This window comes from Cupriavidus sp. FW216-B1 (genome assembly GCF_058789195.1).
In genome coordinates this window covers 1-56,387 of record NZ_JBYTEL010000011.1, presented here as the reverse complement: position 1 = coordinate 56,387, position 56,387 = coordinate 1, and the positions used below count along the sequence as shown (strand labels likewise).

Annotated in this window: 46 protein-coding genes and 1 pseudogene (1 of these 47 running past the window's edge); 23 read left to right on the top strand and 24 right to left on the bottom strand. The window is 68.8% G+C overall.

Translation table 11 applies throughout. The features are described 5' to 3' along the window. On the bottom strand, positions 1–18 hold the 5' end (the start) of the coding sequence (uvrA, locus tag AC3WXD_RS21805; RefSeq protein ID WP_492324694.1) for an excinuclease ABC subunit UvrA. It extends 2,847 nt beyond the left edge of the window; only the first 18 of its 2,865 coding nucleotides appear in the window; its start codon is at positions 16–18; its stop codon lies beyond the left edge, outside the window. Between the two features lie 411 nt (positions 19–429). On the opposite strand from uvrA (AC3WXD_RS21805), the gene AC3WXD_RS21800 reads away from it, so the two are divergent. From AC3WXD_RS21800 to AC3WXD_RS21775, 6 genes are all read left to right on the top strand, one after another. Continuing rightward, positions 430–1,698: an MFS transporter gene (locus tag AC3WXD_RS21800; RefSeq protein ID WP_492324693.1), complete on the top strand. Its 1,269-nt coding sequence runs from the start codon at positions 430–432 to the stop codon at positions 1,696–1,698. A 231-nt stretch (positions 1,699–1,929) separates the two neighbouring features. Then, positions 1,930–2,481, top strand: coding sequence for a single-stranded DNA-binding protein (locus AC3WXD_RS21795; protein ID WP_454730865.1), 552 nt, complete (start codon positions 1,930–1,932; stop codon positions 2,479–2,481). 307 nt (positions 2,482–2,788) lie between these two features. Next, on the top strand, positions 2,789–3,874 hold the full coding sequence (locus tag AC3WXD_RS21790) for a DUF4062 domain-containing protein (protein ID WP_492324692.1): 1,086 nt from the start codon (positions 2,789–2,791) through the stop codon (positions 3,872–3,874). A gap of 247 nt (positions 3,875–4,121) precedes the next feature. After that, on the top strand, positions 4,122–4,424 hold the full coding sequence (locus tag AC3WXD_RS21785) for a DUF4031 domain-containing protein (protein WP_492324691.1): 303 nt from the start codon (positions 4,122–4,124) through the stop codon (positions 4,422–4,424). 73 nt (positions 4,425–4,497) lie between these two features. Further along, positions 4,498–5,562, top strand: a complete 1,065-nt coding sequence (locus AC3WXD_RS21780) for a thymidylate synthase (protein ID WP_492324690.1) — start codon at positions 4,498–4,500, stop codon at positions 5,560–5,562. Continuing rightward, positions 5,522–6,538, top strand: coding sequence for an alpha-glutamyl/putrescinyl thymine pyrophosphorylase clade 3 protein (locus AC3WXD_RS21775; RefSeq protein WP_492324689.1), 1,017 nt, complete (start codon positions 5,522–5,524; stop codon positions 6,536–6,538). The genes AC3WXD_RS21780 and AC3WXD_RS21775 overlap by 41 nt, the downstream gene beginning before the upstream one ends. On the opposite strand, the gene AC3WXD_RS21770 is transcribed toward AC3WXD_RS21775, so the two are convergent. After that, positions 6,535–7,635 (bottom strand): ImmA/IrrE family metallo-endopeptidase, encoded by a 1,101-nt coding sequence (locus AC3WXD_RS21770; RefSeq protein WP_492324688.1) that lies wholly within the window; start codon positions 7,633–7,635, stop codon positions 6,535–6,537. The two genes, AC3WXD_RS21775 and AC3WXD_RS21770, sit on opposite strands and share 4 nt — an antisense overlap. Beyond that, positions 7,625–7,960, bottom strand: a complete 336-nt coding sequence (locus AC3WXD_RS21765) for a hypothetical protein (protein WP_492324687.1) — start codon at positions 7,958–7,960, stop codon at positions 7,625–7,627. Before AC3WXD_RS21765 ends, AC3WXD_RS21770 begins: the two co-directional genes overlap by 11 nt. A 302-nt stretch (positions 7,961–8,262) precedes the next feature. Between AC3WXD_RS21765 and AC3WXD_RS21760 the strand changes: the two are divergent. Further along, positions 8,263–9,345: pseudogene (locus AC3WXD_RS21760) on the top strand (IS3 family transposase). A 384-nt stretch (positions 9,346–9,729) separates the two neighbouring features. Here AC3WXD_RS21760 and AC3WXD_RS21755 read toward each other — a convergent pair. From AC3WXD_RS21755 to AC3WXD_RS21740, 4 genes are all read right to left on the bottom strand, one after another. Then, positions 9,730–11,028, bottom strand: coding sequence for a DUF1254 domain-containing protein (locus AC3WXD_RS21755; RefSeq protein ID WP_059410415.1), 1,299 nt, complete (start codon positions 11,026–11,028; stop codon positions 9,730–9,732). A gap of 21 nt (positions 11,029–11,049) precedes the next feature. Next, complete coding sequence (locus tag AC3WXD_RS21750; RefSeq protein WP_059410416.1) at positions 11,050–12,063, bottom strand: Bug family tripartite tricarboxylate transporter substrate binding protein; 1,014 nt, start codon at positions 12,061–12,063, stop codon at positions 11,050–11,052. Positions 12,064–12,073: 10 nt separating this feature from the next. Continuing rightward, complete coding sequence (locus tag AC3WXD_RS21745; RefSeq protein WP_492324686.1) at positions 12,074–13,327, bottom strand: alkyl sulfatase dimerization domain-containing protein; 1,254 nt, start codon at positions 13,325–13,327, stop codon at positions 12,074–12,076. A gap of 200 nt (positions 13,328–13,527) precedes the next feature. Then, positions 13,528–14,484: a LysR family transcriptional regulator gene (locus tag AC3WXD_RS21740; protein ID WP_020204825.1), complete on the bottom strand. Its 957-nt coding sequence runs from the start codon at positions 14,482–14,484 to the stop codon at positions 13,528–13,530. 195 nt (positions 14,485–14,679) lie between these two features. Here AC3WXD_RS21740 and AC3WXD_RS21735 point away from each other — a divergent pair, with 195 nt between their 5' ends. The 4 genes from AC3WXD_RS21735 (at position 14,680) to AC3WXD_RS21720 (ending at position 18,289) form a co-directional block, all read left to right on the top strand. Beyond that, the gene (locus tag AC3WXD_RS21735; RefSeq protein ID WP_492324685.1) at positions 14,680–15,909 is read left to right on the top strand and encodes a CaiB/BaiF CoA transferase family protein; all 1,230 of its coding nucleotides are present in this window, start codon (positions 14,680–14,682) and stop codon (positions 15,907–15,909) included. Further along, a complete protein-coding gene (locus AC3WXD_RS21730) occupies positions 15,906–16,073 on the top strand; it encodes a hypothetical protein (RefSeq protein WP_492324684.1) in 168 nt (55 codons plus the stop codon). Before AC3WXD_RS21735 ends, AC3WXD_RS21730 begins: the two co-directional genes overlap by 4 nt. 31 nt (positions 16,074–16,104) lie before the next feature. Then, positions 16,105–17,106 carry a Bug family tripartite tricarboxylate transporter substrate binding protein gene (locus AC3WXD_RS21725; RefSeq protein WP_492324683.1) on the top strand — a complete coding sequence of 334 codons (1,002 nt, stop codon included), beginning with the start codon at positions 16,105–16,107 and terminating at the stop codon, positions 17,104–17,106. Positions 17,107–17,236: 130 nt separating this feature from the next. Next, positions 17,237–18,289, top strand: a complete 1,053-nt coding sequence (locus tag AC3WXD_RS21720) for a porin (protein ID WP_492324682.1) — start codon at positions 17,237–17,239, stop codon at positions 18,287–18,289. Between the two features lie 64 nt (positions 18,290–18,353). Here the strand turns inward: AC3WXD_RS21720 and AC3WXD_RS21715 are convergent, their stop codons facing one another. Continuing rightward, the gene (locus AC3WXD_RS21715) at positions 18,354–19,028 is read right to left on the bottom strand and encodes a GntR family transcriptional regulator (protein WP_020204821.1); all 675 of its coding nucleotides are present in this window, start codon (positions 19,026–19,028) and stop codon (positions 18,354–18,356) included. 123 nt (positions 19,029–19,151) lie between these two features. On the opposite strand from AC3WXD_RS21715, the gene pcaC reads away from it, so the two are divergent. The 3 genes from pcaC (at position 19,152) to AC3WXD_RS21700 (ending at position 21,559) form a co-directional block, all read left to right on the top strand. Next, positions 19,152–19,529, top strand: coding sequence for a 4-carboxymuconolactone decarboxylase (pcaC, locus tag AC3WXD_RS21710; protein ID WP_020204820.1), 378 nt, complete (start codon positions 19,152–19,154; stop codon positions 19,527–19,529). A 10-nt stretch (positions 19,530–19,539) separates the two neighbouring features. Continuing rightward, on the top strand, positions 19,540–20,403 hold the full coding sequence (locus AC3WXD_RS21705; RefSeq protein ID WP_020204819.1) for an NAD(P)-dependent oxidoreductase: 864 nt from the start codon (positions 19,540–19,542) through the stop codon (positions 20,401–20,403). Between the two features lie 181 nt (positions 20,404–20,584). Further along, the gene (locus AC3WXD_RS21700) at positions 20,585–21,559 is read left to right on the top strand and encodes a tripartite tricarboxylate transporter substrate-binding protein (protein WP_029043992.1); all 975 of its coding nucleotides are present in this window, start codon (positions 20,585–20,587) and stop codon (positions 21,557–21,559) included. Between the two features lie 58 nt (positions 21,560–21,617). Here the strand turns inward: AC3WXD_RS21700 and AC3WXD_RS21695 are convergent, their stop codons facing one another. The 4 genes from AC3WXD_RS21695 to AC3WXD_RS21680 form a co-directional block, all read right to left on the bottom strand. Beyond that, positions 21,618–22,655, bottom strand: coding sequence for a Dyp-type peroxidase (locus AC3WXD_RS21695; protein WP_492324745.1), 1,038 nt, complete (start codon positions 22,653–22,655; stop codon positions 21,618–21,620). A gap of 148 nt (positions 22,656–22,803) precedes the next feature. After that, positions 22,804–23,607, bottom strand: coding sequence for a family 1 encapsulin nanocompartment shell protein (locus AC3WXD_RS21690; RefSeq protein WP_020204816.1), 804 nt, complete (start codon positions 23,605–23,607; stop codon positions 22,804–22,806). A gap of 501 nt (positions 23,608–24,108) precedes the next feature. Next, on the bottom strand, positions 24,109–24,321 hold the full coding sequence (locus tag AC3WXD_RS21685) for a hypothetical protein (protein WP_020204815.1): 213 nt from the start codon (positions 24,319–24,321) through the stop codon (positions 24,109–24,111). Between the two features lie 158 nt (positions 24,322–24,479). After that, on the bottom strand, positions 24,480–26,099 hold the full coding sequence (locus tag AC3WXD_RS21680; protein ID WP_029043991.1) for an MFS transporter: 1,620 nt from the start codon (positions 26,097–26,099) through the stop codon (positions 24,480–24,482). 279 nt (positions 26,100–26,378) lie between these two features. On the opposite strand from AC3WXD_RS21680, the gene AC3WXD_RS21675 reads away from it, so the two are divergent. Next, entirely contained in the window at positions 26,379–26,927 is a 549-nt protein-coding gene (locus AC3WXD_RS21675) for a molybdopterin-binding protein (protein WP_155888197.1), read from the top strand. Between the two features lie 63 nt (positions 26,928–26,990). On the opposite strand, the gene AC3WXD_RS21670 is transcribed toward AC3WXD_RS21675, so the two are convergent. The 3 genes from AC3WXD_RS21670 to AC3WXD_RS21660 form a co-directional block, all read right to left on the bottom strand. Next, a complete protein-coding gene (locus tag AC3WXD_RS21670) occupies positions 26,991–27,974 on the bottom strand; it encodes a Bug family tripartite tricarboxylate transporter substrate binding protein (protein WP_059410424.1) in 984 nt (327 codons plus the stop codon). Positions 27,975–28,115: 141 nt separating this feature from the next. Further along, positions 28,116–29,075 carry a LysR family transcriptional regulator gene (locus AC3WXD_RS21665; RefSeq protein WP_020204811.1) on the bottom strand — a complete coding sequence of 320 codons (960 nt, stop codon included), beginning with the start codon at positions 29,073–29,075 and terminating at the stop codon, positions 28,116–28,118. 57 nt (positions 29,076–29,132) lie between these two features. Continuing rightward, a complete protein-coding gene (locus AC3WXD_RS21660) occupies positions 29,133–30,758 on the bottom strand; it encodes a thiamine pyrophosphate-binding protein (protein WP_492324681.1) in 1,626 nt (541 codons plus the stop codon). 281 nt (positions 30,759–31,039) lie between these two features. Here AC3WXD_RS21660 and uvrA (AC3WXD_RS21655) point away from each other — a divergent pair, with 281 nt between their 5' ends. The 3 genes from uvrA (AC3WXD_RS21655) to AC3WXD_RS21645 all read left to right on the top strand — a co-directional run bounded on the left by uvrA (AC3WXD_RS21655) (position 31,040) and on the right by AC3WXD_RS21645 (position 39,582). Beyond that, positions 31,040–36,934: an excinuclease ABC subunit UvrA gene (gene uvrA, locus AC3WXD_RS21655; RefSeq protein WP_492324680.1), complete on the top strand. Its 5,895-nt coding sequence runs from the start codon at positions 31,040–31,042 to the stop codon at positions 36,932–36,934. Between the two features lie 244 nt (positions 36,935–37,178). Continuing rightward, the gene (locus tag AC3WXD_RS21650; protein WP_492324744.1) at positions 37,179–38,261 is read left to right on the top strand and encodes a phosphotransferase; all 1,083 of its coding nucleotides are present in this window, start codon (positions 37,179–37,181) and stop codon (positions 38,259–38,261) included. Next, the gene (locus tag AC3WXD_RS21645; protein ID WP_492324679.1) at positions 38,254–39,582 is read left to right on the top strand and encodes an aspartate aminotransferase family protein; all 1,329 of its coding nucleotides are present in this window, start codon (positions 38,254–38,256) and stop codon (positions 39,580–39,582) included. The genes AC3WXD_RS21650 and AC3WXD_RS21645 overlap by 8 nt, the downstream gene beginning before the upstream one ends. 18 nt (positions 39,583–39,600) lie before the next feature. Here AC3WXD_RS21645 and pdxR read toward each other — a convergent pair whose 3' ends face one another. Further along, a complete protein-coding gene (gene pdxR, locus AC3WXD_RS21640) occupies positions 39,601–41,091 on the bottom strand; it encodes a MocR-like pyridoxine biosynthesis transcription factor PdxR (protein ID WP_492324678.1) in 1,491 nt (496 codons plus the stop codon). Between the two features lie 178 nt (positions 41,092–41,269). Between pdxR and AC3WXD_RS21635 the strand changes: the two genes are divergently transcribed. From AC3WXD_RS21635 to AC3WXD_RS21625, 3 genes are all read left to right on the top strand, one after another. Next, positions 41,270–42,616, top strand: coding sequence for an MFS transporter (locus tag AC3WXD_RS21635; RefSeq protein ID WP_020204805.1), 1,347 nt, complete (start codon positions 41,270–41,272; stop codon positions 42,614–42,616). 91 nt (positions 42,617–42,707) lie between these two features. After that, positions 42,708–44,024, top strand: a complete 1,317-nt coding sequence (locus AC3WXD_RS21630; RefSeq protein ID WP_492324677.1) for an ArgE/DapE family deacylase — start codon at positions 42,708–42,710, stop codon at positions 44,022–44,024. A gap of 176 nt (positions 44,025–44,200) precedes the next feature. Next, on the top strand, positions 44,201–44,503 hold the full coding sequence (locus AC3WXD_RS21625) for a hypothetical protein (protein ID WP_156173681.1): 303 nt from the start codon (positions 44,201–44,203) through the stop codon (positions 44,501–44,503). A 13-nt stretch (positions 44,504–44,516) separates the two neighbouring features. Here the strand turns inward: AC3WXD_RS21625 and AC3WXD_RS21620 are convergent, their stop codons facing one another. The 3 genes from AC3WXD_RS21620 to AC3WXD_RS21610 form a co-directional block, all read right to left on the bottom strand. Then, the gene (locus AC3WXD_RS21620; protein ID WP_492324676.1) at positions 44,517–45,272 is read right to left on the bottom strand and encodes a GntR family transcriptional regulator; all 756 of its coding nucleotides are present in this window, start codon (positions 45,270–45,272) and stop codon (positions 44,517–44,519) included. Between the two features lie 84 nt (positions 45,273–45,356). Continuing rightward, the gene (locus AC3WXD_RS21615; protein WP_020206800.1) at positions 45,357–46,091 is read right to left on the bottom strand and encodes an aspartate/glutamate racemase family protein; all 735 of its coding nucleotides are present in this window, start codon (positions 46,089–46,091) and stop codon (positions 45,357–45,359) included. Between the two features lie 46 nt (positions 46,092–46,137). Further along, positions 46,138–47,649: an NCS1 family nucleobase:cation symporter-1 gene (locus tag AC3WXD_RS21610; protein ID WP_492324675.1), complete on the bottom strand. Its 1,512-nt coding sequence runs from the start codon at positions 47,647–47,649 to the stop codon at positions 46,138–46,140. Between the two features lie 438 nt (positions 47,650–48,087). Between AC3WXD_RS21610 and AC3WXD_RS21605 the strand changes: the two genes are divergently transcribed. After that, positions 48,088–49,269, top strand: coding sequence for a pyridoxal phosphate-dependent aminotransferase (locus AC3WXD_RS21605; RefSeq protein ID WP_492324674.1), 1,182 nt, complete (start codon positions 48,088–48,090; stop codon positions 49,267–49,269). On the opposite strand, the gene AC3WXD_RS21600 is transcribed toward AC3WXD_RS21605, so the two are convergent. From AC3WXD_RS21600 to AC3WXD_RS21580, 5 genes are read right to left on the bottom strand one after another with little or no spacing between them, the layout of a single operon-like run. After that, the gene (locus AC3WXD_RS21600) at positions 49,246–50,763 is read right to left on the bottom strand and encodes an efflux transporter outer membrane subunit (RefSeq protein ID WP_492324673.1); all 1,518 of its coding nucleotides are present in this window, start codon (positions 50,761–50,763) and stop codon (positions 49,246–49,248) included. The two genes, AC3WXD_RS21605 and AC3WXD_RS21600, sit on opposite strands and share 24 nt — an antisense overlap. An 11-nt stretch (positions 50,764–50,774) precedes the next feature. Beyond that, complete coding sequence (locus tag AC3WXD_RS21595) at positions 50,775–51,932, bottom strand: ABC transporter permease (RefSeq protein ID WP_020206796.1); 1,158 nt, start codon at positions 51,930–51,932, stop codon at positions 50,775–50,777. Further along, positions 51,929–52,906, bottom strand: a complete 978-nt coding sequence (locus tag AC3WXD_RS21590; protein ID WP_492324743.1) for an ABC transporter ATP-binding protein — start codon at positions 52,904–52,906, stop codon at positions 51,929–51,931. Before AC3WXD_RS21590 ends, AC3WXD_RS21595 begins: the two co-directional genes overlap by 4 nt. Before the next feature lie 11 nt (positions 52,907–52,917). Further along, on the bottom strand, positions 52,918–53,910 hold the full coding sequence (locus AC3WXD_RS21585) for an HlyD family secretion protein (RefSeq protein ID WP_492324672.1): 993 nt from the start codon (positions 53,908–53,910) through the stop codon (positions 52,918–52,920). Between the two features lie 27 nt (positions 53,911–53,937). Further along, the gene (locus AC3WXD_RS21580) at positions 53,938–54,627 is read right to left on the bottom strand and encodes a TetR/AcrR family transcriptional regulator (RefSeq protein ID WP_454730896.1); all 690 of its coding nucleotides are present in this window, start codon (positions 54,625–54,627) and stop codon (positions 53,938–53,940) included. A 244-nt stretch (positions 54,628–54,871) separates the two neighbouring features. Between AC3WXD_RS21580 and AC3WXD_RS21575 the strand changes: the two genes are divergently transcribed. Continuing rightward, on the top strand, positions 54,872–56,281 hold the full coding sequence (locus AC3WXD_RS21575) for a carbohydrate porin (RefSeq protein ID WP_081651607.1): 1,410 nt from the start codon (positions 54,872–54,874) through the stop codon (positions 56,279–56,281). Positions 56,282–56,387 lie beyond the last annotated feature (106 nt).

Sequence of the window (56,387 nt, the reverse complement as noted above, 5' to 3'; positions counted from 1 at the left end):
GATTCTGATTTCTTCCATATACCGATTGTCTTCGCCAGGCGGGGCCGCCGGTCAGGTCGACAGGCCGGTCTCACGGAATTTCCAAGAAAAAAGCATGCCAGGCGCGGCTCCGGCGGCCCGCCCCGGGCCGCGCGGCGCCCGTTGCGGCGCCCGAAGCGCGGCGAAGCAAACCTGTTAATATACCGAACTTCGGTTTCCGGGGTTGCCAGCCCCTGTCCGGCAGCACCTGCGGGAGGCCTTTTTTGCGGGTTTGCCACGGGTTTGCGCGGTGCCCCCGAGGCGTTCCAGCAGTGTCCCTGCAGGGGGCCGCGGCGGCGCTCCGGACGGTGCCTCCGGTGAGGCCGCGCGGCAGCCTGGCGCGCGGCGCGCGCATCCGGCACGCCGCGCGGGCCGGTCCGGCAACCAGTCTCGGAAATTCCCACGATCGCAATGTCGTCGATCCATAGCTCCTCCCAAGATGCGGCCAAGGCCGACGATTCCAAGGCCGACGGCGCCAGCGCGCCGGTCGCCGGGCGCGACCGCATGACCCGCGTGGAACTGCGGGCCAGCATCTCGCTCGCCAGCATCTTCGCGCTGCGCATGCTCGGCCTGTTCCTGATCCTGCCGGTGTTCGCCGAATACGCGGCCGGGCTGCCCGACGGGCACGACGCCCAGCGCGTGGGCCTGGCGATGGGCATCTACGGCCTGATGCAGGCCTTCCTCCATATCCCGCTGGGCTGGCTGTCCGACCGCGTCGGCCGCAAGCCGGTCATGGTCGCCGGGCTGCTGCTGTTCGTCGCCGGCGGGCTGGTGGCGGCGAACGCGGACACGCTCAACGGCATCATCGCCGGGCGCGCGCTGCAGGGCATGGGCGCGATCTCCGCGGCCATCACCGCCTGCATCGCCGACCTGACCCGCGAGCAGCACCGCACCAAGGCGATGGCCCTGGTCGGCGGCAGCATCGGCCTGACTTTCGCGCTGTCGCTGGTGATCGCCTCGCCGCTGCTGCACGGCATCGGCATGCCCGGCATCTTCACGCTGATGTCGGTGCTCGGCGTGCTCGCCATCCTGGTCACGCTGTTCCTGGTGCCCGCGCCGCCGCCGCCGCATCCGGTGCGCATGCCGTTCCGCGCCGTGCTGGCCAACCCCGACCTGCTGCGGCTCAACGTGGGCGTGCTCGCGCTGCACGCCTCCCAGGTCGCCATGTTCATGGTGGTGCCGGCCATGCTCAGCGACGCCGGCATGCCGCTGGACCAGCACTGGAAGGTCTACCTGCCGGTGGTGCTGGTGTCCTTCGTGCTGATGCTCGGGCCGATGATGGCCGCCGAGCGCTACGGCAAGGTGCGTCCCGTGCTGCTGTGCGCGGTCGGCCTGATGACCGCCGTGCAACTGCTGTTCGCCGCCGTGCACGGCCTGTGGGGCATCGTCGCGGTGCTGCTGCTGTTCTTCGTCGCCTTCAACGTGCTCGAAGCCATGCAGCCCTCGCTGGTGTCGCGCTACGCTGCTGCCGCGCGCGGAGCCGCGCTCGGCGTGTACAACACCACCCAGGCGCTGGGCCTGTTCCTCGGCGGCGCGGCCGGCGGCTGGCTGCTCAAGCACGAAGGCCGCAGCGCCGTGTTCCTCGGCTGTGCGGTGGTGCTGCTCCTCTGGCTTATAATCGCCTGGAACATGAAGTCGCCCCCGGCGCGGAAAAGCAGTGCGCCGGCCGTCGCCGCCTGAAGCCGGCGGCAACGCCGGCGACGACGGGAGGTGGGCCCGCAAGGGTTTCCCGCATCACTTATTAACGCTTTTCGCCGCAATTTGGCGTTAGCATGACCGCGCGCCCGACTCAATGGCCGGGGGCGCGTTATTCGTTTACGCGCATTTTTTTCCAGCGCATTTGTTTGCGCATCAGTCAAGGCATCGCCACGCCGCTTGCAGCAGAGGGCGTGGCCCTGGGAGAACACTCACATGGCATCGATCAATAAAGTCATCCTCGTCGGCAACCTGGGCGCGGACCCCGAAACCCGCTACATGCCCAGCGGCGACGCCGTGACCAACATCCGCCTGGCGACCACCGACCGCTACAAGGACAAGCAGAGCGGCGAGTTCAAGGAAGCCACCGAGTGGCACCGCATCGCCTTCTTCGGCAAGCTGGCCGAGATCGCCGGCCAGTACCTGAAGAAGGGCTCGCAGGTCTATATCGAAGGGCGCATCCGCACCCGCAAGTGGACCGACCAGTCCGGCGCGGAAAAATACAGCACCGAAATCGTCGCCGATCAGATGCAGATGCTGGGCTCGCGCCAGGGCATGGGCGGCGGTGGCGGCGGTGACGACATGGGCGGCGGCTACGGCGGCGGCCGCGAGTCGAGCGGCGGTGGCGGCGGCGGTGGTGGCTATGGCGCGCGCGGCGGCCAGGCTGCCGGCGGTGGCGGTGGCCAGCAGGGCGGCGGCGCGGCGCGGCGTCCGCAGCCGGCGCCGTCGAACGGCTTCGAGGACATGGACGACGATATTCCGTTCTAATCTTGTGTAACGGAAATCTGTAAAGATCTACCCCGCCAACGAGCGGGGTTTTTCTTTTCAATCAGTACCTTATGGACAGTGGTGCATTGGAAAGATCCAAGGGTGGTTTTGCGGAGGAGCATGAGATTTCCGTCAGAAAGTAAAAAAGTGTCAACTTTGGCGTCTATGAGCGAAAATCTCACCAAGATCATCAACGTTCAATAAAGGTGAACATTGGCGCCCGGGGAACGTGAGCTAGTGCCGCGGGGGAAACCGACTCTGGCACTCCTTCGCAGTGTTGTCGCCGCAAGTCTAGCCTTCAAATTCAATGTCAAACGATCGTCGCTATCAAGTTTTTGTCAGCTCCACCTACGAGGATCTCCGCGAAGAGCGACAGGAGGTTATGCAGGCTTTGTTGGAACTAGACTGCATCCCGGCAGGGATGGAGTTGTTCCCGGCCACAGATGATGACCAGTGGACGTTGATCAAGCGCGTGATTGATGAGTGCGACTACTACATCGTTATTATTGGTGGTCGCTACGGTTCCATTGGGCCGAAAGGCATCAGTTACACGGAGCAAGAGTACCGATACGCCGTTGACACCGGGAAGCCCGTCATCGCTTTCCTACATAAGAATCTGTCGCAGATCGTTGCAGGAAAATCCGAGTCCACGCCAGAGTCAGTCGCGAGGTTGAAAGAGTTTCGCGATCTCGCTCAGAAAAAGGTGTGTAGGTACTGGGAGAGCCCGTCCGAACTTGGTTCAGCAGTGAGTCGTAGCTTAGTGCGCCTCATCAACACGCATCCGATGCCCGGTTGGATCAGGGCGGATAAGGCCGCAGCGGCCGTTGCGGCCACAGAAGTTCTACGCCTGAGAAAGACGATAGAGGACCTCCAAGCGAAGCTCGCTGAGTCCCAACTCTCGGCGCCAAAAGGAAGCGAAGAACTCGCCCAAGGCGAAGAGCCGTTTCCAATCGACTTCGTGTTTGAAGCGCATGAGCAAGATCGGTCGATATGGTCATTCGAGCGCCAATTCGACTTCACTTGGAACGAGATCTTCGAAGAACTCGGCCCTCTGATGCTGGATGAGGCTACCGACGAGCGCATTGGCGTCGGACTTTCACAGCTAGTAAGGGTGCGAACCCTAGAAGACTGGTCAAATGATAAGGAATTGAAGAAGTTCAATTCGCCAAGGGACTTTGTGGTTTCGTCCCGTGATGAGCAGACCATCAAGATCCAGCTTCGAGCGCTCGGACTAATCGAGCAAAGCAAGAAAACTCGCAGCGTCAAGGACTCGCGTACGTTCTGGAGCCTTACAACCTACGGGGATTCTGTACTGGTGCAACTGCGCGCGATTCGGAAAGGGGAATTCAAGCCCGAGGTTGAGGATGACCAATCTTCAAGTGAGGCTGGCTGAGCCCGTTATTGGCGGATCACGCATGTAGTTAAATTTGCGTATCACTACTAGGCTGGCAATGCCGCCCTTTTTCTATCCTGCAAACGCCAAGTTGCGGCCGTATAGCATTGGACAATGCTTAGGCCCGAACGCACGATATGCGTCGTATCGACAAGAAAACGGCGGGAGAGACAACGCCGCTGTGATTCGAGTATCATCCTCCGGGATGTGGGGATAAAAGCAAAAGACTTTCTGCGAGGGAGAGACCTTGGCGGTCTATGTAGACAACGCTCGGATAGCGTGGCGTGGCCGCCGGTGGTGCCATTTGGTTGCCGATTCGCTTGATGAACTGCACAGATTCGCGAAGTCCCTAGGACTGAAACGCGGCTGGTTCCAGGCTCAAGCGTCGTTACCGCATTACGACGTCACTGTCGAAGTTAGAGGCGTAGCATTGAGTCGGGGCGCAATGCAGGCCGACCGACGAACGCTCGTTTTGCGCGGTCGCCAATTGAAACTCGAACTTCAAGAATCACTCGCAAGAGCAGACTCTCAGTTTCGGCTGTTTGACTGAGCTTCGACTTTCGTGTTGTCTCAACTTTCGCGGTCCGCCGGCGATAGACCACGTTGGCGCGGCCCTTCTTGCCATGTACCTGACCGCAGAAACAATCGACGATCTGCTCCGGAAGGTTTACGGTCGCCTGCTACGAAAGCGCGGCTCGGGCGAAATCAACCCAACCAAGGGTCCAGCGACAGAGATTAATGGCGCGCTGCTCCTGCTGAAAAACCCCCGAGCCCGGCTCAGCCAAAGCGAGCGGAAAAATACTCTGTTCAGCTGCCTGGGTGAATTCCTCTGGTACCTCGCTGGTAGCGATAAGCTGGATTTCATCCAATACTATATAAGTCGGTACAAGGATTTTTCCGACGACGGAACAACCGTCTTTGGGGCCTATGGCCCACGCCTGTTCGGCCCAACCAGCGGCACCGACCAGGTGCGGAATGTCATACGGACACTCCGCGCAAGCGAGCCTTCGCGCCGGGCTGTCATCCAGCTCTTCCACGGCGACGACCTTGCCGCGAACCTCGTAAGCCGACGCGAAGACCTGCCCTGCACGTGCACACTGCAATTCACTATCCGCAACCATCAGCTGCACGCGATGGTCATGATGCGTTCGAACGATGCCTTCATGGGGCTACCGCACGATATTTTCGCGTTCACCCTGTTGCAGGAGCTCATCGCTCGGTCGTTGGGTGTCGAGATAGGCCAGTACAAGCACGCGGTGGGTAGTCTCCACCTTTACGCCAACAACACTCAAGCAGTCCACGACTACCTCGCAGAGGGCTTTCAAGAAAGCGTTTCGATGCCACCGATGCCGACCGGCGACCCGTGGTCTGCGGTCACGAAATTGCTGGCGGCAGAGCGCACCATCAGGCGAGGAAAGCAGCCAACAGTGGGTGCCCTCGCCCCATATTGGGCGGACCTTGTGAGGCTGTTGCAGGTATTTCGCTACTCTCGCGACGGTGTGCGTCAAGCGCAGCGGGACAAGGTCGAGGGCATCAAGGAGCAAATGACCACAGACGTCTACGACGTTCACATCCTGAAGCGTCAACTTCGTGCTCAGGTGGCAGCGCCAACTGCAGAGCAACTGCTGTTCGACACCGCGGAGCTCGATGCCCAACAACCAGCAAGCGGCGACTCGAATCATCGGTAAGCAGAAGTATCCAGACCAAGGACAGCCGAACATGAAGAAGAACCCTCTGCTCGCGAACCCGGAACTCGCGAAGGAGCTGGACCAAAAGCTCAAAGCCTATCGCGTCAATGGCAAAGCCCTTCCCGGCATCCCATCTGGTGCCGAGCGCGAAGCCCTGGTTGCACAAATTATCGATAGCGTCGCCCGCATCGAATTCGTGAAGGCAATTGCAAAGCGCCCAGTCTCGCCAAAGCGGCTTGACCCGAAGGAAGTCAAGATGTTCGATCCACTGCGGGCCGCCATCCAGCACATGCGCGACGGCAATGAAGACGAGGCGTTTTGGTTGGTGTTCCTGTTCGTGCACTGCGGTAAGCACGCAACGAAAGGCTATGGGCTGCTCCGCATGGTCTATGGCGCGTTCCAAGACCAGTTCGTCTGGATGTGGGAACGATTCACCCAAAACCCGAATCATTTCGCTCTTTGGCTGGGCCAGCACAATGACGCCATCAGACAACAGCGGCGAGACTTCCCGTTCGGCAACCACCGGAAGTACGAGAGCCTCGAACAGCTCAACGTCGTCCTGGCCAGCTACGCTGCCTGGATTGGTCCGAACAACTCGCATCAACTGTTTATCGACGCTGCCAAGGCGAAGGTTGGAGACGACCCGAAGGTACTGTTTGACCACCTGTACAAAAGCATGGACGCTGTGCATCGATTCGGCAGAACCGCCAAGTTCGATTATCTAACGATGCTAGGCAAAATTGGCTTGGTGAACATCGAGCCGCCGTCCGCATACATGGTGCACGCTACCGGTCCCGTTCGCGGGGCTCGCCTGTTATTCAGCGGAGCGGTTGACAACAACGCCCTCTCGAAGCAGAAGCTCGACGAGCTATCGGTCGACTTAGAGGAAGCGTTAGGTGTTGGTATGCAGGTGATTGAGGACTCTCTCTGCAACTGGCAAAAGAAACCCGCGGAATATGTGCAGTTCCGCGGTTAGTCCTGGTTCCACGTATACCTGTTTTTCAGGCTGTTGTAGCTTCGCTGACTGACTAAGCCACGGAACTGCATCTGTCCAACAACGATGCCATACGATACCCCGGCTTCGCGAGCGAGTCTCATGATGCCCTTGAGCGACTTCGAAGCCGCGGGTAGACGTGCCTGCAGGTTGGCCGGAAGAAGTTGCTCCGTCGCGAAGATATTTGCCTCATCCTCTTGGGGAGACATAGGACCGTCTGACGTCTCGAGAATGAGTAAATCAGCATCCCAATGCAGGACTAAGTGCCCTGCTTCATGGAAGAAAGAAAACCAGAACTGGTCATCGCTCAGATAGCGGACAGACAAAAGCAACACCGCCTTATCCGGGCCACCAAAGAAGGTCGCGCCGCTCGCTCGGCATCCCTTCGGGGCCTTCACGACGACGACAGCTACACCGGCTTCGGCACACAGTTGCTGAAGCTTCGGTATAAATTCCGACGGGTGGGGTATGTCCGTCAGTGCACGGATTTTCGGGAGCAGCTCCGCAAACAGAGCAGGATTCCATTTCTTGCACTCAATCTGCTCTGCTTGTAGTTCACCCCGTCTGAGCCATGCTGCAGTTGCTACGGCATCCTGGGCGAATGTGTTGCTTGTCCGAAAAGCAGCAGCGCTCTTCACATCGGAATACGTCCGACGCCACACATCTAAGTTCGGCACATCGAAAAATGCAAGGCACCGGCGGAGCGTCTCTCGCTTATCTTTGGTCGGCTCGAGCCAGCCGAACTCTTGCATCTGTTTAAGCGGAAGGCTTTTGAGCCAAGCCTGATACTCATCGTTGTCTGGGTCGACGCCATCGGTCAGATCGGACAGTTGCTCCCGATACTGCTCCTCGCGACGCAACCAAAAGCCAGCAGTGGCGCCAAGCTCAACTTCGAGACGAGCGGCGATGGGCGCAGTGAGAGCGCGCTTTCCCTGCAGGAGGCTATCGAAGTCTTCCTCGGACATATCGACCAAGTGCGCTAAGTGCGTCGAGGCAATGCCCCGCGACTTCATCAAATCGCTGATGGTCCGACCTGGCGGAATTGCCCACATGGGCGCGAATTCGGTGTCAGTTCTCATTGGCACGCTCGATAGTTAAGATTTTCACGCGCGTCACCTGCGCCCAGTCCAACGCTCCCGGTTCACCAGGAGGGGGACGATTGTTGGCCACAGCAAGCATACGGTACCCGCCGTCGATGGGGGTGATAATCCGGTCATGCGCTGTCTCGTCAAATTTTCCGAAGCCCCATTCAACATACTTGAGCGGAGAGTCCGCCGCACGCAAGTCTGCCAGCCGGCTATGAATCGCCCGCCCAGCGACCTCCCCGTATTTCCGCTTCGCCGAAACCGGGCTCTCACACACCGTTCGGAGCTTCTCGTCTTGAAACGCCAGTTTTATGGGCATCGTATGGACTATGCCGGCGGCCGAGAAGCTGGCCAACCAACGTAACGCTCACATGGAGAGCGCTATGGTCTTTGTGGATTGTGCGAACCTTTGCGGGACCGCAAGCCATCGGCCCGAGAACCCTGATGCACGCTTCAAAAATGAAATTTTAACAACAAACCAGTATAGGCATATGACGGGGCTCTTAACCCGCCTTGCTCCGCCTACTCCCCTTCGCTCAACTGCTTCACATATAGGATGTAGTGGTCTAACTTCCTCAGACAGATCGATAGGTGGAAAATCACGATCGAAGAGGAAAACAGATGACAAGACAACGTCGTAAGTTCGATGCCAGCTTCAAGCTGGAGGTGGTGAAGATGGTCCGGGATCAGGGCCTATCGGTCGCCGAGGTTTGCCACTCGATGGGGATTGGGGAGACGGCGCTGCGACGCTGGCTGACCCATACGATCTGGAGCTAGTGGGTAGCAAGGGCATTGGCAGGCCGCTCACGCCGGAGCAGCAGCGCATCCGACAGCTAGAGCAAGAGAACCGGCGTCTGAAGGAGGACAACCTGATCCCAAAAAAGGCATCGGCCTTCTTTGCCCGCGAACTGAAGTGATGTATGGCGCAGTGAGCGCATTGGCGAAGAAGGCCGTAGCGGTCAGCCGTGCCTGCCAGGTGTTGGAAGTAAGCCGTGCGGGCTATTACGCGCTCCGGCGTCGGCGCCCGGATCCTCTGAAACAAGCGAAGCAGCAGACCTATGTGCGAGCCGCATTCGAGCGCAGCGGGCGCAGTTATGGCAGCAGGCGCATCGCCCAGGACGTCAGCAAGATGGGGGTGAAGATCGGCCGTCATCGAGCCCGGACCTTGATGCGCTAGGCGGATCTGCGTCCGGTCTGGAGGCACAAGTTCATGGCGATGACCAACAGCCAGCATGATCGTCCGGTCTCGCCGAATGCGCTGAACCGGCAGTTTGCGCCGGCCAAGCCGAATCAAGCGTGGGTGTCGGATATCACGTATATCTGCACGGCTGAGGGCTGGCTGTACTTGGCGGTGGTACTGGATCTGTACTCACGCAAAGTAGTGGGCTGGTCGATGGCGCCAGCCATGCCGGCTGCGCTGATCGTCTTGGCATTGAAGATGGCGATCCAGCACCGCAGGCCGGCCGCGGAGCTGATTGTGCATTCGGATCGAGGCAGCCCGTCGACCGGACTGAAGCCCGGCGCGACGTGACACAGTACATCGTGGGGTTCTACAACCCCGTGCGTCTACATTCGACGCTGGGGTATGCCTCACCACAGGAGTTTGAGGATCAGTTACGCAGACAATCTATTCGACTGTCTGAACAAACCCGTCAAGATCAGCCCCGCCAAAAGCGGGGCTTTTTTTTGACATCTGAGCTGTAATAATTTCTCTTGCATGTTCGTGTGTTTCTCTCCACCTTGAAGCGTTGTCCTGTTTCCGTGGGGCAGTGGCATGCGCACTCTGACTCGCTCGCTGGTGGGAGAAGGCTCCTTCGGGATTCGATTCACCAGATTCGCTGGCGGTGAACGGGTTCCGATGCGAGTGGATCGCCGCGGCCTCCGCGCCTATCTGTCCACGTTATCTGTTGCCGCCCAGATTCGGAACGCCGGCAAGGCACCGAACACCATGCTCGCCGCGCTCCATGCATGGCGGTGGCTTTACCGCCGGGCGGCGGCGCAATCCATTGATCTCCAGGCATTGGAAGGTCGCGTTGACCTTCCGCGCGCGTGCGCGGCGCTGGCGCACAACCGCCTTGCGCTTGCCACCTACGCCGACACCCGCTCGGTATCCGGCATGACGAAGCGATGTTCGATCAGGTCGGGTTGCGGATGGTAGTAGCGCAGGGCCATGGCGAACCTCCCCTTGGGTGCCGGGAGCCAGTTGGCGAGGCCTTCCGCGGGCGGTGCGCATTGGATGGCGAGATCCAGAGACCCGTCCGCGTTTCGCGTCAGCCCGGGCGTACGATCGCCGATGGCGTAGCGCTGGATCGGATTCGCCGTGAAGAAGCGCCGCCCGTCCGGCGCGAACTCGTACATCGACAGCGACCAGAAGGCGTTCACGGGCATCCGTGCAGGCACGTGCAGCCGGTAGCAGTGCGCGCCGTCGAGCGGCTGGCCGTCTCCATCGGTCAATGCACTGGCGTAGATGGCTTCCGGGCGCTCCAGCGCGCCGAGTCCAACCAGCGAGATATAGGCGCGGTACAAATAGTCGGTGCCGAAGTTGCCGATGTGGTCCATGCCGCTGAGCCAGGATCCGCGCGGTCCGTTCCGGCGGAGGCTGCCCTTGGGCGGGTGCTCCAGTTCGTGGCGCAGCGCGGGCCACAGGCGTGTCCAGGCCTCACGGATCTCCGGCGACAGCGTGTCCCACGCGGCCAGGTCGCCGGCGCGGACGCCCAGGTCGGCAAAGCCCGCCACCATCTCCTGTTCATGCGCGGGCACGCCGTTGCGCGCCAGCGCTTCGTTGACCAGCGCCAGGTAGGCGGCGGGGCGGGTCTCGTCGGGCGTGGCCTGGAGGCGTGCGGGCGGCACGGCGCTTGTGCCGAGCCGCATCTGTTCCTGCAGCGCATGGACTTGCGGCAGGTCCGACGGGCCGTCGACGAGCACGCGCGCCAGCAGCCAGACGTCGTTGCACGGGGCGCGCGCCAGGACGGCGCCGTTGGGCAGCCCGGCCGGCGCGCTGGCGTGGTGCGCCGGCCCGGCGATGACGAACACGTGCGCGCCGGGGCCATTCGTGCGCAGGCCCAGGCAGGCGAAATTGTTGGTGAAGGCATCCATCAGCGCCACGCTGTAGTAGCGGCTGCCCATGTCGGGAACCGTCAGCGTGGCGGGGCCGGCGGACAGGTCGAGCCATGCCAACGAATACAGCGTGTCGTTGTTCGGCATCGTCACCTGGCGCGCGCGGTCGTCCAGCAGATCGCGGTTGTGATGCAGCTGGTTGGCTGGCCTGCCGTGCGTGGTCTCGTGCTGCGTGAAGCGCCAGCGCGTGCGTGCCAGGTCGTGCAGCGCAAAGGTGTAGATAAAGGCTGCGCGGATGCGCTGGTCCAGTGCGGCGCGGTCTGTGGTCATGTCGGTTCCTCGATGGTGTCGTTAGTCCACGGTGATGTGGTTGGCGCGAATCACGTTGCCCCAGACCGCCACGTCGTCGCGCACGGTCTGCGCAAACTGCTCCGGCGTCTTGATTGGCGGATCGGTCATGTTCATTTGCAGGAAGCGCTCCCGTATGTCGGCGCTGGCCAATGCCTGGTTCACTTCCGCGTTGAGCCGCTGGACGATGGCGGCGGGGGTGCCGGCCGGCGCGAACAGGCCGTACCAGCTATCGGTGTCGAACGGGTAGCCCTGCTCGGTCATGGTCGGCACGTCCGGCGTGGCCGCGCCGCGCCGCGTGCCGCTGATGGCCAGCACGCGCAGCTTGCCGGCCCGGATCAGCGGCAGCGACGACGACGCATCGACCCATCCCACCTTCACGATGCCCCCCTGCATGTCGTTCAGGATCTGCGGCACGGACTTGTAGGGCACATGCCGCATGCGGATGCCGCTCTGCATCCGCAGTGCCTCCATCGTCAGATGGCCGCCGGAGCCGATGCCCCACGACGCGTAGTCGTAGGCGTCGGGCCGCGCCCGCACGTGGGCGACGAACTCCTTCAGATTGCGCGCCGGAAACGCCGGCACCACCACCAGGAAGTTGCCGCCCGCGCCAATCTGGGCCACCGGCGTCAGGTCACGCAGCCCGTCGTACGGCATCTTTGGCTGCAAGGTCTGGTTGATGACCACCGTGGCCGCGTAGGTGAACAGCAGCGTCTGGCCGTCCGGCGCCGCCTTGGCGACGATGTTATTGCCGATGATGCCGGTGGCGCCGGGCTTGTTGTCGATCACGAACGGCTGGCCCAGCCGCCTGCCGATGACTTCGGCCAGCGGCCGGGCGAACAGGTCGGGGCCGCTGCCGGCCGACGCCGGCACGACCAGCCGGATCGGCCGCGACGGCCACGTGGCAGCGGCGCGGGCCGGGTGCAAGACCGCGCCCAGTCCAAGCCAGGCAAGCCACCGCAGGGCATCGCGGCGGCTGCGCCCGGGCGCCGCGCCGGTCATGAGGGAATGGGTCATCGCTGGCTCCTCAGTGGATGCCGAAGTTGTCGTCCGAACCGCTTTCCAGCACCATCGCGGCCGCCACATAGAGGCTGCGGGACACATAGCTGCGCACCTGTCTTGATCGGGCGCGCAGCCATTGGGCCTTGCGTTGGCGGGCTTCCATCACGGGCGGCGCGTCGCCGGGCGCCTGCGCCAGCAGGTCGATCACATGCAGCGCAAGCTGGATATCTCCGCGTTCGGCCAGCGCGCACGCATGCCGCACCACGGCGCCGTGGTCGGCGATTGCCGCCGCGATCTCGCTGGCCACGTCCTCGGGCGCGGCAGGATGCAGCGTCGTGGCATTGCGGTCCCACCAGCCGTTCTCGGACCGGTAGATATCGCGTGCGATGTAGGTCGGATCGCCGTAGGTCGGCTGCATGCACGGCTGCTCGAACAGTTCGGCCGGTGGTTGCAGCGCGGCCAGCATCTGGCGCTCGTTGCAGCCGGCGTTCATCAGCCGCACCACTTCCCCGCGCATCCAGCGCAGCGCGGCCGCTGTATGCAGCAGCACTTGCCGGCAGGTCTCCTCGCCGTGCAGGGTGGTCCCGAATTCCCGGGCCACCGTCTCGGGTCGCAGCCCGGCCAGGCGTTCCAGCGTTTCGGCCCAGCGCACCGTATCGCGCATCGTGCGGAACGGAGTGCCGATGTTCGGGATGGAGTCGATGACCGCCGGGCCGCCATACAGCAGCCGACTGCCCGGCAGCCACACGGCTACGGCATCGTCCGTCTCCGAGGGTGCCCACAGGATTTCGGCGCGACGATCGCCCTGGCCCACCGTGATGCCGTCGTGGAACGTCTCCGTGGGCACGCTTTGGCGCAGCTTGCCCGCCAGGGCGCCGCTGGCGTGCCGGAACTGGATCTCCGCCATGCGCTCCTGCATGCGCTGGGTCTCGCGGTAGCGGCTCTGGCGCGCCAGTACGTTGACGTGCGCCAGCACGCGTGGCGCGGGTTCGCCGCGCTGGGCGGCATGGTCGATCCACTGCTTCACACCGGCGTTGTAGCCCAGGTGTCCGTGGCTGTAGCAGAGCGCCAGCACAGGGAGGCTGGTCCGGGTGCGCAGCACTTCGATCATCCCGGCCGTCACGCCGCCGCCAGGGCCGCTGTCGACCACCAGCAGCCCGCCACCCACGTCGGCGACGAAACTCTGGCCCTGGCCGTGCAGCAGCCAGATGCCGTCTCCAATGGCGTCGATGCCGTGGCCGGTGATCAGCGCGGCGGGGCGGTCCTCGATTGTGTGCATGTGTTTCCCCTCCCAGTTGGCGAAGGGATATTCACGCGCAGACGCGGGACTATATGCAGTGGGGAAAGTCCCGGTGCGGCCGGGCGCGCCGGCTGCGCGGGCAGCGCTGGCGCGGCCTGGCGGGCGTTGCGGAACTTCAGGTGTGAACCGGCGGTTATCGCCTGTGGCCGGCCGGGAATTCCCGCCGGCGCGGCGCTGGGCTAGCCGACCGCTTCCGGGGGGTGCGGCACCTGGCGGCGCAGCGGGCTGTCGGGCATCTTGCTCAGGTAGTGCACTTCACGGCGCAGCAGCTTCGCGAACTGCTCGGCCACGGGCGTCATCGGCGAATCGGCGCGATAGACCAGGCTGACGGCATGGCTGGGCAGCGGGTCTTCGATCGGCAGCACCACCAGGCTGGCGTTGGTCAGGCGGCCCGGCACGAGCTGGCGCGGCAGCAGGCACAGCAGCGAGCGGTCTTCGAGCAGCGTCTGGATCATGCCGATGGTGTCGCACCGTACCGCCACGCGGGGCAGCGGCAGGTCGCGGGCACGGAAGGCGTCCATGATCGCCGCGCCGGGCCCGTGCATCCGCTGCCCGGTCAGCACCCATTCCGAACCCACCAGCTCGCGCAGAGATCGGGCGTTGCGCAGCGGATGCTCGCGATGCGCCACCACCACGGAATCGTTGTTGTACAGGGGCTCGCAGACGAACTCGCGCTCGATGCCCTCGTCGGGAATCGGGCTCACGGCCATGTCCATCGCGCCCGCGCGCAGGTTCGACAGATGGGCCGGATAGACGCCGCTGTCGATGCAGACCTGCACGTCGGGATGCTGGGACCGGAAACGCTTGAGCACCGCCGGCAGCAGCAGATGCGCCGGGCCGCCCGTGACGCCAATGCGGACCACGCCGTTGCGCGTGCCAAGCATCTGGGCCATCTCGTCGGTGGCCTTCCGGGCTTCGCTGGCGATGAGCTGGGCGCGGCGCAGGAACGCCTCGCCATAGCGTGAGAGCACGATGCCGCGCGTGGTGCGCGTCAGCAGCGGCACATGCAGTTCCTCCTCGAGCAGCCGGATGCTCTTGGTGATGGCCGGTGCCGACACGCCGCGCGCCTTGGCGCCGGCACGGATGCTGCCGCACTCGGCCACGGCGATGAAGTCCTGTACCTGGCTTAGTCGCATGGGTTCGTCTCCTGTCGCGGGCGTTCATGGCGGCGCCCTGTCCGCCAGCATAGCGCCAGCCGCGCGGCCACGGGATTACCCGTGGTGCTAACCGCTGGTTCACGCCGCAGCGATCTGGGAAGCTGCCGCATCCGATGCACGTGCCGCATGATCCGTTTCCATCGATGCCGTCATGGCATGCATTCGGAAGACAGGATGAAGACCCAGAACGACCTGCCGCTTGCAGGCATTCGCGTGGCCGAATTCGGCCAGTTCATCGCGGCACCGGGGGCGGCGATGCTGCTGGCCGACCTTGGCGCCGACGTCATCAAGGTGGAACCGCTGCGCGGCGACGGCGCCCGGCGTTTCGACGGCACCAGCCCGCAGAGCCCGATGTTCCTGGCCTACAACCGCGGCAAGCGCGCCATCGCGCTGGACCTGCGTCGTCCGGCGGGGCTGCAGGCCGCCCGCAAGCTGGCGTTGTCGTGCGACGTGGTGCTGCACAACGCGCGGCCCGGCTCGATGGAGTCGCTGGGCCTGGATGCCGTCTCGCTGCGGGACGTCCGGCCCGATCTGGTCCATGCCAGTGTCACCGCCTTCGGCACGCGCGGGCCGTCGCACCTGCGGCCGGGCCTGGATATCGCCGCGCAGGCCGAAAGCGGCATGATGTCCGTGACGGGCGAGGCCGGCGGCCAGCCGCTGAAGGCCGGCTTCGCGCTGATCGATGCCGCCACGGCGCTGGCGACATCCAGCGGCATCGTGGCCGCGCTGTTCCGGCGCTTGCGCACAGGCCACGGCGATACCATCGAGACGTCGCTGCTGAACGTCGGCGTGCATCTGCAGGCCCAGCTCTGGGCCGAGTACCAGTGCTCGGGCGCGCTGCCGGTACGCAGCGGCAACAGCCAGCCCAAGGCGGCGCCTGCCGCCGACGTGATTGGCGTGGCGGACGGCCATATCGTGCTGTCGGCCTATCTCGACGAACACTGGGCGCGGCTGTGCACGGCCATCGGGCAACCCGGGCTGGCCAGCGATGCCCGCTTTGCCAGCAACCCGCTGCGCGTGCAGAACCGGCCGGCCTTGCTGGCGATCCTGCATGACGCGCTGCGCGGGTACTCGGGCGAGGACGCGTGCGCGCTGCTCGAACGGCATCGGGTGGTGGTGGGCGTGGTACGCGACTATCGCCAGGTCGAGGTCAGCGCCGACGTGCACGCCAACGCAATGTTGATGGCTGTTGCCGACGGTGCTGGCGGTCACCTGTCGCTGCCGGGCCTGCCGTTCCGCATGGAGGCGGCCCCGCCTGCATCCAGCCCGGTGGTGCCCCGGATCGGCCAGCACACGGTGGAGGTGCTCCGCGAGCTTGGCTATGGCGACGATGCCATCGACACGATGGCCCGCGACGGCGCGATCGGTGTGGCGTTGCCGCGTCGCGAAGGCGCGGCAGCATGACCACCGCGCCGGCTGTCCCGGCATCTCGCCACGAAGGCTGGGCGGAGCTCACGCTGAACCGCCCCGAGACGCGCAACACCATCGATATGGCCACCACCCAGGCCCTGGCCACACCAGGCGCGCGCGGCGCCTGTTCGCGACACGCCGGCAACGTACTGGCATGAACGGCCAATGCGCCGTGATGGAGACAGCAATATGCGTAGTCAGAGATCTGGCGTCCGCGTGGCCTTGCCGGTCATCGTGGCGGCGCTGGCCACGGGGTCCGGCATCGCCCCGGCCCATGCCGAGACCGCACCGTATCCCAACCGTCCGATCCGGATGCTGGTGCCGTCCGGCGCGGGCAGCGTGACCGACCAGACCGCCCGGCTGGTGGCGGAACGGCTCTCGGTGGCGTTCAAGCAGCCGGTGGTGGTGGATAACCGCCCCGGTGCCAACGGCATCATCGCCAGCGAGATGGTGGCGCGTGCCGAGCCCGATGGCTACACGCTGCTGTTCACGTACTCGGCCACGATGACCGTGAACCCGTGGACCACGGCCAGCCTGCCCTATGACCCCGTCAAGGATTTCACGCCGATTGCCCGGCCGATTGCCCCGGGCGGCAACCTGCTGGCGGTGACGTCCACCGTGCCGGTGCACAGCCTCAAGGAGCTCATCGCCCATGTCGAGGCAAGCCCCACCGAACTGGCCTATTGCTCGTGGGGCGTAGGGTCGGGCGGCCATCTGGCGATGGAGTACCTCAAGGCCAAGACCGGCATCCGCATGCGCCACGTGCCGTACAAGACTGCCGTCCAGTGCACCAGCGACCTGGCGGCCGGACACGTGACCATCGCCTTCACCGATTCGCTGTCTGCCATTCCGCATCTGAAGTCGGGCCGCATTCGCGGCATCGCCGTATCCGGCCCCGAACGCATGCTCTCCGCGCCCGAGGTGTCGACCATGGGCGAGCAGGGCGTGCCGTTCGAGCAGGCAAGCTGGCTTGCGCTGTTCGGGCCCAGGGGCCTGCCCGCGCCCATCGTCTCGCGCCTGAACGCCGAAGTGAACCGCATCCTGCAATCGCGCGAGGGACAGCTGCGCTTTGCCTCGATGTACCTGAAGCCTGGCAAGCCTTCAACGCCTGACGAACTCGGGCAACTGCTGCGCGCCGATCTGGCTGCGTGGGGCGACATCGTCAAGCTTGCCGGCGTGACACCGCAGTAGGCGGCACCCTCAGCGTTGGCAGGGCCCGCATCACCTGAAATAGCCACCAAGGAGACAAACGATGCAGCAGCGTAGAACGGGAGACGGCAGCGTGAGAGAGAGCAGAGCAAGCAGACGGTCATCGGGCATCGTGATCGGCACGAACCTGGGCCTCGGCCTCGGCCTGGCCCTGGCCTGCGGCGGCGCGGCGGCCATGACGGCGCAGTTGTATGGCGTGGTCGACGCGTCGATCGAATATGCAAAGGGCTCGCAAAGCGTGGTACGGATGCGCGAAGGCCAGCAGGCGGCGTCGCGCTGGGGGCTGCGAGGCATCGAGGACCTGGGCGGAGGCACCAAGGCCAACTTCCTGGTCGAGTCCGGTTTCAACATCGATACCGGCACCGAGCTCTTCGGCAATGGCCGCCTGTTTGGCCGCCAGTCGTGGTTGGGGCTTTCCAACGAATCATGGGGCGAGATCCGGTTGGGCCGGCAGTACACGCCGTCGTTCTATGCCTTGCTGCGGCTCGATCCCTTCCTGCTGAACGGCATGGTGTCGCCATTCAACCTGCTGGGCGCCACGGCGTCGCAAGGTATCGGGCAGGTCGCGTATGGCGCGCGCTTCGACAATGCCGTGCAGTACTTCTCGCCGACCTGGGGCGGCTTCTCGCTCGGTGCCGCCGCGGCTCCGGGCGAGGTGCCGGGCAATCCGCGTTCGGGCACCAACTTCGGCATGAACGCGATGTACGAGGCCGGCAACGCCTACGCGTTTTACGGCTACCAGGGCATGTACACGGGCACCAGCACGCCGCAGGTTCCCACTGCGCTGACGTCGAACCACTTCCTGGGCGGCGCGTACCGCTTCAAGCCGGTGAAGGTGGGCCTGCTGCTGGCACAGGCCGGCAGCAAGCTGACGACGACCCGGGTGGCGCGCCACTACGGCATCACGTTCAGCTGGAACGTCACGCAGAAGGGCACATTCAAGGCGGTGGCGCTCAAGCGGCAGATACTGGGCGGCGGCGAGCGGCCCTGGAGCATGACGCTCGGCTGGGACCACGATCTCAGCAAGCGCACCACCGCCTATCTGCGCGCGGTCTATGTCCACAACAGCCCCGGCGGCAGCGTGACGATCAACAGTATTGCCATCGACCGCGGCAGCGGTGACGACGCGCGCTCGCTCAGCGTGGGCCTGCGTCACAGGTTCTGACAGGACGCTTCGGCACAGGCCAGCGGCCTGCCGGACTTCCGCCCGGCAGGTTCCGTCGTTCGCCTCAAGCGCCGCTCACGGAGCGCGCATCCTCGGCGGCCTTCGCCGCGCTCAGGACGTGGTCGAAGCACAGCTGGCGGGTGGTCTCGGCATCCCGCTTCTCGATCGCCGACACGACCGCGTCGAGCTCCTTGATGGATTCGGCGAGCCGTCCGGTGCGCCCGAGAGACAGGCGGCGCAGAAGGGTGATGCGGTTGTTGAGCTGGGTGAGCATTTGCCCGGCAATCTCATTGCCGCAGCCTTCCATCAGGATGGCGTAGAAGGTGTTCTTGCCCAGCAGCAGGGCATCGGTGTCGGCGGATGCCTGCGGCGTGGCCAGGTATTGCAGCGCGGCTCTCAGCCGCGAAATCTGCGGGTCCGTCGCGTTGCGCGCGAAGCCTTCCCCGATGCACGCTTCCAGGTAGGCGCGCACGGCGTAGATCTGGCGCGCTTCCTCCGCGGAAATGGTTGCCACCACCGGGCCCTTGTGGGGAATGAGGTGAATCAATCCCTCCGCCTGGAGCTGCTGCAGCGCCTCGCGCAGGAGCGGCCGGCTCACGCCCAGGTTCTCGCATAGTTCCCGTTCCACGAGTCGCGCGCCCGGCAGGAAGCGGCCGGAAAGGATAGCCTGACGCAACCTGTCCGTCACTTGCTGACGCAGGGTGGTCATGTCGCGCTTGATGTACAGGTCTGTTTCCATAGATTGCCATGCTGGTTGCGGGAAATTATCCCAGATTTCTCGCCAAACAGATTGTCAGACAATCTTATTGACTTATGAAAAGCTGCGCTCTACGATGGGAGCCGTTAACCAAAGGAGACACGCATGAACCAAGACCTGTTCGAGAAAGGCCTCAAGACCCGTCGTGAAGTGCTGGGCAGCGAGTACGTGGACGCTTCGCTGAAGAACGCCGACGATTTCAATCGCGACATGCAGGAGCTGGTCACGCAGTACTGCTGGGGCGACGTGTGGAACCGCCCCGGCCTCGAGCGCCGCACCCGCAGCTTCCTGAACCTCGCGATGATTGCCGCGCTCAACCGGCCGCACGAACTGAAGCTGCACGTGCGCGGCGCCATCAACAACGGGCTGACCAAGGACGAAATCAAGGAGGTCTTCCTGCAGGTGGCGATCTACTGCGGCGTGCCGGCGGCGATCGACTCGTTCCGGATTGCCCGCGAAGTGTTCAAGGAAATGGGCATCTAAGGAGCCGGCCATGAAGCAAATCGGATTCGTCGGCCTGGGGATGATGGGTTTCCCCATGGCCGGCCGGCTGGCGGCCGCGGGCGTGAACGTCCTGGCGTATGACGTGGTGGCCGAGACGCGGCAGCGTTTCGCCGCCGAGAACAAGGCGGCGCGCGTCGCCGCGGACCTGCAGGCGTTCGGCGACTGCGATGTCGTGGTGACGATGCTGCCGAACTCCGACATCGTCGACGAGGCGGTCCTCGCGCTGACGAAGGTGCTCGGGCAAGGCGCGCTCGTCATCGACATGAGCTCCGCGGACCCGGTGCGCACGCGGGCGTTGTCGGCAGCGGTCAAGGCCGCGGGCCTGGCCATGATCGACGCCCCGGTTTCCGGCGGGGTAAGCCGCGCAAGGTCGGGCACCCTGGCGATCATGGCCGGAGGCGATGCCGCCGACGTCGACCGCGCGCGGCCGTTGCTCGGCCACCTGGGTTCCACGCTCACCCGTGTCGGCGACATCGGCGCGGGCCATGCGATGAAGGCGCTGAACAACTATGTGTCGGCCGCCGGCCTGATTGCGACCGCGGAAGCCCTGATTGCCGGACAGCGTTTTGGCATCGACCCCAACATCATGGTCGACGTTCTGAACAGCTCCACCGGAAAGAACAACACGACGGAAAACAAGGCAAAGCAGTTCATGCTTTCCGGCGCGTTCAACTCCGGGTTCTCGCTGGCACTGATGGCCAAGGACGTTGCCATCGCGGCCGTGCTGGCCGAGGCCGTGCAGGCCGACATGCGGCTGGGCGCGCATGTCAACGCGCTGTGCACGCAAGCTTCCAATGCGCTTGGGAAAGCCGCGGACCACACGGAGATGTATCGCTTCGTCGAGCACCCGTAGCCTGCGGACCAGCCGCCAGGGCTTCCGACGGACAGCGCAAAGCCCGGGCGTTTCCCGAATTCCTCGATGTACGGATTTGCCGCGCCGCAAGGCGCGGTGGGCCGCGCTCGTCCCCGTGACGGCCGCGGGCCCGAAAAAACAAGGCGAATCGACAGAAGTCGCCGTTCAGACTGGAGACATCATGAAACGCATCCTTGCAGCAGCCACGGGTATTGTCATGGCGCTGACGTCAGCCATCGCGGCTGCTCAGTCGTATCCCAACAAACCGGTTCAGGTCATCATTCCGTATGCGCCCGGCGGGTCCACCGACGTGATCGGGCGGGCCTTGGGCGAAGCGATGTCCCGCAACCTCAAGCAGCCGGTGGTCATCGAGAACTCGGGCGGCGCCGGCGGGACCATCGGAACCGGGCGCGTCGTCAACGCGCAGGCGAACGGCTACACGCTTCTGTTCCACAACATGGGCATCGCCACCGCGCCGGCGCTGTACAAGAAACTGAACTTCGACTCGACCAAGGACCTGGATCCGGTCGGCCAGGCGGCCGACGTGCCGATGATCCTCGTGGGCGCGAAGGGGTTCGCGCCGTCGAACCTGAAGGAAGTCATTGCCACCATCAAGCAACGGCAGGGAGAAGTGCGCTTCGGCCATGCCGGCATCGGCTCGACCTCGCATCTTTGCGCGATGCTGCTGGCCAAGACGATCGGCACCGAAGTCACGATGGTGCCGTACCGCGGCACCGGCCCGGCGCTGCAGGACCTGCTCGCGGGGCAAGTCGACCTGTTGTGCGACCAGCCGGTGGCGACGGGGCCGTACATCAAGAGCGGTTTGCTGAAACCCTACGCGCTGGCCGCCGGTTCGCGCCTTTCGAGCCTGCCGGATGTGCCCACGTTCGCCGAAGCGGGCCTGGCGAATTTCGAGCTCGAGGTCTGGCATGGCCTCTACGCGCCGAAGGGCACGCCGCCGGCCGTCATCGAGCGCCTGAACCAATCGTTGCGCTTCGCGCTTGCCGACCCGTCCGTATTGCAGAGATTTGCCCAGATGGGCGTTGCGGTGCCGACGGCCGCGCGGCTGGACGCGCCGACGCTGGGGAAACGCACGAAGGCGGAAGTCGCGCGCTGGACGCCGATCATCAAGGCCGCGGGCATCTACGCGGAATAGCGATCGGGCTGGTCTGTCCGCAGGCAGGCGGCGAGCCTGCCTTGTCGGCAACGCCGCCTCAGTCCGCTTCCGAAGCCACCTTCAGCGAACCGATCTTCAGCGAGCCGTCCTCGCGTGGCGCCGCGGACGGCAGGCTGGCCCCGGCGGCACCGGCTTGGCGCTCGGCGAGGGCTTCCAGCAGCGTGGCCGACGGCGTGAAGAACAGCCCGCCGGTGACGGCCTTGCTGAAGTCGAGCAGCCGGTCGTAGTTGCCGGGCGGCCGCCCCACGAACATGTTCTCGAGCATCTGCTCGATCGGCCGGGGCGAGCGCGCATAGCCGATGAAGTAGGTGCCGAACTCGCCTTTGCCGGGCTGGCCGAACGGCATGTTGTCGCGCAGGATCTTCACCTCTTCGCCGTTTTCCTCGAGCGTGGTGAGCGAGCTGTGCGACGACGACGGCTTGACCGCGTCGTCGAGCTCGATGTCCGAGAGTTTCGTGCGGCCGATGATCCGTTCCTGCGTCTCGACGGGCAGCTTGTTCCAGCCGGCCATGTCGTGCAGGTACTTCTGCACCAGCACGTAGCTGCCGCCGGCGAACGCGGCGTCCTCGCCGCCGATGATGGTGAAGTCGACGGCTTCGGCGCCGGTCGGGTTCTCGGTGCCGTCGACGAAGCCCACCATGCTGCGCATGTCGAAGTAGCGAAAGCCGTGCACTTCGTCCACCACCGAGACGGCCTCGCCGAGCCGGCCCATCAACTGGGTCGCGAGCTCGAAGCACAGGTCCATCTGCTCGGCGCGGATGTGCAGGAGCAGGTCGCCCGGCGTCGCCACCGCGCGCCGGTCGCCGGCGCCGAATTCGCGAAAGGCGTGCAGGCCCGCGGGACGCGGGTCGCCGAACAGCCGGTCCCAGGCATCGGAGCCGAATCCGCACACGCACGAGAGGTTGCCGGCGGGCACGCGCTTGCCCACGGAGCGCACCAGCGCGGCGATGTCGGCGCACAGCGCGCGCACCGTTTCGGCGTGTTCGTCGCCGGGGGAAATGACGGCGACGATGAAGATCGCGCTGCGCGTGATCGGACTGCAGACGGCTTGCTGCTCGGGGATGTGGTTGGGCATGTCGGGGAGTGTTTTTTGCATCGGGTTCCAACAATAGCGGAACGATGCGCGCGGATCAATTTTGCGATGGCGCCGGCGCGGCCCGGGGCCGCCGACCGTGGCCGGTGGTCCCGCGTGCCGCGCGCAGGCCGCTGCCGGTGACTGCCGACTATCCGGCGTGCCCCAGCACCACGGCCGCCTCGGCCGTCAGCATGAGAAAGGTGAGGGTTTCCTGGAAGTACAGGCGCACGGTGGTGTCGGTATGGCCAAGGTAGCCGATCGAGACGTCCTGGCCGACGTGCAGCTCGAAATCGCCGCCCCGCTCGGTGAGCACCACGCCGCCTTGCATCGCCGGCGCCCAGATGATGTCGCCGTCCACGAGCTCGCGGATGTCGCGCAGCACGGGATAACCGCTGTCGGTGGCGCCGCTCAGGGCCGTGAACGGCTGGTCGCCGAGCAGCAGCCGGTAGGGGCCGTCGACGCCGGCGCGGCGCAGCTGGTCCACCGCCTGCGCCACCACGGCCGGATAGCCGCTGATGTCGGCCGGCAGGGCCAGCGCGACATTGCTGGCGCCCTGGGCGATGCCCTGGATGCCGGCCGCCGCGTAGCCGTCGAAGACGATGCGGTCCTCGGCGTCGGCGAGCTTGCGCGCCGCGTCCTTGAGCGGCTGCAGGTCGGGATTGTTCGAGCCGCGCTCGACGCTGTCCATCTCCGCGCGCGACAGCTCGAACGGCACGCGCAGCTCCACCAGCGCCCGCACGTCGCGCTGGGTGGCTTCGACGCCGTCGCCCGGCGCGGCGATCTGCCGCAGGTGGCCGGTGCCGACCGCGGCGAGCTCGGGTCCCTTCGGCCCGATCAGGTCCACCACGCGCCGCGCCGCGAAGTAGCGCTTGAGGGTGCGGGATGCTTCCTGCTCGATCTGTCCCCACGCACCTTCGGACAGCGGTGCGAGTTCCCGATGAAGATTGTTCATTTGAAGGCTTTCCTTTGACTGGCCGCCACGAGGCGCATCGTCATGCCGTCGTCGCGTGTTTCGTATTCCCTTCCTCCGGCCACGGCCGCCGGCGTGCCGGCCGGGCGTGGCTGCCCGGTCATTCTCGATGAACGTCCCGGGCGGGGCAAGTGCGCGGCAAGGCTTCTTCCGCATCGTCTTGCTTCCGGCCGATTCCGCTGTGCCTCAAGGGACACTATCGGGGCGCCATCTGCGCCATCTGCGCCATGCGCGCCTGCCGCGAGTGCCGCCCGGGCCACCGTGCCGACTTCGTGCTGTCACCGTGCGCCGGCACAATCCGCAACGGATCGGGCCGGCGCGGACAAGCAGTGAACACGCCGTGGCCGTGCCCGGTGCCGCCTTGCCGATCATGCTGGACGTGCGTCCCCAGAGACGCCGCGAGCCGGCCGGGCGGTCATTGATCGCGGGGAACCACTGGAGCCGTCTGCTGGACGGCTCTTTTTGTTGCGGCGCGCCCGCCTGTTACGGTTCGGTGCTCTTGAGATGGGTCCAGCGGTCCGGCCCGTCCTCGGTGGTGGCGGACAGCAGGATGGTCTGCCCGCAGACCTGGCAGCGATAGACGAACGCGTTGCCGCCCGCGCCGGCGTGGAACGTACTGGCCTTGACGAGCCGCGGATGTGGCGGGAAATGGCCGGGGCGGTCGACTTGCGCCATGCACAGCTCGCAGAGTGACATGCCTGCCTCCTGGGAATGCGCTGCGCGAACCACGAAATGCTGTGGTGCAGCATGAGTCCAGTATAGAGGTCTTTCGGCGCGGGGGCAGCGTCGCCCGGGCCGCATACACAGTCGTTTGCGTTTTCCGCATGCGGCGTGCCGCGCACGCGCGGGGTGCCTCAGGTCGCCGCGGGTGGCGGCGGCGCCACCGCCAGCAGGTGGCGCACCTGCGGCGCGCCGGGGCCGCTGTGGAAGCGGCTGACGTCGCGCTGGAGGTCGGCGTCGGCGTTCGGCACGCGCTCGTGCTGGCGCAGGTGCTCGGCCCACGACTCCACCAGGAACCACTCGGTGAACGCGCCGGGATCGGCCGCGTCTTCCATCACGCCCCAGTTGAACGCGCCGTCGCGCAGCCGTTCCTCGGACAGCGCATGGACCGCGCGCAGGAAGCCGTCGCGGTTCTCGCTGCTGACGCGGTAGGCGATCTGGACCATCACCGGGCCGCGGTCATGCGCCACGGCTTCGGCCAGCGCCGGCTCGGGCCAGTGGTGCGCCGGCACGAGGTCGTCCTCGCCGCGCGGCAGCTTGACCCGGTGCAGCGCCACGCCGGCCACGGCCAGCCCGGCCGCCGCCGCCATCAGCCCCTGGGCGACGCCCAGCTCCTGCGCGACGAAGCCCCACAGCAGGCTGCCGCCCGCCATCGCGCCGTTGAAGACCATCTGGTACACCGCCAGCGCGCGGCCGCGCACCCAGTTCGGCAGGATCGCCTGCGCGGTGCCGCCGAGCGTGGTCAGCGCCATGATCCACGCCGCGCCCAGCAGGAGCAGCAGCGGCAGCGCCAGCCACACCGGGGGCGCGGCCGACAGCGCCGCCATCACCGCCGCGGTGGCGAGCGCGGACAGCAGCACCAGGCCGTCGGCATCGAGGCGGCGCTGCAGGCCGGGCATGGCCAGCGCGCCGAGGATGGCGCCCGCGCCGACCGCGCCGAGCAGGATGCCGTAGAGGCTCGCGCCGCCGTGCAGCAGCTGCTTGGCCACCAGCGGCAACAGCGCCCACACGCTGCTGCCGAAGGCGAAATGGCAGGCCGAGCGCGCCAGCACCACGTGCAGCCGGCGGTGCGCGCGCGTGAAGCGCAGCCCCGCGCGGAAGGCGCCGAAGAACTGCTCGCGCAGCGGGTCGTCGGCGCGGGCCGGGCGCTTCCACCACAGCAGCGCCGCCACCACGAAGACGTAGCTGGCGAGGTCGAAGCCATAGGTCACGGCCGCGCCGAAGGCCGCCAGCAGCAGCCCGCCCGCGGCCGGGCCGATGGCGCGCGCGATGTTGACGCCCAGCGCGTTGAGCGCCACCGCGTTCTTGAGCTCGCGCTGCGGCACCAGCTCGGGCACGATCGACTGCCAGGTCGGCCCCATCATGGCCGCGCCGATGCCGCCGGCGAAGGCCATCGCCACCAGGATCTCGATGGTCAGCGCGCCGCGCCAGGCCAGCGTCATCAGCGTGCCGCTCACCAGCGCCAGCGCGGCCTGGATCACGATCAGGAAGCGGCGCCGGTCGAGGATGTCGGACAGCACGCCGGCGGGAATCGCCAGCAGGAACACCGGCAGCGTCGCCGCGGCCTGGATCGTGGCCACGGCCGCCGGCGAGCCGGACAGGTCGGTGGCCAGCCAGGCGCTGGCCACGTCGCGCATGAAGCTGCCCACGTTGCCCAGCACCGTGGCCGCCCACAGCACGGCGAAGGTGGTCTGCGCCAGCGGCGCGAAGCTACCGGCCGGCCTGGCGCCCGCGTCGCCGCCGGCCGCCGTCACGGCGCCGCCCGGTGGCGGGCCGCGCGGGCGCCGGGCCGGCAAGCGGGTACACGTGGGGTCATGTCGCTACCTCCGTCGGCTGGACGCCCGGCGCCTGTCGGCGCCGCGGGGCGTGAGTGCATGGTAGGCAAGGGCGCGAGGAAGCACAACGGGCATGCGCTGGCCACGGCCTGCGGCGCCGGCGGCACGCGCAATGCCGCGGCGTTCCGGCAGCGGGGTTTGCCGTTATATTCGGCGATATACTACGAGCCGGTTGCGCGGCCCGCGCGCGGAACCCAGATGACACGGAGGCAAGACGCCATGCTGACCGAAACCGCGCCGCAGGCGCATCCGCCGCATGCGCAGGACGCGCAGGATATGCAGGACGTCCGGCATTTCTCCGACAGCATCGCCGTGACCGGCGTGCTGCCGGGCAGCCGCAGCTTCGGCCGCGACGAGCTGCTCGCGCTGGCCGACGTGCGCAGCGGCCCGGCCACCATCGCGTGTTATTCGGGGCGGCACGTGCGCGACCTGGGCGGCATGCGCGGCGTGCGGCTGACGGCGCTGCTCGATGCGGCGGGCATGCAGTCGCTGCCGCGCGCGGTGTGCAAGCGGCTGGTCATCGCCGCGCTGGCCGGCGACGGCTACGCCTGCCTGTTCACCTGGCACGAGTTGTACAACACGCCGGTGGGCGAGGGCGCCATCGTGATGGTGGAGCAGGACGGCGTGGCGCTGCCGCCGTCCGCCGGCGGCCTGCAGCTGGTGTCGCTGGGCGACCTGCGCCTCGGCCCCAGGCAGGCCAGCGCCGTGAACCGCATCGAGGTGCGCGGCTGGCAGGCCGCGGGCTAGGCGCTCGGGGCGCCGCCATCGCGGCGGGCGGCGCGGCGGGGTGCCGCGCCGGGTCTTTCCGTCTTACTCCGCGCTGGCGCCGGAGTCCTTCGCCACCTTGGTCCACTTGACCGTCTCGGCGCGGATGAAGCCGGCCAGTTGCGCGGGCGTCATGTCGCCGGCGGTCACGCCCTGTTCCTCGAAGCGCTTCTGCACGTCGGGCTGCTTGAGCAGCTTGGCCAGCTCGGCGGCCACGCGCTGCTCCACCGCCGGCGGCGTGCCGTGCGGCGCCATCACGGCGTACCACGTGGTCACTTCGAAGCCCTTCACGCCGCTCTCGTCCAGCGTGGGCACGCCGGGGTAGGCGCCCGAGCGCTTGGCCGTCGTCACCGCCAGCGCGCGGACCTTGCCGCTGCGCACGTGCGGCGCGGCCGACGGGCTGGTCTCGATGGCCATCTGGATCTGGCCGGCGATCAGGTCGGTCATCATCGGCGCGCCACCCTTGTAGGGCACGTGGGCGATGTCGGTGTGGGTCATCGAGCGGAACAGCTCGCCGGACAGGTGCTCGGTGCTGCCGGTGCCGGCCGAGCCGTAGTTGACCTTGCCCGGATGCGCCTTGATGTAGGCGATCAGCTCCGGCACGTTCTTGGCCGGGATCGACTGGTTGACCAGCAGCACGTTGGGCGTCAGCGCGGCCAGCCCGACGGGGTCGAGGTCCCTGATGAAGTCGTAGGGCAGGCTTTTGTAGATGCCGGGCGCCATCGTGTGCGCCACGGTGGCCAGCAGCAGGGTGTAGCCGTCCGGCTGCGCGCGCGCCACGATGCCGGCGCCGAGCGTGCCGCCCGCGCCGGGGCGGTTGTCCACCACCACCGGCTGGTGCAGCGCCTCGCCGAGCTTCTGGCCGATGGTGCGGCCGATGATGTCGGTGGTGCCGCCCGCGGCGAACGGCACCACCAGCGTGACCGGCTTGGCGGGCCACGGGTCCGCCGCGAACGACGCGGCGCCGGCGGACATGAGGAGGGTGCCGATGATGCCGGCGAGCGCGGCGCGGCGGGCGGTGGACTGCATGATGTCTCCTGGAGGGATGGCTCTTGTCGTGCGTGCGTCATGCGCCGGGCAATGCGAGGGCATGCGCCGGCGGGGCGCGCTGTTGGCGTGACTGTACGCAGCGCCGCCGGGCGGCGCCAGTCACGTTGCGGCAAGGGGTCTTCAGGATTCGTGAAGGGTGGCGCCGGGCCAGCGGCCCTCGGTGACGAGCGCGCGCGTCACGCTGGCCAGCACGGTGCGCGCGGCCAGCCCGGCCGGCGACAGTTCGTCGTCGCTCAGGCTGACCAGCAGGTTGGGCCGGCACACCGTGCCGGAGCCATTACCGCCGTGGGTGCCGTTGCCGCCGTCGGCGATCTCGGTCATGGCGAGCGGCTCGCCGAGCAGCCGCGCCACCGCGGCGCCGGGCTGGATGGTGGCGCCCAGGCCGGCGCGCACCGCGTCCATCAGCATGGCCAGGCCGTCGATCTCGGCCACCACGTTGGGCTGGTGCTGGCCGCGCGCGAACGCCTGGTTGAGCAGCGCGCGCAGGCCGTGCGGGCTGCTCGGCAGGATCAGCGGCAGCGCGCCGAGCTGCTCCAGCTCCAGCGGGCCGCCGGCGGGCACGCCGGGCAGGCCGTCGCGCGCGATCAGGAACAGCCGCTCTTCCAGCAGCGGCGTCACGCTCCAGCGCTGGCCGGCTTCGACCTGGAACAGCACGGCGAGGTCGAGCTGGCGCGCGCCGATCATCGCGGCCAGGTTGCCGGACAGGTTCTCCACCAGATGCAGGCGGATGTCGGGATAGCGCTCGCGCATGGCCAGCATGAACGGCAGGCCGAGCACGGCCACGGTGCTGGGCGCCATGCCCACGCTGACGTGGCCGGACAGGCGCGCGAGCTGGGCCGCGCGCACCGCGTCGTCGGCATGGCGGATGGCGAGCTGCGCCTGGCGCCAGAAGGCCAGGCCGGCGTCGGTGGGCACCGCGCCGCTGGAGGTGCGCTGCAGCAGGCGCGTGGACAGCTCGCTCTCCAGCCGGCTGATCTGCTGGCTCAGCGCGGAAGTGACCACGCCCAGCTTCTGCGCCGCCTGGCCCATGCTGCCCATCTCCACCACCTGGACGAAATAGCGTAGCTGCCGAAGTTCCATGTCTGTGTGTCTCTGATTTTTCTGCTCGGGGGCGGCAGCCCGCATTGTGCACGGTGCCTAGCCGCGCGCCACCAGCGGCGCCGCCACGCCCTCGATCCGCACGTTGACGCAGGCCGGCTTGCCCGAGGCGATGGCGCGCCGCACGGCGGGCAGCAGTTCGTGCGCCTCGCGCACCAGCTCGCCGTGCCCGCCGAAGGCCGCGCACACCTGGTCGTAGCGCGTGGGCAGCAGCTCGCAGCCGACCAGCCGGTCCCGGCCGTAGCTGTTCAGCTGGATCTGGTACTCGGCGTTCCAGCGCGCGTCGTTGCCGACCACGGCGACGAACGGCAGGCCGTAGCGCAGCGCGGTGTCGAACTCGGCGATGTGGAAGCCGGCGCTGCCGTCGCCCATCATGGCAATGACCGGGGCTTCCGGCTGCGCCAGCCGCGCCGCCAGCGCCATCGGCAGGCCCGCGCCGATGGCGCCGGCGGGGCCGTTGACGAGGCGGTGCGGCGCGTGCAGGCAGGCCTGCGCCCACTGCCCGAACTCGCCGCCGTCGGAAACCAGCACCGCGTCGGGGTGGCTGTCCAGGATGGTCTGCAGCGGGCGGCAGGCCTGCACCGGGTGCAGCGCGCCGGCGCCGGCCGCGGTGTCCCACGCCGCTGGCCGGTAGCGGATCGCGGCGTCCACTTCGCCGCGCCACGCGGCGTGCGCCTGGCTGCCGGCCGCGAGTTGCGCGAGCTGCGCGATGGCGCTGCCCACGTCGGCCTGCCGCGCGAAGCGCAGGCGCTCGCCGGCGGCGCGCTGGCTGCGCGCGAGTTCGTCCGCGTCGGCGTCGATCTGCAGGAAGGCGCAGTCCGGCGCGAACGCGGGCGCGGCGCCGAAGCGCAGCGTGAAGTCCAGGCGCTTGCCCAGCAGCAGCACGCAGTCGGCGCGCGCCAGCATCTGCGCGAACGCGCCCAGGCCCGGGTCGGCGATGCCGCGCGGGCTTTCCATGCCGGCCACCGGGATGCCGGTGCCGGCTTCCAGCGCCGCGGTGGCGGCGCGCCCGCGCGCGCTCAGCCACGCCGGCCCGGCCAGGATCAGCGGGCGCCGCGCGCCGGCCAGCAGCGCCAGCACGGCGCGCGCGTCGTCCGCGCCGAACGCGGGCGCGTCGGGTGGCGCGGCGACGGAAGCGGGCGCGCCGGCCGGGCCCACGAGGTCTTCGAGCGCGTCGGTCGGCAGGCTCAGGTGCACCGGGCCGGGCCGGCCGGCGGCGGCGATGCGCATCGCCAGCGCCATGTCGGCGGCGACCGCATCCGCGCCGGCGCAGGTCCACGCGGCCTTGCACACCGGCGCCGCCATCTCGGCCTGGCGCATTTCCTGGAACGCGCCGAAGCCGTGCTGCCGGTTTGGCGCGTGGCCGGACAGCAGCACCACCGCGGACTCCGACATCTGCGCGGTGTAGAGCGCCGACACCGCGTTGGCATGGCCGGGGCCGCCGGTCACCAGCGCCACGCCGACCTCGCCGGTCAGGCGCGCCCAGGCGTCGGCCATGTGCACGGCGGCGGCTTCGTGGCGCACGTGCACCAGCGCGATGCCGGCGCCGAGGCAGGCATCGAAGACCGGCATCACGTGGTTGCCGGACAAGGTGAACAGGCGGCGCACGCCGGCCCGCGCCAGCGTGGCGGCGAGCGCGTCGGCGCCGCGTGGGGACTTCGCCATCGTTTTTTTCCGTTCTCGTGGTTTCGGTGTGGGCCGGGCGCCGCCCGCGGCGCGGCCATGCCCGCAGTTTGCCAGCCCGGCGGCGTATCCGTCCCTGTTTTCTCCTGACAGCGTACTGTCAGGAGATGTCAGCGCCACACCCGGCAAGCGGGCGCGCGCGCGTGCTTCGGGATAGGATAGCGGCCTGATCGTACCAATACCGCATGCTGCGTGCCGCCGGCGACACTCGCCGCCGCGCCCCGCCCACCCGCAGCAAACCGCAAGCCAAGAGGACGCAAGCCATGTCATCCGGTGTCATCCGCATCCGCGGAGCCCGTCAGCACAATCTCAAGAATCTCGACCTCGACCTGCACACCGGCGAAATGACGGTGGTGACGGGGCCGTCCGGGTCGGGCAAGTCGAGCCTGGTGTTCGACACGCTCTATGCCGAGGGCCAGCGCCGCTACGTCGAGACCTTCAGCGCCTACGCGCGCCAGTTCCTCGACCGCATGGACCGGCCGCAGGTGGACCGCGTGGACGGCGTGCCGCCGGCGATCGCCATCGACCAGACCAACCCGGTGCGCAGCTCGCGCTCCACGGTCGGCACCATGACCGAGCTCAACGACCACCTCAAGCTGCTCTACGCGCGCGCGGCCGAGCTGTTCGACCGCAAGACCGCGCAGCCGGTGCGCCACGATTCGCCCGAGACCATCTACGCCGAATTGCAGGCGCGCGCCGCGCAGGACGATCCGCGCCTGGTGGTGACGTTCCCGGTGGAGCTGCCCGAAACCACCACCGAGGCCGAGATCGCGCAATGGCTGTCGGTCAGCGGCTACACGCGCGTGCAGGCGCAGCGCGTGGTCGCGTCGCCGACCGGCCCGCGCAAGGTGCTCGACGTGGTGGCCGACCGCTTCCGCCTCGGCAACACGGAAAAGGCGCGCGCGCTGGAGGCCATCGAGGCCTCGCTCAAGCGCGGCGGCGGCCGCGTCAACGTCTACGTGCTCAACGCCGCCGACGAGGCGGCCGAGCCGCAGGTGTGGCGCTTCTCCACCGGCCTGCACAGCCCCGAGAGCGACATCCGCTACGCCGACCCGCAGCCCGCGCTGTTCTCGTTCAACTCCGCCTACGGCGCGTGCGAGACGTGCCGCGGCTTCGGCCGCGTGATCGGCGTCGACCTCGGGCTGGTGATCCCGGACGAGCGCAAGAGCCTGCGCGACGGCGCCATCAAGCCGATGCAGACGCCGGCCTGGAAGGAATGCCAGGACGACCTGATGCGCTACGCCGCGAAGGCCGGCATCCCGCGCGACGTAGCGTGGTCCAGCCTGACCGCGGCCGAGCGCGCCTGGGTCATCGACGGCTCGCCGGACTGGAACGGCAAGTGGAACACGCACTGGTACGGCGTCAAGCGCTTCTTCGACTATCTCGAGTCGAAGGCCTACAAGATGCACATCCGCGTGCTGCTGTCGAAGTACCGCAGCTACACCCCGTGCGAGACCTGCGGCGGCGCGCGCCTGAAGACCGAGGCGCTGCTGTGGCGCCTGGGCGGCAAGGCCGGCGCCGACGCCGTGTGCGAGCCGGCGCGGCGCTTCCTGCCGCGCGGCGTGGACTGGGACCGCGGCCAGCTCGAGGCGCTGCCGGGCCTGACCGTGCACGACCTGATGCTGATGCCGATCGGGCGCATCCGCCAGTTCTTCGACGAGCTCACGCTGCCGAGCCTGATGCTCGACGACGCGCTCAAGCTGCTGCTGGCCGAGGTGCGCACGCGCCTGAAGTACCTGTGCGACGTGGGCCTGGGCTACCTCACGCTGGACCGCCAGAGCCGCACGCTGTCCGGCGGCGAGGTGCAGCGCATCAACCTGACCACGGCGCTCGGCACCTCGCTGGTGAAGACGCTGTTCGTGCTCGACGAGCCCAGCATCGGCCTGCACCCGCGCGACCTCAACCGCATCGTCGAGGCCATGCGGCGCCTGCGCGACGCCGGCAACACGCTGGTGGTGGTGGAGCACGACCCGTCCGTGATGCTGGCGGCCGACCGCCTGATCGACATGGGCCCCGGCCCCGGCGAGCGCGGCGGCAATATCATCTATGACGGCACGCCGGGCGACATCCGCGCGTCCGGCACGCTCACCGGCGAATACCTCGCCGGGCGCCGCCAGGTGACCGACCTGTCCGCGTGGGCGCCGCGCCCGGTGGACGCCGCCACGCCGCGCATCGTGCTCGAAGGCGCCACCGAGCACAACCTGCGCGACGTCACCGTGGCGATCCCGCTGCAGCGCCTGGTGTGCGTGACCGGCGTGTCCGGCTCGGGCAAGTCCACGCTGCTGCAGGACGTGCTCTACCCGGCGATGGCGCGCCACTTCGGCAAGTCCACCGACGCGCCCGGCGCGTTCCGCCGGCTGGAAGGCGCCGGGCAGGTCAGCGACGTGGTGTTCGTCGACCAGTCGCCGATCGGCAAGACCGCGCGCTCCAACCCGGCCAGCTACGTCGGCGCGTTCGACGAGATCCGCAAGCTGTTCGCCAAGGCGCCGATGGCGCTGCAGCGCAGCTACACCGCCGGCATGTTCAGCTTCAACTCGGGCGACGGGCGCTGCCCCACGTGCGGCGGCTCCGGCTTCGAGCACGTCGAGATGCAGTTCCTCTCCGACGTCTACCTGCGCTGCCCCGACTGCGACGGGCGCCGCTACCGCGCCGAGATCCTCGAAGTGAAGATCGAGCGCGCGCTGCCGGGCCAGCCGCCGCGCCCGCTCAGCGTGGCCGACGTGCTGGAGCTGACCGTGAGCGAGGCGGTGGCGTATTTCGCCGGCGACGCCGCGGTGCTGCGCGTGCTCCAGCCGATCGTCGACGTGGGCCTGGAATACGTCAAGCTGGGCCAGCCGGTGCCGACGCTGTCGGGCGGCGAGGCCCAGCGCCTCAAGCTAGCCGGCTACCTGGCCGAGACCGCGCACGGCGGCATGGCGTCGCGCAACAAGCCGCTGCCGCACGAAGGCCGGCTGTTCATGTTCGACGAGCCCACCACCGGGCTGCACTTCGACGACATCGCCAAGCTGATGCGCGCGTTCGGCAAGCTGCTCGACGGCGGCCATTCGCTGATCGTGATCGAGCACAACCTCGACGTGGTGCGCGCGGCCGACTGGATCATCGACCTCGGCCCCGAGGGCGGCGACGCCGGCGGCGAAGTGCTGTGCGTGGGCACGCCGCAGGACGTGCGCGGCTGCGCCGCGTCCCACACCGGGCAGGCGCTGCTGCACTACGACCGCGCCATCGGCCACGCCTTCGCGCTCGACGACGAAGGCGTGCCGCTGCAGGCCGCGCTGCGCGCCGCGCGCGAGCGCCGCGCGGTGGAAGGCGTGGACGTGGTGCGCATCGTCAACGCGCACGAGCACAACCTCAAGGCGCTCAACGTCGACATCCCGCACGGCAAGTTCAACGTGGTCACGGGCGTGTCCGGCTCGGGCAAGTCCACGCTGGCCTTCGACATCCTGTTCCACGAAGGGCAGCGCCGCTATCTCGAATCGCTCAACGCCTACGCGCGCTCGATCGTGCAGCCGGCCGGGCGGCCCGAGGTGGACGCGGTGTACGGCATCCCGCCCACGGTGGCGATCGAGCAGCGCCTGTCGCGCGGCGGGCGCAAGAGCACGGTGGCGACCACCTCCGAGGTCTGGCACTTCCTGCGCCTGATGTACGTGAAGCTGGGCATCCAGCACTGCATCCACGACGGCACGCCGGTCACTTCGCAGAGCCCCGAGTCCATCGCCGCGCAGCTGCTGCGCGACTACAAGGGCCAGCACGTGGGTTTGCTGGCGCCGCTGGTGGTCAACCGCAAGGGCGTCTACACCGACCTCGCCAAGTGGGCCAAGGCGCGCGGCAACACGCACCTGCGCGTGGACGGCGAATTCCTGCCGGTCGATCCGTGGCCGCGCCTGGACCGCTTCCGCGAGCACACCATCGAGCTGCCGGTCGGCGACATCAAGGTCTCGGCCGAGAACGAGGCCGCGCTGCGCGCGCTGCTCGGCCAGGCGCTCGAAGCCGGCAAGGGCGTGATGCACCTGCTGGCGCCGCTCGACGGCCTCGGCCACGCGATGGGCAACGGCGGCACGCGCGGCATCGGCGCCACCACGGTGTTCTCCACCAAGCGCGCCTGCCCGGTGTGCAGCACCAGCTATCCCGAGCTGGACCCGCGCCTGTTCTCGTACAACAGCAAGCACGGCTGGTGCCCGAGCTGCGTCGGCACCGGCCTCACGCTCACGCGCGAGCAGCGCGCCGCCTTCGACGACACCGTGATGGCCGACGACAACCGCGGCCGCGAGCAGACCCTGCCGTCCGAGCAGCAGGAGCCCGACGACGTGGCCGACCTGCCGTGCCCCGACTGCGGCGGCACGCGCCTGAACCCGGTGGCGCGCGCGGTCACGTTCGACGCGCACGCCATCACCGACGTGGCGCGGTGGACCGTGTCCGACACCCACCGCTGGGTGCAGACGCTGCGCCTGGCCGGGCGCGACGCCGAGATCGCGCGCGACGTGGTCAGCGAGATCCGCAGCCGCCTGCAGTTCCTCGAGGAAGTGGGCCTGGGCTACCTCAGCCTGGACCGCGCCGCGCCCAGCCTCTCGGGCGGCGAGGCGCAGCGCATCCGCCTCGCCGCGCAGCTCGGCAGCAACCTGCAGGGCGTGTGCTACGTGCTCGACGAGCCCACCATCGGCCTGCATCCGCGCGACAACCAGATCCTGCTCGACGCGCTGCGCAAGCTCGGCGAGAAGGGCAACACGCTGGTGGTGGTGGAGCACGACGAGGACACCATCCGCCGCGCCGACCACATCATCGACATCGGCCCCGGCGCCGGCAAGCGCGGCGGCACGCTGGTGGCGCAGGGCGGGGTGGCGGCGCTGTCGGCCAGCCCCGACTCGCTGACCGGCCAGTTCCTCGCGCACCCGATCCTGCATCCGCTGCAGCCGCGCCGCGCGGTGCGCCCCGAAGGCAAGGGCCGCGAGGCGGTGCCGGCGCAATGGCTGACCGTGCACGGCGCCTCGCTGCACAACCTGCGCGGCGTCACCGCCGGCATCCCGCTCGGGCGGCTGGTGGCGATCACCGGCGTGTCCGGCTCGGGCAAGTCCACGCTCGCGCGCGACGTGCTGATGACCAACCTGCTCGACGCGGTGGGCCGCTCGGTGATGTCGTCGCCGGCCACGCGCCGCGCGCGCAAGGCCGCCGGCGCCGATGCCGCCAATGCCGCGCGCACGCGCAGCGCCGCGCGCGCCGAGCCGCGCCGCAAGCTCGACGTCGCGCACGACTGGCAGGGCTGCGACGCCGTCACCGGCTTCGAGAGCATCGATCGCGTGCTGGAAGTGGACCAGACCCCGATCGGCAAGACGCCGCGCTCGTGCCCGGCCACCTACATCGGCGTGTGGGACACCATCCGCAAGCTGTTCGCGCAGACGCTCGAAGCCAAGGCGCGCGGCTACTCCGCCTCGCGCTTCTCGTTCAACACCGGCGACGGCCGCTGCCCGGCCTGCGAAGGCCAGGGCGTGCGCACCATCGGCATGAGCTTCCTGCCCGACGTGAAGGTGCCGTGCGACGTCTGCCACGGCCAGCGCTTCAACCCCGAGACGCTGGCGGTGACGTGGCGCGGCAAGAACATCGGCGACGTGCTGACGATGGAGATCGACGAGGCGGTGGAATTCTTCGCCGCCATGTCCAACATCGCCCATCTGCTGCAGCTGATGAAGGACGTGGGCCTGGGCTACCTCACGCTGGGCCAGCCCTCGCCCACGCTGTCCGGCGGCGAGGCGCAGCGCATCAAGCTGGTGACGGAGCTGTCCAAGGTGCGCGACGACATCACGCGGCGCGGCCAGCAGGCGCCGCACACGCTCTACGTGCTGGACGAGCCCACCGTGGGCCTGCACATGGCCGACGTGGCCAAGCTGATCCGCGTGCTGCACCGGCTCGCCGACGGCGGCCACAGCGTGGTGGTGATCGAGCACGACCTCGACGTGATCGCCGAGGCCGACTGGATCATCGACCTCGGGCCGGAGGGCGGCGTGGCCGGCGGCGCCATCGTCGCCGCGACCGATCCGGAAGGGCTGGTGAAGGTCAAGGCCAGCCATACCGGGGCGGCGCTGGCGCCGGTGCTGGCGCGCGGGCGGGCAGTCGCCGCGCCGGCCGGCACGCAGGCCGCGCGGCCGCGGAAAGTCGCGGTGTCCTAGGGGCCGGCGCGCCGCGCCGTGCACCAACCTGGGCCGCGCCTGCCTGCCCGCCTGCACCAACTTGAGCGGCGCGGCGGCGGATTACCGGAAAGCGGCCAAAGTGGCCATATGGAATACTCGGAAATGGCTATCCAAAGTAACGCCAATGCGCCCTATAGTTGTGCGCACGGTCACTCTACGGATAGATCCAGATATGAGGCAGGCGATTGAGCGCCAGGCGGCAACGCAGGCGCAGGCAGGCGGCATGCATGGCATGCCGGATCCGCTCGGCGGCGACGGGCTGTTTGCCGTGTCGACACCCAAGCTCGACCTCCGGCAGGCGCAGGCGCTGGCCGCGGAAGTGTATGGCATCGACAGCCGCGCGACGGTGCTGAGCAGCGAGCGCGACCAGAATTTCCGGCTCGACGGCCGCGATGGCGGCACCTACGTGCTCAAGGTCACGCACCCGGCCGAGGACCCCGGGGTAACGGATTTCCAGACCCAGGCGCAGTTGCACCTGATGCGTGCACAGCCGGCGCTGCCGGTGCCGGGCATCCTGCCGACCAGGAGCGGCGAGAGCATCCACTGGCGCGAGGCGGGCGCCGGCGGGCTGCGCCAGGCGGTGCGGCTGATCACCTTCCTGCCCGGCGTGCCGCTGTACAAGGTGGCGCGCAGCGCCAGGCAGCGCCGGGCCCTCGGCGGCGCCCTGGCGCGCTTCGACCAGGCCCTGGCGGGCTTTTCCCACGCGCATTCGAATCACCGGCTGCTGTGGGACATCCAGCACGTCTCCCAGCTGCGTCCGCTGCTGGCCCTGGTCGAAGACGGCCCGCGCCGCGCGCTGGCCACGCGGTTCCTCGACCACTACGAGCAGGCCACCGCGCAGCGGGTCGCGGGCCTGCGCCGGCAGGTCATCCATAACGATCTCAACGCCTACAACGTGCTGGTGGACGAGCACGACACCGAGCGCGTGACCGCGATCCTGGATTTCGGCGACATGGTGGAGGCGCCGCTGGTCAACGACCTCGCCGTGGCGTGCGCCTACCAGCTCGCCGACGCGCCCGACCCGCTGGCGACGGCGCTCGACTGCGTCCGGGCCTACCACCGCGTCCTCCCGCTGACCGAGGCGGAGGCCGGCGTGCTGCCCGACCTCATCGCCGCGCGGCTGCTGATCACGGTGCTGATCACCGGCTGGCGCGCGCGGCAGCATCCCGAGAACAGTGCATACATCCTGCGCAACAATGCCCTGTCGTGGACCGGCCTTCATCGCCTGGCCGCGTTGCCGCGCGGGCAGGCTGAACACACCGTGCTAGAGGCGATCGGCGGCGAACCGGAGAACCACCATGAGTAAAGACAAGGCCATGCTCAACGCCTTCGACCCCGCGCGGTCGGGCACGCTGGGCGACATCGACCGCGCGCTGATCGAGCGCCGGCAGCGGCTGCTGGGGCCGGCATACCGGCTCTTCTACGAAGAGCCGCTGCACATGGTCCGCGGCGAGGGCGTCTGGCTGTACGACAACACCGGCAAGGCCTACCTCGACGCCTACAACAACGTGGCATCGGTCGGGCACTGCCGCCCGGAGGTGGTCGAGGCCATCGCCCGGCAGGCCGCCACGCTCAACACCCACACGCGCTATCTGCACGAAGGCGTGCTGGACTACGCGGAGCAGTTGCTGGCCACCTTTCCCGCCGAGCTTTCGCAGGCGATGTTCGCCTGCACCGGCAGCGAAGCCAACGACCTGGCGCTGCGCATCGCCCGCCGCCACACCGGCGGCACCGGCGTGGTGGTGACGCAGCTGGCCTACCACGGCGTCACCGCCGCCGTCGCGGCGATCTCGCCGTCGCTGGGCAAGTCGGTCCCGCTCGGCGCGGACGTGCGCGCCGTGCCCGCGCCGGACAGCTATCTCGGCGACCCGGACACCGTGGGGGCGCGGTTCGCGCGCGACGTCCAGCACGCCATCGACGACATGCTCCGGCACGGCATCCGGCCGGCCGCGCTGATCGTGGACACGCTGTTCTCGAGCGACGGCGTGTTCGCCGACCCGCCCGGCTTCCTGCGCGAGGCGGTCGAGGTAATGCGCCGCGCCGGCGGCATCTTCATCGCCGACGAAGTGCAGGCCGGCTTTGCCAGGACGGGGACCGCGATGTGGGGCTTCCAGCGCCACGGCCTGGTGCCCGACATCGTCACGATGGGCAAGCCGATGGGCAACGGGCATCCGGTCTCGGGCCTGGTGGCCAGGCCGGAAGTGATCGCGGCGTTCGGCCGCGAGGCGCGCTACTTCAACACGTTCGGCGGCAACCCGGTGTCCTGCGCGGCCGCCCGGGCGACGCTGGACGTGATCCAGAAGAACGGGCTGCAGGAGAACGCGGCCACGATCGGCGACTACATCCGGCAGGGCTTCGCCGAGCTGGCGCGCCGGCACGACCTGATCGGCGACGTGCGCGGCGCGGGCCTGTTCATCGGCGTGGAGCTGGTGCGCGACCGCGCGGGCAAGCAGGCCGCGGCCGACGAGGCCGGCCGCGTGGTCAACGCGATGCGCGAGAACGGCGTGCTGATCAGCACCACCGGCCCGCGCGGCAACGTGCTGAAGATCCGGCCGCTGCTGCCGTTCAGCCGCGCCAACGCCGACCTGCTGCTGGAGGTTGCCGACCACGCCCTGCGCGCGGCCTGAGCGTCCGGCGTTCCGCGTTCAGGCCGGCGCGCGCTTCTTCGCGCCGCACTGCTCCACCACCCGGGCGAGCCGCTCCACGCCCGGGGCGATCTCGGCGAGCGGCACGCCGCCGAAGCCCAGCACCACGGAGCGGTCTTCCAGGTCCGGGCGCGCCGCCACGAAGCGCGGGGCGCCGAGCACGATGTGCTTCGCCCGGGCCGCTTCCACCAGGGCGCCGGTGCCCGTCTTCAGGTCCATGCGCATGAACAGGTGCAGGCCGGCGCGCGCCTCCGACAGGCTGATCGCGCCGCCGAGCCGGCGCGTCAGGCACGCGCGCAGCGTGTTCTGCCGCTCGGCGTATTCGAGCCGCATGCGGCGGATGTGCTGGGAGAAGTGGCCTTCGTCGATGAAGTCGGCGAGGGCCGCCTGCGCATGGAGCTGGCCGGGCCGGTAGAGCTTGGCGCTGGCCATCGAGAAGGTCTGCGCCAGGTGCGTGGGCACCACCAGGTAGCCCAGGCGCACGCCGGCGAACATCGCCTTGCTGAAGGTGCCCACGTAGATGACCCGCGCATCGCTGTCCAGCCCCTGCAGCGAGGGCAGCGGCGCGCCGTCGTAGCGGAACTCGCTGTCGTAGTCGTCCTCCATGACCCACAGGTTGCGCGAGCGCGCGCTTTGCAGCAACTCCAGCCGGCGCGCCAGCGGCATCACCACGCCGGTGGGATAGTGGTGCGACGGGCTGGTCACGACCAGGCGCGTGTGGCGCGGCGCGTGGCTCGCTTCCAGCGACAGCCCGTGCTCGTCCACGGTGCCGGCGCCGATGCTGAGCCCGGCCGACGCCAGCACCGTGGGGAACGCCCAGTGGCACGGGTTCTCGACCAGGGCCATGTCGCCGGGGTCGGCCAGCAGGCGCGCGCACAGGTCGATGGACTGGTGCGTGCCCGAGGTGATGATGACCTGCTCCGGCTCGCACGCCACCGAGCGGGAGATCTTCAGGTAGCTCGCCACCGCCGCGCGCAGCGGCGCGAAGCCGCCGCCGTCGGCCGCGTACCCCGACAGCGAGAGGTCGCCCTTGCCGATGTGCCGGGACACCAGCCGCCGCCACAGGTGGAACGGGAACATCGAGGCATCGGCCACGCCGGGCACGAAGGCGCCGCTGGACTGGCTCAGGCCGCCGGGCAGGTCTTCCAGCATGCGCCCGCGCTGGGACAGGGCCATCGTGTGCCTGGCGTGGCTCGCCTCGGACGCGCCGCCGAGCGGCCGCACGCTGGTCGGCGCGACGAAGGTGCCGCTGCCGCTGCTGGCATTGAGATAGTTCTCCGCGATCAGGCGGTCGTAGGCCAGCGAGACGGTGATGCGGGAGATGCCCAGGTCCTGCGCCAGCGCGCGCGAGGAGGGCAGCTTCTGCCCGGCGACCAGCGTGTGGTCGAGCACCGCGCGCCGCACCACCTGGTAGATCTGGCGCTGCATCGGTTCCTCCCCCGACCTCGAAAGCGCTTGCGAAAGCAGGTCGGTAAGCAGCACGGCGCGCATCGAAATGGCCTCATCAAATAAAAGTATTTGGATATATAGGCTATAGCCATCGATTGCTATAGTCAAACGCCGCCTACCCATCCGAACAGATCCAGTCATCCGGCGGTGACTCGCGGCGGCGGCTCGCGCCGCGAGTGTGGACGCAACGGGCACCACCAATCACGAAGGAAGACAGAACATGGGTACGACAACGACGCGGCAGCCATTCCGGGCGGCCGCAGCCGCATTCTTCGGGACCACCATCGAGTGGTACGACTTTTTCTGCTACGCCACCGCGTCGGCCCTGGTGTTCGGCGACGTGTTCTTCGCCACCAAGGACCACTTCATGGGCACGCTCGCGTCGCTGGGCACCTTCGCCGTGGGCTTCGTGGCGCGGCCCTTCGGCGCCATCCTGTTCGGCCACCTGGGCGACAAGGTGGGCCGCCGCGAAGCGCTGATCATCACGCTGCTGCTGATGGGCGTGTCGACCACGCTGATCGGGCTGCTGCCGTCGTATCACGCCATCGGCATCTCGGCGGCGGTCCTGCTGGTGATCCTGCGGCTGGTCCAGGGCGTCGCCGTGGGCGGCGAGTGGGGCGGCGCGGTGCTGATCGCCGCCGAGCACGCGCCGCGGCGCTGGCGCACCTTCCTGGCCGCCGCGCCGCAATACGGCAGCCCGGTCGGCCTGATCATGGCGACCTCGATCTTCCAGGTGGTGTCGGCGCTGCCCGAGAACGATTTCAGGAGCTGGGGCTGGCGCATCCCGTTCCTGGTGAGCGCGGTGCTGGTGCTAGTGGCGTTCCTGATCCGGCGCGGCGTCAACGAGAGCCCGGAACTGGAGGCGCACCGCGAGGCGCGCGCGCGGAGCGCGCACGCGGTCGAGGTCGCGCCGCTGCGCACGATCTTCGCGCGCTTCAAAGGCCGGCTGGTGGCGGGGATCGGGCTGTCCATGCTCGGCATCTCCGGGTTCTACTTCATCACCACGCTGATGATCACCTACACCACCAACTACCTGCACGTCGCCAAGCCCGACATCCTCAAGATCGTCACCTACACCGGCCTGGTCGAGTTCCTGAGCTTCCCGCTGGCCTCCTATCTCGCCCATCGCCTCGGCGAGCGCAGGTTCATCGCCATCGTGTCGGGCGCGGCGGTGCTGTGGGCGGCGCCCATGATGATGCTCATCCTGACCCGCGACCTGACCAACATCGCCATCGGCATCCTGGTGGCCACGGCCTTCATCGGCGCCTACTACGCGGTGCTGGCGCCGTTCCTGCCCAAGGCGTTCCCGGTCAACGTGCGCTACACCGGCATCTCGCTGAGCTTCCAGATCTGCGGCGCCGTCTTCGGCGGGACCACGCCGCTGGTGGGACTGTGGATCGCGCAGCAGTACGGCCTGCAATGGGGGCCGCTGGCGCTGCTGTTCGCGCTGATCGCCGGCAGCACGTTCCTGGCCGCGCTGCTCATCCCCAATGGCGAGGGCGCGTCCGCGGAGGACCGCCAGGAAGCGGCCGGCGACTATCCCGGCATGGCCGTGGAGCGGGGCTGAGGCGCGCGCGGGCCGCATCGGCGGCCGCATCGGAACATCCGGAAACCGGCGCCAGGGTGCTGCCGCCGGCAATGATCTCAAAGGCAAACGCATGAACCAGAACGAACTCGCCACGCCGCTGGCGGACTCTCTCGCCGCGCGCATTCTCGACGCGGTGGACAGCGGCTTCGACACGCAGACCGAACTGCTCCAACAACTGGTCAGGATTCCCTCGCAGCGCGGCGAGGAGGCGACGGCCCAGGATTTCATGGCGCGGCAATACCGCGCGCGCGGTTATGCCGTGGACCAGTGGCAGATCGACGTCGAGAAGATCCGGCACCTGCCGGGCTTCTCGCCGGTGGCGGTGTCGTATGACAACGCCTTCAACGTGGTCGGCGCGCATCGCGCGCGCACGCAGGCCGGGCGCTCGCTGATCCTGAACGGGCACATCGACGTCGTGCCCGTCGGGCCGCTGGCGCAATGGACGCGCGACCCGTACAGCGCCGAGATCGTCGACGGCTGGATGCACGGGCGCGGCGCCGGGGACATGAAGGCGGGGCTGGTGGCCTGCATGTCGGCGCTGGACGCGCTGCGCGCGGTGGGCCTGCAGCCCGCGGCCAACGTGTACCTGCAATCGGTGGTGGAAGAGGAATGCACCGGCAACGGCGCGCTGGCCTGCCTGCAGCGCGGCTACCGGGCGGATGCCGCCTTCATTCCCGAGCCGCTGCTGCCCAAGCTCATGCGGGCCCAGGTCGGGCCGATGTGGTTCCAGGTGCAGGTCGACGGCGACCCGCAGCACGCCTCGGCGGCGTTCTCGGGCGCCGGCGCCAACGCGATCGAGAAGGCGATCTTCCTGATCGGCGAGCTGAAGGCGCTGGAAGTCACCTGGAACGCGCGCAAGAAGGACTACCGGCACTATTGCTGCCACCCGCATCCCATCAACTTCAACCTCGGCAAGATCGCCGGCGGCGACTGGGCTTCGAGCGTGCCCGCGTGGTGCCACTTCGACATGCGCGTGGCGGTGTATCCGGGCCAGAGCCTGGCGTCCGCCAGGGCGGAGATCGAGGCCTTCATCGCCGCGGCCGCGGCCCGCGATCCTTTCCTGGCCAAGCATCCGCCGCGCGTGATCTACCACGGCTTCATGGCCGAGGGTTACGTGCTGGAGAACGGCGAGGACGTGGAAGCCGCGCTGCGCGCCAGCCACGAGCGCGTGTTCGGCGAGGCGCTGCAGGAGTATTCGACCTCGGCCGCCACCGATGCCCGGTTCTTCGGCCTGTACGCCGACACGCCGGCCATCGTCTACGGCCCGGAATGCCGCATGCCGCATGGCTACGACGAGGCGGTCAACCTGCAGTCCGTGCGCATGGTGACCAAGACGCTGGCGCTTTTCATCGCCAGCTGGTGCGGCGTCGAGGCGCTGGCGGCCTAGCGCCGCCGGCCGGAGGGACTGCCGGAGAGGGTCGAAGAGGGCATCGCGGAAAGGGGCCCGGCGGGTCCGCGATTCAGGATACTGGCCCGGGAGCGCCACTAGCTGCGACAATGCTTCCTTCGGCAACGAGCGGCGGCGGGCGATTCCCGGTCTCGCCGCGGCGAGACAGTGTGATCTTGAAACCCCTCCTTCCCATCCTCGCAACCCTGTGCGCCTGCCTGGCGGCCCAGGCAGCCCCGGCCGCGCCGCCCGCCGACCAGCCCGGCGCCGGCGCCGCGCCCGGCAAGGCCGCGCCGCGCGCGGCCGGCAAGGCGCCGCCCGCGCCGGCGCTCCGGCCGGCCGCGCCGCCGCTCTCGCCGGGCAACCGCGACCAGTACGCGCTGCGCCCGGAGCGCGAGGCGCAGCCGCAGAGCAGCTTCGGCCTGCGCATGAAGCCCGGCTGGGTATCGCAGGGCGGCGTCGACGACGACGGGCGCTAGCGCCCGCCGCGCTTCAGCCGCGCGCGAAGATGCTGTGGAAGTCGGGCGTGCCGCTGGCCTGCGCGGTGAGGTCGAGCGAGGCCTCGATGTGTTCCAGGTGCTCGGTCATCAGCGCGCCGGCGCGCGCGGCGTCGCGCTTCTCGATGGCGTCGATCAGCTCGCGGTGCTCGTGCTCGGGGCAGGCGGGCGCGCCCGGGCGGTCGTAGAGCGTGATGATCAGGCAGGTCAGCGAGACCATCTCGCGGATCAGCTTTTCCAGGATCGCGTTGCCGGCGATCTCCGCCAGCAGGATGTGGAACTCGCCGGACAGGCGGATCATGGCGGCGCGGTCGCCGCGGCCGCGCGCGCTGTCTTCTTCCTGCGCGTGGCGGCGCAGGCTGCGGATGCGGGCCGGCGTGGCCTGCCGCGCCAGCACGCCGGCCAGCTCCGGCTCCACCACGCGGCGCGCCTGGAACACCTGGCGCGCCTCGTCCACCGTGGGGCTGGCGATGAAGGCGCCGCGGTTGGGCACCAGCGTCACCAGCTTCTCGTGCGCGAGCCGCGCGAACACCTGGCGGATGCGCGCGCGGCTCGCGCCGGTGACTTCGCACAGGCGCTCCTCCACCAGCTTGGTGCCCGCCAGCAGGCGGTGCTCCATGATCGCGGTGAGCAGGTGGAGGTAGATCGTCTCGGCGGGCGAGCCCTCGCCGGCCTCGGCCGCCTCGGTCGCCTCCACGGCGTTGTCCTTATCCTTGTCCTTCGGTTTCGCTTTGCTTCTGCTGGTTGCCATCTGGGTACGCATGGTCGGCTTGCCGCCGAGATTGGCGACGAAATTCCCGCATATCGTACACAAGTCGGCTGGCAGGCCGCGCGCTCAGTTGAGCGCGAACGGCGCCAGCATGCCGGCGTAGGCCTTGGGCAGCGGGCGCGCCCAGTCGCCGCGCTTGCTGGTGCCGAGCCGGATCGAGACCATTCCCTCGGCCATCTTCACCGCCGCGCTGACGCCGTCGATCACCGGCGCGCCGATGGCCTCGGCGATCTCCTCGCACAGGTCGGCCATGCCGGCGCAGCCGAGCACGATGCAGTCGCTGCCGTCGCGCGCGAGCGCGCCGCGGCAGGCCTCGGCGACGATGCGGCGCGCGTCCGAGCCGGGCCGCTCCAGCTCCAGCACCGGCAGGTCGCAGGCGTGCACCGCGCGGCAGAAGCGCTTCATGCCGTAGCGCTCGGCCAGGTGCCAGGCGATGTTGCAGGTGCGCGCCAGCGTCGTCACCACGCTGAAGCTGGTGCCGACCATGCTGGCCATGTGCATGGCCGCCTCGGCCACGCCGATCACCGGGCCGCGCGCGAGCTCGCGCGCCGCGTACAGGCCGGGGTCGCCGAAGCAGGCGATCACGTAGCCGTCGGTGCCGTCCTGCTCGCCGGCCAGGATCTCGTCGAGGATGCCGGGCACCGAGAGCGCCTCGTCGTAGTGGCTCTCGATCGAGGCCGGCCCCATGCGCGGGCTGACCGCGGCGATGCGCGTGCCGGGCGCGGCCACGGCGGCGGCGCACTGCCCGATCTTGTCGGTCATGCTCTGGGTGGTGTTGGGGTTGATGATCTTGAGCTTCATGGCGGGTTTTCGGGGTCGGGTGTCCGGGGTCAGATGTCCAGGGAATTCAGCCGCGGTCGGCAAGGTGCGCCGCCATCAGGCGCGGCGCCAGCAGGCGGTACAGCAGCAGGGCCATGCCCATGCCGATGAACCAGCTGTAGTTCGCCAGCCCCTGCCACGCCGGCACCACCACGCACAGGATGGGCACCAGCGCCGACGGCAGCAGGGTGAGCACGGCCGCCGGGTTGTAGCCGTTGCGGTACCAGTAGCGGCCTTGCGCGCTCATGGTGTAGAGGTCGTCCACCGCCACCCGTTGCCGGCGCACCAGGTAGTAGTCGGCGATCAGGATGCCGAACAGCGGGCCGATGAACGCGCCCAGGATGTCCAGCGTGTAGTGGATGACCTGCGGGTTGTTGTAGAGATTCCACGGCGTGATGAAGATCGACGCCACCGCCGCGATCATGCCGCCGGTGCGCCAGCTGATGTGCTTCGGCGAGACGTTGGAGAAGTCGAACGCCGGCGAGACGAAGTTGGCCACGATATTGATGCCGATGGTGGCGGTCATGAAGGTGAACGCGCCCAGCAGCATGGCGAAGGTGCTGTCGATGTGGCTGACGGTCTCCACCGGGTCGGTGATGAGCTTGCCGAACACCGGCAGCGTGGCCGAGGTGGTGATCACCGTGAGCAGCGAGAAGCCGAGGAAGTTGACCGGCAGGCCCCAGAAGTTGCCGCGCCGCACCGAGCGGAAGTCCTTCGCATAGCGCGAGAAGTCGCCGAAGTTGAGCATCGGGCCGGAGAAGTACGACACCACCAGCGCGATCGCCGTGAGCATCACCGGCACCGCGTCCCAGCCGGTGTACTTGAGGAAGCTCAGCGTGAAGTTGACGTTCTGCCAGCCGGCCTTCTGCACCAGCCAGATCGCCAGCGCGATCATCACCACGTAGACCGCCGGGCCGGCCCAGTCGATGAACTTGCGGATGGTCTCCATGCCGTTCCAGAACACCAGCGCCTGCAGCACCCACAGCGTCATGAACGCGCACCAGCCCAGCGCGGACAGCCCGGCGAAGCCGTGCAGCTTCGCATCCGCATACGGCGCCAGCGCCGGGAAGAAATGCAGCGCCAGCACCAGGAACGCGCTCGACGCGAGATAGGTCTGGATGCCGTACCACGCCACCGCGATCAGCCCGCGGATCACCGCCGGGATGTTGGCGCCGAGCACGCCGAACGAGGCGCGGCAGATCACCGGGTAGGGCGTGCCGGTGGCCTGGCTGGGCCTGGCCACGAGGTTGCAGAAGAACTGCACGATCACGATGCCCACCAGCAGCGACACCAGCACCTGCCAGCTCGACAGGCCCAGCGCGAACAGGCTGCCGGCGGTGATGTAGCCGCCCACGCTGTGCACGTCGGACATCCAGAACGCGAAGATGTTGTAGGTGCCCCAGGTCTGCCGGCGCAGCGGGGCGAGGTCCTCGTTGGTCAGGCGCTCGTCGTAGCCGGGCTTGACGAGGGCGTTGCCGTGCGCGTGGCCGGCGGCCTGGGCGGCGTCGGGCGACGCGGTGGGGGTGGCAGTCGCTTGCATCGTGGATCTCTCCTGGTGGCGGATGCCGGCCGGGCGGCAAGGCGGTCCCGCTGGACGGGCCGCGCCCGGGCCGGGCGTGGCGAGGCGCCGGCCGCGTTCCTGTGCGCGGCCCGCATTTTTATTGAGAACAAAATTGTCTACAAAACTAAATGATGTTGTGGACAGATTTGTAGGCGATAAAGGCGAGAGAGTCAATGCGGCGGGGATCGGGACAATCCCTAGGCGGCGGCCGCGCGCGGCCGGGCCGGGGCTGGCGCCCGGCGCCGCGCGAGGTGGCGCGGGCGAGATGGCGCGGGAATTGCTCCGTGCCCGGGCCGGCGCCGATACCGCGGCCACCGGCTTTGCGCTACGCTTGCGCGGATGCGCCGCTTCTCTCCGCTTCCCCCCGCCTCGCCGCGCGCCCGCCGGCGCGGGGCCACCCGACACCAAGGAGTGCAGATGTCCACCAGCCAGCCCGGCCCGGCCGCCGCCCGCGCCGCCGTCCATCACCTGCGCGCCTCGCGCATCCGCGAGGTGGCCAACGCCGGCGTCGGCCTGCCCGACGTGCTGCCGTTCTGGTTCGGCGAGTCCGACCAGGTCACGCCCGCCTTCATCCGCGACGCCGCCAGCCGCGCGCTGGCCGGCGGCGCCACGTTCTACACGCACAACCTCGGCATCGCGCCGCTGCGCGAGGCGCTGGCCGGCTACGTGAGCGCGCTGCACGGCGCCACCGCGGCGGACAACGTGGCCGTCACCAGCGCCGGCGTCAACGCGCTGATGCTGGCCGCGCAGCTGGTGGCCGGCCCCGGCGACCGCGCCGTGGCGGTCACGCCGCTGTGGCCCAACCTGGTGGAGATTCCCAAGATCCTCGGCGCCGGGGTGGAGACGGTCTCGCTCGACTACGGCGCGCACGGCTGGACGCTCGACCTGGACAAGCTGCTGGCCGCGCTCACGCCCGGCACGCGCCTGCTGATGATCAACTCGCCCAACAACCCGACCGGCTGGGTGATGTCGCGCGCGGACCAGCAGGCCGTGCTCGACCACTGCCGCCGGCACGGCATCTGGATCATCGCGGACGAGGTCTACGAGCGGCTCTACTACGGCGGCGGCGAACACGCCGTGGCGCCGTCCTTCCTCGACATCGCCAGCCGCGACGAGCGCGTGATCTGCGTGAACTCGTTCTCGAAGGCGTGGCTGATGACGGGCTGGCGGCTGGGCTGGATGGTGCTGCCGGCGGCGCTTACCGGCGATCTCGGCAAGCTGATCGAGTACAACACCTCGTGCGCGCCGTCGTTCGTGCAGGAGGCGGGCATCGTGGCCGTGCGCGAGGGCGAGGCCTTCACGCGCGAGCTGGTCGGCAAGCTGCGCGCGGCGCGCGACCACCTCGTGAGTGCGCTGTCCGAAGTGCCCGGCGTGGACGTGCATGCGCCGGAGGGCGCGATGTACGTGTTCTTCCGGCTCGAGGGCGCGCGCGACAGCCTGGCGCTGTGCAAGCAGCTGGTGCGCGAGGCGCATCTGGGCCTGGCGCCCGGCAGCGCGTTCGGCGACGAAGGCGAAGGCTTCGTGCGCTGGTGCTACGCCTGCGACACCGCCCGCCTCGACGAAGGCGCGCGCCGGCTACGGGCGTTCCTGGGGCGCTGACGCCGACGCCCCGCCAGCGGCGGTGGCCTGCTCCTGCCACCAGCCGCCGCCCAGCGCCTGCAGCAGCGCGGCCGAGTCGGAGAAGCGGCTCGCGCGCGCCTGCGCCAGCGCCAGCCGCGCCTGCCGGTCCTGCCGCTCGGCATCGAGCACCGCCAACTGGCTGACGCCGCCGAGGCGGTACTGTTCACTGACCACGGCCAGCGTGGCGGCGGCCTCGCGCGCGCTGTCGGCGCGCGCGCGCAGCGCGTCGGCGTCGGCCTCGAGCGCGCGCAGCGTGTCGGCCACTTCGCGCAGGCCGCTCAGCACCGCCTGCCGGTAGGCGGCCAGCGATTGCTCGTAGGCCGCCTCGGCCGAGCGCTTGCGCGCCACCAGCTCGCCGCCGCGGAACACCGGCTGCACGATGCCCGCCGCCAGCGACCACACGTTGAAGCTGTCGAACAGGTTGCGCGTGGACATGGCCTGGGTGCCGGCGCTGCCGCTCAGCGTGAGCTGCGGATAGCGCTGCGCGGCGGCCACGCCGATATTGGCCGAGGCCTGGTGCAGCAGCGCCTCGGCCGCGCGGATGTCGGGCCGGCGCCGCGCCAGCGCGGACGGCAGGGTCAGCGGCAGCGTGTCGGGCAGCGTCAGGTCTTCGAGGCGGAATTCGGGCAGGCCGGCGCTTGCCGGTTCCTGGCCCGCGTACACCGCAAGCTGGTGGCGCGTGGCGGCAAGCTGCTGGACCAGCCCCGGCAGCAGCGCCTGGCTCTGCGCCAGCTCGCCGCGCTGGCGCCGCACGTCGAGCGCGGCCACGCCGCCGGCCTGGTGGCGCTGTTCCGTGATGGCGAGCTGCTGCTGCTGGGCCCGCACGATGGCCTCGGTGTCGGCGATCTGCGCGCGCAGGCTGGCCTCGCGGATCGCCGCGGTGGCCACGTTGCCGGCCAGTGCCAGGCGCGCCGCCTCCAGCTCGAAGCGCTGGTAGTCCACCGCCGCGCGCAGGCCTTCGAGCTCGCGCCGCGCGCCGCCGAACAGGTCGAGCGTGTAGGAGACCGTCACGCTGGCGCCGTACAGCGTGAACGGGCCCGGGCTGGGAAACGCGGTGATGCCGACCGAGGCGAGGTCGACCTGCTCGCGCGTGGTGTTGAGCTTGGCGTCCACGCGCGGCGCCAGCAGCGCGCCGGTGCTGGCGGAGAGGTCCTGGCGCGCCTGCTCCAGCCGCGCGCGCGCCTGCGCCAGCGTGGGGCTGGCGTCCAGCGCGGCGCGGATGGCGCGGTCCAGCGCCGGGCTTTGGAACAGCGTCCACCATTGCGCCGGCACGTCGGCGCCGGCCAGCAGCGCCTGCGCGTGGCCGTCCGGCGCGTCGGCCGCGCCGGTGCGCCGCGGCTGCGCGCCGGCGGTGTAGGTGTCGCCGGCGGGCGCGGGCGGCACCGCGAAATCGGGGCCGACGGCGCAGCCGCCGAGCGCGAGCGCGAGCGCGGCGGGCAGCATGGAGACGAGAACGCGCGGCAAGGCTGGCATGGCCGGCTCCCTTAGTCGAGTGTGCGGCGGTAGAAACGCACCGCGATGGCCATCACCACGGCGGTAAACAGCAGCAGCGGCCACACGTCGGGCCACAGTTCGGCCCAGCCGTTGCCTTTGAGCAGGATGCCGCGGATCATGCGGTTGAAGTAGGTCAGCGGCAGCACGCTGCCGATGCCCTGCGCCCAGCGCGGCATGCCCTGGAACGGGAACATGAAGCCCGACAGCAGGATGCCCGGCAGGAAATAGAAGAAGGTCAGCTGCACCGCCTGCAGCTGGTTCTGCGCCAGCGACGACAGCGTGATGCCGACCGTCAGGTTGGCGGCGATGAACAGCAGCGCGGCCAGGTAGACCGCCAGCACCGAGCCGACGAACGGCACGTGGAAGACCCAGCGCGCCGCCAGCAGGATGATGGTGGCCTGGATCAGGCCGATGAACACGTAGGGCACGATCTTGCCGGTGATGACCTCGAGCGGCCGGACCGGTGTGGCGAGCAGGTTCTCCATCGTGCCGCGCTCGCGCTCGCGCGTCATCGCCAGGCCGGTCATCATCACCATCGTCATGGTCAGGATCACGCCCATCAGGCCGGGGATGATGTTGTACGGCGTGAGGCCCTCCGGGTTGTAGAGGCGCTGCACCTGCACCTCGAACGGCGCCTTGCCGCCCGCGAGATGCGCGAGCGCGCCCCGCAGGTCCTTGTCGGCCACCGAGTAGGCCAGTTGCGGCAGCGCGGCGATGGCCTGGCCGGTGGCGGACGGGTCGGTGGCGTCGGCCTCGACCAGCAGCGCCGGGCGCTCGCCGCGCAGCAGCCGCGCGGTGAAGTCGGGCGGGATGGTGAGCACGAACTGCACGTCGCCGCGGCGCAGCGCGGCGCGCCCGGCCGCTTCGTCGGGCAGGGTGCGGGTCACGCGGAAATACGTGGAAGCCTGCATGCCGGCCACGAACGAGCGCGTGAATTCGCTGTGGTCCGCCGCGATCACCGCGGTGGGCAGCTGGCGCGGGTCGGTGTTGATGGCGAAGCCGAACAGCATCAGCTGGATGATCGGCAGGCCCACGATCATGCCGAAGGTGATGCGGTCGCGGCGCAGCTGCAGGAACTCCTTGATGACGATGCTCCACCAGCGCTGCGGCGAGAACGCGAAGCGCCCGCCATTGCCGTTGCCGCTCATCGCCCGGCCTCCTTGCCGGCGCGCATGTTGTCGTCGGCGCGGCTCATCATGTGGATGAAGACGTCTTCGAGGCTGGTGTCGATCCGCTCCAGCCGGTGCTGCGCGCCGGCCACGCGGCGCAGCGTGGCTTCGAGCGCGGCTTCGTCGTGCCCGGTGACGTGCAGCGCGCTGCCGAACACCACGGTCTGCTCGACCCCGGGCGCGCCGCGCAATTGGTCGGACAGCGCGGAAAGCTGCTCGCCCAGCACGCTCCACGTGACCAGCTTCTGGCTGGCCACCACCTCGCCCGCGGTGCCCTGCGCCAGCAGCTTGCCGTAGGCGATGTAGGCGAGCTTGTGGCAGCGCTCGGCCTCGTCCATATAGTGCGTGCTGACCAGCACCGAGATGCCGCGCGCGGCGAGCTGATGCAACTGCGCCCAGAAATCGCGGCGCGCCTTCGGGTCCACGCCGGCGGTGGGCTCGTCGAGCAGCAGCAGCTGCGGCTCGTGCAGCAGGCAGGCGGCCAGCGCCAGGCGCTGCTTCCAGCCGCCCGAGAGCCGGCCAGCCAGCTGCTGCGCGCGGCTGGCCAGGCCGAGTTCCTCGAGCGCGCGGTCCACGGCCTCGCGCCGCTTCGGCATGCCGTACACGCGCGCGACGAAATCGAGGTTCTCGCGGATGGAGAGATCGTCCCAGTAGGAGAACTTCTGCGTCATGTAACCCACGCGGCGCTTGATCTGCGCGCTCTCGCGCAGGATGTCGTAGCCCAGGCAGGTGCCGCTGCCGCCGTCGGGCGTGAGCAGGCCGCACATCATGCGGATCGAGGTGGTCTTGCCGCTGCCGTTGGGGCCGAGGAAGCCGAAGATCTCGCCGCGCCCGACCTGCATGGCGAGCTTGTCGACCACCACCTTGTCGCCGTAGCGCTTGGTGAGGTCGCGCACGTCGATGACCCATCCGGCGTGGCCGTCGCCGCGCGGACCGGACGCTGCCGCAGGCATGGCGGATGCGCTCATGGCCGCGCCACCTCGACCGGCTGGCCCGGGTGCAGCTTCGGCGCGTCGGCCGCCGCCGGGCGCGCTTCCACCAGGAACACCAGCTTGGCGCGCGTCTCGTTGCTGTAGATCACCGGCGGCGTGAACTCGGCCTGGCTGGAGATGTAGCTGACGGTGGCGTCGACCGGCGCGGCGCAGCCGTCGCAGCGCACGCGCACCGGCTCGCCGGTCCTGAACGCGCCGACCACGGTTTCCGGCACGTAGAAGCGCACCTTGACGTTGCCCGGCGGCAGCAGCCTGACCACCGGGCTGCCGGCCGGCACCCAGTCGCCGCGGCGGAACGGCGTGTCGTAGACCAGGCCGGCCTGGGTCGCGCTCACGGTCTTGCGCGAGAGCTTCCACTCGGCCTGCGCCAGCGCGGCGCGCGCGGCGGCCACCTGGGCCTCCTGCGCGGCGCGCTGGGCGCTGCGCCCGGGCAGGCGCGCCACTTCCACGTCGCGCTGCAGTTCGCGCACGCGGGCGGCGTCGGCGGCGGCCGTGGCGCGGCTTTCCTCGAGCTGCGCCTGGGACACGCCGCCGATGGCGAACTGCGCCTGGTCGCGCCGGTATTGCGCCGCGCTGCGCAGCGCGCCGGCCTGCGCCTGCGCGAGCTGCGCGCGGGTGGCGTCCACCTCGGGCGGGCGCTTGCCGGTCTGCAGGTCGGCCGCCTGCGACTCGGCCGCGCGCACCTGCGCGGCGGCCTGCTGCCGCGCGGCGCTTTCGTCGTCGGCTTCGAGCGCGAACAGCGGCGCGCCGCCGGCGACCTGCTGGCCGCGCTGCACGACGAGCTGGTCGAGCCGCCCGGCGAACGGCGAGGCCACGCTGACGAACTCGCCCTCCACGTAGCCTTGCCAGGCGGGCGGCGCGTCGTTGCCGCACGCGCCGAGCAGCGCGGCGGCCGCGGCCGGCAACGCCAGGGCGGCGGTCCGGCGGGAGAGGCGGAGAAGGTGGCGAAGGCGGTGGCGGTGCATGGCAGGCTCCGTGCGCATGGCTGGGTCTCAGGCGGAGGGGCTGGGAGGCAGCGGCGACATCCCGTGCGCGAGCAGCGCGCCGACGTGGCGCGCCAGCGCCTCGGGGTCGATGCCCTGCGCGCCGGGCAGGCGCTGCCAGATATGCGTGGTGGCCAGCGGCAGCAGCGCCAGGCCGATCAGCGACACCATCAGCAGTGCCGGCTCCACGCCCGGGTTGAGCTTGCCGGCCGCACGCGCGGCGCCCAGGTGGGCGGTGACGATGCCGGCGCGCTGCAGCGCGATCTTCTGCAGCACGCGCTCGTGCAGCTGGCCTTCCGCGTTGACGATCTCGCGGATCCACAGCCCGGGGAACCACGGCGTGGCGGCGGCGGCGCGGATCAGCCGCGTGGCGATGCCGACCAGCATCGCGGTGGGATCTTCCTGGTCCGCCAGCGCGGGCGCGAAGACCTGCTCCACCAGCGGCTGCAGGCGCTCGTCGACCACCGCGTCGAGCAGCTGGTCGCGGTCGCGGAAGTAGTAGTGCACCAGCGCCGGCGTGACGCCGGCATGCGCGGCAATGGTCCTGATCGGCGTGGCGGCCACGCCGTGCCGCGCGAACAGGGTGGTGGCGGCGTCGAGCAGTTGCCCGCGCTGGCCGGCCGTGGCTGCCTTGCCGGCGGCGGGCCGGCCCGGGCGGCGGGGCGGGGAAGGCGAGCGGGCGGGCGGCGGCGTGGGCATGGGGCAAGCACTGTGCGGGAACAGAGAAATATTAATTGTTGGATTAATTAATTCAAGGCCGGTTACAAAAATGACGATGGCCTGGGACCGCGGCGCACCCGCGCGGGAAGTGGAATGTTGCAATGCAGCAATGCAAGGTAGACATGTCATAAAGCCTTGGCTATGCTTCGTCCCGCCAATTCGCCAGGCAGCACCGTTGCTGCCGCCGGCCGCCCCGCCGGTCAGGTTTCTCCCCGGATTTTTCATGCTGCTTCGCCGTCTCACCGCCGCCCCGGCGCGGTTCCGCTTGTCCGTTGCCTGCCGCTTGCCGGCCGTCGCCCTGTCGCTGCTGGCCTGCGCCGGCGTGGCGCGGGCGCAGGACGCAGGCCCGGCGCCGGACCCGATGCCGGCCTCGGGCAGCCTGGTGAACGAGGCCGACGCGCCGTTCTCGTTCCACGGCCAGACCACCTATATCTGGCAGCGCAAGCCGGCCTTCGGCGCGGCCTATTCGGGCGACAACAGCCTGGCCGCGCAGCGCGCCAAGAGCTATTCGTTCAGCACCACGCTCGACCTGGGGATCCGCCTGTGGCGCGGCGCCGAATTCCACTTCAACCCGGAGGTGACGCAGGGCGTGCCGTTCTCCGAGCTGCACGGCCTGGGCGGCCTGCCCAACGGCGAGCTGGCCAAGGTGTCGAGCACCAACCCGGTGTTCTACCGCGCGCGCGCCTTCGTGCGCCAGACCTGGGGCCTGGGCGGCGGCAGCGAGGACGTCGAGGCCGATTTCAACCAGTTCGCCGGCAGCGTCGACAAGCGCCGCGTGGTGCTGACCGCCGGCAATTTCGGCGCGCTCGACGTGTTCGACCAGAACGAATTCGGCTCCGACCCGCGCACCCAGTTCATGAACTGGTCATTCCTCACGCACGGCGCGTTCGACTACCCGGCCGACGCGCGCGGCTACGACTGGGGCGTGGCGCTGGAATACATCGGCGACGCGTGGTCGGCGCGCATCGGCCGCTTCCTGCAGCCGCTCGAATCCAACGGGCTGGAGCTGGACACGCGCATGTTCCAGCACTACGGCGACATCCTCGAACTGGAGAAGCGCTACAGCATCGCCGGCCAGCCCGGCACCGCGCGGCTGCTGTTCTTCCGCAACAAGGCGCGCATGGGCGCGTTCAGCGACGCGCTGCAGTTCGGCGCCGCCACCGGCACCACGCCGGACGTGGCCAACGTGCGCGAGGAACACGCCAAGATCGGCGTGGGGCTGACCCTGCTGCAACGGATCAACGAATCACTGGGCGTGTTCGCGCGCGCCAATATGTCCGACGACAAGACCGAGACCTACGCCTTCACGGAAATCGGCCGCCAGGTATCGGCCGGCGGCGTGCTCAACGGCAACGCCTGGGGCCGCCCGCGCGACGCGGTGGGGCTGGCCGTGGCGGTCAACATGCTGGGACCGCGGCACCGGGCGTATCTGGAGGCCGGCGGCCTCGGGGCGTTTCTCGGGGACGGCGCGCTACGGTATGGGCCGGAACAGGTGATGGAGTTGTATTACAGTTTTCAGCCGGTCAAGTATTTGAGTATTAGTCCGGATTTTCAGTATATTCGGAATCCTGGATATAATCGGGATCGGGGACCGGCCAAGTTTTATGGGGTCAGGTTGCATGGGGAGTTTTGAGTTTTTGTTTTTTTGAGTTCTTGTTTGGACGGTTTTGGTGCTTGAACCCAAAGGCTGTATGACATCCCCGCTGCGCGGGGCTGCCAGTCACTTTCTTTTGTCTGAA

Bases quoted from the DNA above. Each gene is read 5' to 3' on its own strand.
- AC3WXD_RS21800 (WP_492324693.1), top strand. From the start codon at position 430: ATGTCGTCGATCCATAGCTCCTCCCAAGATGCGGCCAAGGCCGACGAT.
- AC3WXD_RS21795 (WP_454730865.1), top strand. From the start codon at position 1,930: ATGGCATCGATCAATAAAGTCATCCTCGTCGGCAACCTGGGCGCGGAC.
- AC3WXD_RS21790 (WP_492324692.1), top strand. From the start codon at position 2,789: ATGTCAAACGATCGTCGCTATCAAGTTTTTGTCAGCTCCACCTACGAG.
- AC3WXD_RS21780 (WP_492324690.1), top strand. From the start codon at position 4,498: ATGTACCTGACCGCAGAAACAATCGACGATCTGCTCCGGAAGGTTTAC.
- AC3WXD_RS21775 (WP_492324689.1), top strand. From the start codon at position 5,522: ATGCCCAACAACCAGCAAGCGGCGACTCGAATCATCGGTAAGCAGAAG.
- AC3WXD_RS21770 (WP_492324688.1), bottom strand. From the start codon at position 7,635: ATGAGAACTGACACCGAATTCGCGCCCATGTGGGCAATTCCGCCAGGT.
- AC3WXD_RS21765 (WP_492324687.1), bottom strand. From the start codon at position 7,960: ATGCCCATAAAACTGGCGTTTCAAGACGAGAAGCTCCGAACGGTGTGT.
- AC3WXD_RS21755 (WP_059410415.1), bottom strand. From the start codon at position 11,028: ATGACCACAGACCGCGCCGCACTGGACCAGCGCATCCGCGCAGCCTTT.
- AC3WXD_RS21750 (WP_059410416.1), bottom strand. From the start codon at position 12,063: ATGACCCATTCCCTCATGACCGGCGCGGCGCCCGGGCGCAGCCGCCGC.
- AC3WXD_RS21745 (WP_492324686.1), bottom strand. From the start codon at position 13,327: ATGCACACAATCGAGGACCGCCCCGCCGCGCTGATCACCGGCCACGGC.
- AC3WXD_RS21740 (WP_020204825.1), bottom strand. From the start codon at position 14,484: ATGCGACTAAGCCAGGTACAGGACTTCATCGCCGTGGCCGAGTGCGGC.
- AC3WXD_RS21735 (WP_492324685.1), top strand. From the start codon at position 14,680: ATGAAGACCCAGAACGACCTGCCGCTTGCAGGCATTCGCGTGGCCGAA.
- AC3WXD_RS21730 (WP_492324684.1), top strand. From the start codon at position 15,906: ATGACCACCGCGCCGGCTGTCCCGGCATCTCGCCACGAAGGCTGGGCG.
- AC3WXD_RS21725 (WP_492324683.1), top strand. From the start codon at position 16,105: ATGCGTAGTCAGAGATCTGGCGTCCGCGTGGCCTTGCCGGTCATCGTG.
- AC3WXD_RS21715 (WP_020204821.1), bottom strand. From the start codon at position 19,028: ATGGAAACAGACCTGTACATCAAGCGCGACATGACCACCCTGCGTCAG.
- pcaC (WP_020204820.1), top strand. From the start codon at position 19,152: ATGAACCAAGACCTGTTCGAGAAAGGCCTCAAGACCCGTCGTGAAGTG.
- AC3WXD_RS21705 (WP_020204819.1), top strand. From the start codon at position 19,540: ATGAAGCAAATCGGATTCGTCGGCCTGGGGATGATGGGTTTCCCCATG.
- AC3WXD_RS21700 (WP_029043992.1), top strand. From the start codon at position 20,585: ATGAAACGCATCCTTGCAGCAGCCACGGGTATTGTCATGGCGCTGACG.
- AC3WXD_RS21695 (WP_492324745.1), bottom strand. From the start codon at position 22,655: ATGCCCAACCACATCCCCGAGCAGCAAGCCGTCTGCAGTCCGATCACG.
- AC3WXD_RS21690 (WP_020204816.1), bottom strand. From the start codon at position 23,607: ATGAACAATCTTCATCGGGAACTCGCACCGCTGTCCGAAGGTGCGTGG.
- AC3WXD_RS21685 (WP_020204815.1), bottom strand. From the start codon at position 24,321: ATGTCACTCTGCGAGCTGTGCATGGCGCAAGTCGACCGCCCCGGCCAT.
- AC3WXD_RS21675 (WP_155888197.1), top strand. From the start codon at position 26,379: ATGACACGGAGGCAAGACGCCATGCTGACCGAAACCGCGCCGCAGGCG.
- AC3WXD_RS21670 (WP_059410424.1), bottom strand. From the start codon at position 27,974: ATGCAGTCCACCGCCCGCCGCGCCGCGCTCGCCGGCATCATCGGCACC.
- AC3WXD_RS21665 (WP_020204811.1), bottom strand. From the start codon at position 29,075: ATGGAACTTCGGCAGCTACGCTATTTCGTCCAGGTGGTGGAGATGGGC.
- AC3WXD_RS21660 (WP_492324681.1), bottom strand. From the start codon at position 30,758: ATGGCGAAGTCCCCACGCGGCGCCGACGCGCTCGCCGCCACGCTGGCG.
- uvrA (WP_492324680.1), top strand. From the start codon at position 31,040: ATGTCATCCGGTGTCATCCGCATCCGCGGAGCCCGTCAGCACAATCTC.
- AC3WXD_RS21650 (WP_492324744.1), top strand. From the start codon at position 37,179: ATGCATGGCATGCCGGATCCGCTCGGCGGCGACGGGCTGTTTGCCGTG.
- AC3WXD_RS21645 (WP_492324679.1), top strand. From the start codon at position 38,254: ATGAGTAAAGACAAGGCCATGCTCAACGCCTTCGACCCCGCGCGGTCG.
- pdxR (WP_492324678.1), bottom strand. From the start codon at position 41,091: ATGCGCGCCGTGCTGCTTACCGACCTGCTTTCGCAAGCGCTTTCGAGG.
- AC3WXD_RS21635 (WP_020204805.1), top strand. From the start codon at position 41,270: ATGGGTACGACAACGACGCGGCAGCCATTCCGGGCGGCCGCAGCCGCA.
- AC3WXD_RS21630 (WP_492324677.1), top strand. From the start codon at position 42,708: ATGAACCAGAACGAACTCGCCACGCCGCTGGCGGACTCTCTCGCCGCG.
- AC3WXD_RS21620 (WP_492324676.1), bottom strand. From the start codon at position 45,272: ATGGCAACCAGCAGAAGCAAAGCGAAACCGAAGGACAAGGATAAGGAC.
- AC3WXD_RS21615 (WP_020206800.1), bottom strand. From the start codon at position 46,091: ATGAAGCTCAAGATCATCAACCCCAACACCACCCAGAGCATGACCGAC.
- AC3WXD_RS21610 (WP_492324675.1), bottom strand. From the start codon at position 47,649: ATGCAAGCGACTGCCACCCCCACCGCGTCGCCCGACGCCGCCCAGGCC.
- AC3WXD_RS21605 (WP_492324674.1), top strand. From the start codon at position 48,088: ATGTCCACCAGCCAGCCCGGCCCGGCCGCCGCCCGCGCCGCCGTCCAT.
- AC3WXD_RS21600 (WP_492324673.1), bottom strand. From the start codon at position 50,763: ATGCCAGCCTTGCCGCGCGTTCTCGTCTCCATGCTGCCCGCCGCGCTC.
- AC3WXD_RS21595 (WP_020206796.1), bottom strand. From the start codon at position 51,932: ATGAGCGGCAACGGCAATGGCGGGCGCTTCGCGTTCTCGCCGCAGCGC.
- AC3WXD_RS21590 (WP_492324743.1), bottom strand. From the start codon at position 52,906: ATGCCTGCGGCAGCGTCCGGTCCGCGCGGCGACGGCCACGCCGGATGG.
- AC3WXD_RS21585 (WP_492324672.1), bottom strand. From the start codon at position 53,910: ATGCACCGCCACCGCCTTCGCCACCTTCTCCGCCTCTCCCGCCGGACC.
- AC3WXD_RS21580 (WP_454730896.1), bottom strand. From the start codon at position 54,627: ATGCCCACGCCGCCGCCCGCCCGCTCGCCTTCCCCGCCCCGCCGCCCG.
- AC3WXD_RS21575 (WP_081651607.1), top strand. From the start codon at position 54,872: ATGCTGCTTCGCCGTCTCACCGCCGCCCCGGCGCGGTTCCGCTTGTCC.